Origin of the sequence: Segatella salivae F0493 (assembly GCF_000477535.1) — a bacterium.
GTDB lineage: Bacteria > Bacteroidota > Bacteroidia > Bacteroidales > Bacteroidaceae > Prevotella > Prevotella salivae.
In genome coordinates this window covers 57,672-110,158 of record NZ_AWGW01000027.1, presented here as the reverse complement: position 1 = coordinate 110,158, position 52,487 = coordinate 57,672, and the positions used below count along the sequence as shown (strand labels likewise).

The window sequence follows — 52,487 nt, the reverse complement described above, 5'->3', positions numbered from 1 at the left end:
AGCCAAGCGTAAATATGAATTGGCCATAACAGGCAAAACCACAGCCGAGGGCAAGCCCAAAACCATTTGGGTGGGCGTGAATAAGGATGGAACGCTGTACCTCGTGGAGGAGAAGAAGCCGAAGGCGAATGAGAAGCCGAAAGCCGGCGGCGGAACAACCGAACAGCCCAACTTTGGGATTAAACATAAAAACCAACCATAAAATTATCGAGCTTAGGGAAATGCGCAAAGCCGCATTCATAAATTAACTCTTATTGCGACGAAAACCTGCGCAGTGGCGTAGTTATACAATAGGTATCGTCATAAATACTCCTAAGTCTAAAGTGGTGGTGCAGCGCTGTTGCGATAACAGTGCTGCACCCTTTTTTATGCGGATTTGTTTTTTATACTTAAATCTCAATTCATCAAATACTAAAAGAGCCGTTTGAACGTTGTTATAACATACGAATCATAAATCTTTGAAACCAAGAACGCAATCCATAAAAATAACCATCGCATGAAAACAAGAATCATTTCAGCTGCCATTCTCGCCATAGGCTTGATGGCTTTGGGCCTTTTCATCAAAGGCGGTATCGACGATTATGCTAACAAAGACCGACAGGTGAGTGTGAAAGGATTGGCCGAACGCGAGGTCGCTGCAGACAAAGTGACGTGGCCCATCGTGTCGAAAGAACAGGGCAACAACCTGCTTGAACTCTACGACCGCATCGCCGTGAAGCAACAAAAGATTAAGCAATTCTTAATCAAAAGCGGCATTCAACCCAACGAAATCAGTATAAACCCACCAAAGGTGGTTGATGTAAAAGCCGAGCAGTATTCTTCAAACGAAAGAGAATATCGCTATTATGCAACGCTCATCATCACGGTTACTTCGCACAAAGTAGACCTGGTGAGAAGCATTATTGCCCGTCAAGGTGAGCTGCTTAAACAAGGCATCGCCATCGTTGCAGACGACAACGAAGACTTCATCGACTACGACTATGTTTCGTTCAAGGCCATGAAGCCTCGCATGATGCAAGAAGCTATCGCCAACGCGGAAACGACTGCCCAGCAGTTTGCCAAGAACAGCCACTCAAAACTCAATAAAATTGTGAGTGCAGACCAAGGCCAATTCAGCATTGAAGACCGCGATTCAAACACGCCTTACATCAAGAAGGTTAGAGTGGTGACCACCGTAACCTATTCGCTGAAGGACTGACAGAAGAAAAGTACTCTCGAACCGCAATCCATAACAACATTCATCACACCATAGACATGAACAGAAAGTTTTATCTTAAAACGATTATTGCAACACTGTTGTTCTGCCTTTCCACACTCACATCACAGGCTAGCGGGGGTGATTTCACCACCGGCAAAAACACTTTTTTGCTGAATGGCCAGCCCTTTGTGGTCAAAGCTGCCGAACTTCACTATCCTCGCATTCCACGTCCCTATTGGGATCAGCGCATCAAGATGTGCAAAGCACTCGGCATGAACACCATTTGCCTTTATGTTTTCTGGAACATCCATGAACAGCAAGAGGGTAAATATGACTTCACAGGCAACAATGACGTGGCTGCTTTCTGCCGATTGGCGCAGAAAAACGGCATGTATGTCATCGTGCGTCCAGGCCCTTACGTGTGTGCAGAATGGGAAATGGGAGGACTTCCCTGGTGGCTTTTGAAAAAGAAAGATATCCGGTTGCGCGAGGACGACCCCTATTTCATGGCGCGTGTAAAAGCTTTCGAGACTGAAGTGGGACGCCAATTGGCCCCGCTGACCATACAAAACGGTGGACCAATCATCATGGTGCAAGTGGAGAACGAATATGGTTCCTACGGCATCAACAAGAAATATGTGAGCCAAATTCGCGACATCGTGAAGGCTTCGGGCTTCGACAAAGTAACGCTGTTTCAATGCGATTGGGCCAGCAACTTCGAGAACAACGGACTCAACGACTTGCTTTGGACCATGAATTTCGGTACGGGTTCGAATATCGATGCACAGTTTAAGCGTCTCAAACAGCTTCGACCTGAGACGCCATTGATGTGTTCTGAGTTCTGGAGTGGCTGGTTTGACAAGTGGGGAGCACGTCATGAAACGCGACCGGCAAAGGCTATGGTGGAAGGCATTAATGAGATGTTGAGCAAGAATATCTCCTTTTCGCTCTACATGACTCATGGAGGAACCTCCTTCGGTCATTGGGCTGGAGCCAATAGTCCGGGCTTTGCGCCCGACGTAACGTCGTATGATTACGATGCACCTATCAATGAATATGGCCATGCTACGCCTAAGTTTTGGGAACTGCGCAAGACAATGCAGAAGTACAACGGAGGCAAACGGCTGCCCGATGTGCCTAAACCCGCAGCGCCAATCATCACGATTCCGAAGATGACACTTACTGAATTCAGTCCGCTCACCTTAGGGATGAGTATGCCAACAACGAGCCATGACATCAAGAGTTTTGAGGAAATGAATCTTGGTTGGGGTGCAATGTTCTACGAAACCAAACTTCCTCAAATTGAAAAGTCAAGCCGGTTGTCTCTCAACGAAGCACACGACTATGCGCAAATCTTTATTAATAACAAATTCATCGGCACGATAGACCGCACGAAGAACGAAAAAAGCATCAAACTTCCACCTGTGAAGCAAGGGGCAACCCTAACCATTCTTATCGAAGCGATGGGGCGCATTAACTTCGGACGGGCCGTGAAAGACTTTAAGGGAATTACCGAAAGTGTGACCATCGACACAGAGATTAATAGCCATGATGTGAGTTATCATCTCAAAAATTGGGTGATTGCACCGATTTTCGACAGCCATAAAACGGCACAACATGCCTTCGACAAGCTGGATGAAACCTATCGTTGCTTCAGTCCTATCAACTTTTCCTCGCCGTCTATCGGCTATTATCGCGGTTACTTCAACCTGAAAAAGGTGGGCGACACGTTCCTAAATCTTGAACAATGGGGCAAGGGTCAGGTCTATGTCAATGGGCATGCGCTCGGTCGTTTCTGGCGTATCGGGCCTCAACAGACGCTCTATCTCCCCGGCTGCTGGCTGAAGAAAGGACGCAATGAAATCATCGTCATGGACATTGTCGGCCCGAAAGCGCCCGTGATTTGGGGACAAGACCAACCTGAACTGAATAAACTGCAGTTGGAAAAGACCAATAAGCACAACAATCCGGGCGACCGCCCAGACCTCAATTCGGCTCAACCAGTAGCCCAAGGAGCCCTTCTTGCCACAGATCTTTGCCAAACTATAGAATTCAATCGCCCTGCCAAAGGCCGCTATATCGCCATAGAATGTAAGAACGTTCATGGCACAAATGATTACGTTGCCATAGCCGAACTCTATGCGCTCAATGCTGAAGGCGACCGCATCTCACGCGATTCGTGGTCTGTAAAATATGCGGATAGTGAGGAAGAAGACGGTAATCACACGGGAGATAAGGCTTTTGATCAACAGGAAACAACGTATTGGAAGACACAAGAAGGTAACTCTTTCCCCCATTTGCTCGTCATAGATCTCGGTGAAGTGCGCACACTCACGGGTCTACAAGTCCTCTCTCGCACTGAGAAAGGAAGTCCGGGAGCACTGAAAGACTATAAAATCTTTGTGTATTAAACCTCATCACCGCGCATCAAACGAAAGACCTAAGCTTTGGATTATTTTTGAAATCCTGTTTCTTTTCAAAGCTTAGGCCTTTCATTTCATTAATACCCGATTCATTCTTACACAGCCTTCCGCATGCCATTCCATAGGAATCAGCCATCCATCTGCGGCATATTCTGCCACCAACTGACGCATTTCGTTTGGCAATATGCATTTAATGACTTTCAATCCAAATGTTTTCTCTAAAAAACTACTATCTTTGCACAAAACGAATCGAATGAAACGGAACGAAATCTATCTACGCCTCTGCCTCTTGTTCATGGCGCTAACGAGTGTACTCCCCATGTTCTCACAAGGCTATCACACGAACTTCATGCTCTCACCAGCCCATTTCTGCGACACGATTCCTCTTGAATTTGAAGACAATCAACTATACATTCCCATCACAATGCAGGGCCATCGGCTACGCATTAACCTTGACACGGGCTCAAGTCAAGGCATGATTTTCCAAGGTTCGCGACTCAATTGGAACCGCGATTTGGGGAATATTGTCTCGCGAGATGCCAACGATCATCTTGACACAATGAAGGTTGTGACCCTCCCTTCCTTTCAGTTGGGGCGCCTCACCATTACTGATTATGTCGCTGCTATCATGCCGAAACCTATCGCCAAAAGCCATTATGATGCCATCATTGGCTTTGATCTCTTCCAAAAAGGCATCTGCGCGAAGATAGATACACAGAAAAAGACACTCATTTTAACCGACAATCGTCATGCCTTCGACAACGAACCGGGCTATGACCTGCGCTATAAACTCAAATGGTTTGTGCCTTACGTGCTCGTGAGTCCATTCATTCGTCATGTCGACGAGGTGCTTTTCGACACAGGTTCTCGCCCACTCTACACGATGAACAAACAGAGTTTCGACCGCCACGCCTATAAAAGTAAGAATGTAGAAAGCCAGGTTGAGGGTCGCACACGCGGTCAGTTAGCCATTGGAGTACATGGCATTGAACTGCAAGACGAGGTGGCTTTCCTACATCTTGACCGCTTAAAATGGGACCGATTCGCCCTAACCAACATCCACTCTGTTACCACTCAAGGCTCAAGTAGAATCGGAGCACAACTGCTCAACTATGGAACGATAACGATAAATCCCTTCCGTCGCACATTAACCTTTAGGCCTTTTGCCGACAACGACAGCGTAGAGGTGGGCAATAAGCCCTTCCGTATAGCCTTCGTTCCTAACAAAGGACGAGCTTGTGTGGGCCTCATCTTCGAGCAAAGTGACATCTACAAAGCAGGTATGCGACAAGGAGATATCGTGCTTTCCATTAATAGTAAGCCCATCAATAGCTTTGAAGAATTCCTCCACTACCCTTTCGTTGACGGACAAGTTTACACGTTCACTGTACGAACTAAAGAGGGACAACTGAAAGAAGTGGTAAGTAAAAGATAATGTTTTGCACGCTTTTCATTACCTTTGCCATTGAAATCATGTAACCAAACCTTACCACTGAACATTAAAAACCTTTGCATGAAACACCTGATTCTACTTACCTTATCTTGCCTTTTCAGCCTTTCGACGATTGCTCAACCTGCACTTGTCATGCAAAACAACGTCACTTATCTGAACATGATGAATGGACTTCCGAGCAATTTTGTTGATGATCTCTACACCGATAGTTATGGATTCATGTGGATAGCAACCCATAGTGGTGGCCTTGTTCGTTATGATGGATATGCTTATCGCTACTTCGGCACAGGCAAAAGTGACATGACAACACACAGCAATACGTGTCATAACATTACCGAAGATCGCTTTCATCGGCTCTGGGTTTGTTTCGATGAATACACCGAAGTGATTGACTTAAAGACCATGAAGACCATTGTTCCAAAGAGCACGAACGACAAACTGCGACACCTTCTGCGTCAACTCTCCGTGAAAGTCTATTGTGATTACAAGGGTGCAATATGGCTTGTTGGGCGGTCGATGATAACCCATCTTAGCTTTGATCAAATGGGAAATGTGCACCAAATTCGCCAAATTGCTTACCAAGGGAATACTCCCGACATCACGATAGCCGACATTAACCACGACGGAAGCCTATGGGCTGCCATTGATGGAGGGCTTTGTCGCCTCGTGGTTTCAGGCAATAAATTAGTGAAATGCAGTCTCGGCGCACCACTTTCTAAGCTTCATAACACCTTCATTACCTCCTTATTACGCCACCAAAACCATATTTGGATAGGCACATGGCAAGGTCTTTTACGTTATGATGTCTCTTCAAACACCCTGCAAACCTATCGACATTCCAATGCCATTCACACGCTTTCACACGATTATGTATCATCACTTGCCTTGTCTCCCAACAACCAATTGATTGTCGGAACCTTAGGCGGTGTGAACTTCTATCAGCCTAAAAGCGACGACTTCTCCATGTGGACTACCGACAGCAAGCATCATCCTTTGAGCAGCAATTTCGTGAATTGCATCGCCGTTGACCATGGTTCAATCTGGATTGGCACAGAAACGGGAGGCATCATCAAGTTAAATCCGCGCCCACTTCAACTCGAAAATTTCGCTCATTCAACCGAGCCGACGAGTCTATCTGCCAATGCTGTCAATGCGATGTATGCCGAACCTGACGGCACGTTGTGGGTAGGAACAGTAGAAGGAGGCTTGAATCGCAAGGCAAAAGAGGCGAAAACCTTCACCCATTTCACGACCGCCAACTCGTCATTAAGCCATAACGCTGTATCAACGCTTGCCGCAGATGACCATCAGAACCTATGGATTGGCACATGGGGCGGCGGACTTAACCTCATCAACCTACGCACCCATGCCACCATTCAGCGGTTAAAACTTCCCGAAGTCTATGCCCGCCTCACGCAGTTTATAGGCGCCTTGTGCATGGATCAACGTAATCAATTGATGTGGATTGGTACAAATGATGGTGTCTTTGCCTTCGATTTACGACGTCATCAACTATTCGAACCCTTCAAAAACTGCCGTAATATTCGTGGTGCTATAGGCGCAACAATCGATAAAGAAGGTTTCCTTTGGATGGGATGTGGAACTGGTGTTATCAAAATCGACTTGAAATCAAACCATAAGAACCCACGGATATTCCGTTGCCAGCACATGACTTACAAGTTAGATGCACCCAAAAGTGGAGTTATCGACAAGCTATGTGCCTTCTGCCAAGGGCGAGATGGCACACTATGGTTGGGCAGTAATGGGTATGGTCTCTATAAAAGAATCGTCGATAAACACGGAAATCAGCACTTCAAGGCCTACACTCAACGCGATGGTTTGGCACATAATGCCGTGAGAGGTATCGTTGAAGATGCTCAAGGAATGTTATGGATTACGACCGAAAATGGCTTGTCTCATTTCAATCCTCGCCGCGAAACATTCACCAATTACACGACAAACGATGGTCTGCTTTCCTCGCAATTCTATTGGAATTCAGCCATAAAGGCTACCAACGGAACCTTATATTTCGGCAGCGATAAAGGCTTAACAGCACTGCTTTACCATCAACCGACAAAGCTTTTCCGCGGTCGTTTGCGTTTCACTCGACTGCTTATCAACAATGAAGAAGTGGGCGCCGACTCACAATATCTTTGTGAAGACATCCACCAAGCCAAGGAAATACACATCAGCGAGGCTGATAAATCCATCACGTTTGAGTTTTCTTCTCTCAACTTTAGCAACGAAGAGCAGTGTGTTTACAGCTGCCGCATGAAAGGATTTGAACATGATTGGATTCAGTTGAAACCCGGAGAACATAGTATGCGCTATACAAACTTGCCACCGGGAGACTATGAATTTCAAGTGAGATGCGTCTCGGCAACCGATGACAACAATAACTTGACGGCCACAGTGCATGTAGTGGTGAGCCCACGCTTTTGGAAAACCTGGTGGTTTTGCCTGCTTTCACTCATCGCTTTGCTGCTCATGGGGCGCTATCTCTATCAACAGCGCGTAAAAGTGGTGCGGCGTCGTGAGGCAGAACGACTCATGAAACCGATTGAAGAGGCACTCAATGAGAGTGAAGCTCCGTCAGAATTGCAGCAAAGAATTGAGGGAATACTCCATGTGCAGAAGAAGATGACCCAGAGCAAACAGCGTTGTTACCTGACCGATCAAACGGAAATGCAGGCAAAACAACAGCCTTTCATGGACCGCGTAATGGCTATTGTAGAGACACATTATAACAATTCAGCCTTTGGAGTGATGGAACTGGCCGACCAATTGGGCATGAATCGCAATCTCGTTAGCCGAAATATTCATGCTGAAACAGGTTGTTCGACAAGTCAATTCCTACGCAACTATCGTTTAGATGTAGCGAAGAAAATCCTCATGGGCAATCCTCATGACCGCAACATCACAGAGATTGCCTACAAAGTAGGCTTCAATGACCCCAAATATTTCACGCGTTGTTACACCAAAAGGTTTGGAGAAGCGCCCAAAAAGAGCCTTTCCAATGACACAAATGCAAAGCAAGAAGAGTGACAACTCATGCGAAATAGAAGACAAAATCATAAAAAACAGCAAAATGATTTGAGGCAAAAGAGCTTGCCATTAGACCCTTTTCACACGATGATTTGACGCAAAACACGCGATGATTTGACGCAAATGACATTGGCTTTCTGTGCTGATGTTTTATATCTTTTAGCCCATAAGTATGCTGAATGAATAGAGATTCGCTGCCACAATCAGGTTAGGCTGTTTACGATGCAGCCTATTTCCAATCCCCTTTCAACACAACTTATCTTTCAGTTTGCAACACATGACGAATTGACATGGCTCATTCGGGATTGCATTTTATCATAAATTATACATTGAAAATAATAACGAAACGATAAAGTTCGTAATTTTGCATTGCATAAACAAAAGGTTGATTCAGATGAATAAACAAGTTTTTCAGACCAGTTCTCGCAAGCGTTGGAACAGGTTTAGATGGTCATTCCGCTTTATTCTGACCATTTTGATATTGTTGGTTGGCGTTTTCGTCACAATGTTTGCCCTCGAAGGGAGTCCAAATGTGCCTTTCAAGCACGACTATCGTAACGTTGTTTCGGCTGACAATGTCTTTCTGAAAGACAATAAAACAGCACGTACTTATAAGACCTTTCGCGACATCTTTGCGGAAAAAAAGATGCATAACAACTATGCAACGGCTACCATTAACAAACATCGTTTCATAGGAAAGGGCAACGCACTAACAGCAAAATATATTGCCGAGTGGAACAACCCACGCCTTGGAGTGCGTGCCGCGTGGTATGTGAATTGGGATAATCGCTCATACAGATCATTGAAAAAGAACCTTAAACACCTGAATATGATTATTCCAGAATGGTTCTTTATCAACATGAAAACCGACAGAGTAGAGTCGAGAATCAATGTAAAGGCGTTGCAACTCATGCGGAAATCGGGAGTGCCTATTATGCCCATGCTGACCAATAACGTTAAAGGTAGCTTCCGACCAGAGGCAATTGGGCGCATCATGCGCAACCCCATGAAACGCAAACAGCTGATAAACGATGTCATCACACTATGCAAACGGTATCACTTTTCGGGTGTAAACATCGACTTTGAGGAGTTAAATATCAACGACAATCAACTCTTAACAGACTTAGTTAAGGAACTTTCGACTGCCTGTCATGCGCATAATCTCTACCTCACAGAAGACATTGAACCCTTTAATGAGGACTATGATGTCGTGGCATTAGCAAAATATTGCGACTACTTATTCCTCATGGCATACGATGAACACAACTCAACGAGCACGCCAGGTCCTGTGAGTTCGCAGCAATGGATAGAGAAAGCAACAGACTGGGCGGCCCATTCTATCCCCAATAACAAGATAGTTTTAGCCATGGCGGCATATGGATATGACTGGTCAGGAAAGGATGATTGCGAGAGCATTTCATTCAATCAGTTGATGGCAACGGCTTTAGATGCGGGGGCAAAGGTACACTTTGACGACAACACCTATAACATTGATATGGCCTATCAGGATGAAAACACCGGCCTACTTCATCGTATTTATTCCACTGATGCAGCCACAATGTTTAACACCATGCGTTTCGGCGCAGAATATCATCTGGCCGGTTACTCCGTGTGGAGATTGGGAACAGAAGACAATCGCCTGTGGAATTTCTATGGCAAAGATATGTCGTGGGAAAGTGTTTCATCATTTAAGTTGCAGAAGATGATGCAACTTCCTGGTACGGAAGACGTCAATTATGTCGGTGACGGCGAGGTACTCAGCGTGGCATCTGAGCCTCATCCGGGAAAGATTAGTATTGCTTTGGACAAAGATGAGCAACTCATCGCCGAGGAACATTATGTGAAAATACCTTCTACTTACACGGTAGATAAGCTTGGGAAAGCAGGCAAAAAAGAACTTGTTATCACGTTTGATGACGGGCCAGATAGTAGGTGGACACCGACTGTTTTGCGTATCCTTAAGCAGTATCATGTGCCTGCTGCCTTCTTCATGGTAGGCTTACAGATAGAGAAAAACCTACCCGTTGTGAAACAAGTCTTTGATGATGGCCACACGATTGGTAATCATACCTTCACCCACCACAATGTAGCGGAGAACTCAGAACGCCGCACTTATGCCGAATTGAAACTCACTCGCATGCTCATTGAGAGCATAACGGGCCAGAGCACTGTGCTGTTTCGTGCACCATATAATGCGGATAGCGACCCTACTGAGCGTGAAGAAATTGAGCCAATGATATTGGCAAGTCGCAGAAACTATATCTTTGTGGGAGAATCTATCGACCCAAACGACTGGGAAGTTGGCGTTACTGCCGACCAAATCTATAAGAGAGTGATTGACGGAGTGCATCGCGGTGATGGGCATATCATTCTGTTGCACGATGCAGGAGGTTCGACTCGGCAACCTACACTCACAGCACTGCCACGCATATTGAATACACTTCAGCGTGAAGGTTACCATTTTATTTCGCTTGAAAAATATCTGGGTATGTCGCGTTCGCAGTTGATGCCCGTCATACCGAAAGACAAAGCATACTATGCAATGCAGGCTAACCTGTCGTTGGCAGAACTGATTTATCATGCAAGCGACTTTTTAACAGCGCTCTTCTTGGTATTCTTGGTTCTTGGATTTGCAAGACTACTCTTCATGTATATTCTCATGATACGTGAGAAACGACGTGAGAAACGGCGCTCTTATCCTCTGCTTGATAAGACAAACGCTGCGAAAGTGTCTATCATTGTGCCGGCATATAACGAAGAAGTAAACGTGGTGAGAACGCTGGAGAACTTGAAAATGCAAGACTATCCGAACTTCGACATTGTTTTTGTTGACGATGGTAGTAAGGACAACACATTGAAACGGGTGCAAGAAGCCTTTGTCGATGACCCCAACATCGTTATTCTCACCAAGCAGAATGCAGGCAAAGCCTCGGCTCTAAACTATGGTATTGCACACACAACAGCCGAATATGTGGTTTGTATTGATGCCGACACACAACTGCGAAAGAATGCCGTTACGCTCTTGATGAGGCACTATCTGACTGACACGGAGGGCAAAATAGGAGCTGTTGCTGGGAATGTAAAGGTGGGAAATCAGCGTAACATGCTCACACGCTGGCAGGCTATAGAATATACTACGAGTCAGAACTTTGACCGAATGGCTTATGCCAGCATCAATGCCATTACCGTTGTACCGGGTGCTATCGGTGCATTCAGAAAGAAAGCCATTGAAGATGCAGGTGGCTTTAATACTGATACCTTGGCTGAAGACTGTGACTTGACAATGGGAATCCTTGAAAAAGATTATGTCATTGAGAACGAAAATGCAGCTATTGCGATGACAGAAGCCCCCGAAAGTCTACGCCAATTCGTCAAGCAACGCACGAGATGGACTTTCGGAGTGATGCAAACCTTCTGGAAACATCGTGCTGCTTTGTTCAGTAAAAAGCATAAAGGCTTCGGCTTATGGGCTATGCCTAACATGCTCATCTTCCAGTATATTATTCCTACTTTCTCTCCTCTTGCCGACTTGATGATGTTGTTTGGCTTATTCATGGGTAATGGATGGCAGATCTTTATCTATTATTTACTGTTCTTACTTGTAGATGGTAGCGTATCGATTATGGCCTATATTGTAGAGAAAGAACCTTTATGGGTGTTGCTGTGGATTATCCCTCAGCGGTTCTTCTATCGCTGGGTGATGTATTATGTCATCTTCAAAAGCTATATAAAAGCCATTAAAGGTGAGCTGCAATCATGGGGAGTGCTGAAACGAACAGGCAATGTCACGATTGCAAATAAGTAATTCGACCTCATGAGGACAAAGAAACAGAAGATTTTTATTATCTTTGTGGTAAGCAAAAATGATTGATATGATAAAAGCGTTATTCTTTGATATTGACGGAACATTAGTTTCTTTTCGAACCCACGAGATACCAGAGTCAACGGTTAATGCCTTGGAAGAGGTGAAGAAACAAGGCTTAAAAGTGTATATTTCGACAGGGCGCCCACTCTCAATTATCACGAACCTGGGACAGATTCAACACTTAATTGACGGATATATCACTACAAATGGAGCGTATTGCTTTGTTGATAGGAATGGGAAACGAGAGATAATATGCTGCCACGACATCCCCCAAACGGATGTTTGTCAAATCCTTGACGCTGCAAAGAAATGGGATCGGCCTGTTGTAGTCGTTGGAACGAAAGACATCGCTATCTTTAATTACAAAGATATAGTTGATGATGTGTTTTGCAAAAAACTTGGAGTTACCAATATAGACTACCATAAACCCATCGAAGAAGTACTGAAACAACCGATTCTTCAGCTAACACCTTTCATCTCATCTGCACAAGAAGAGAAGCTCATGAGTGGCATAAAACAATGTACTTCAGGGCGCTGGTGTGATGATTTTACGGATATTACGAACATCAAAGCAGACAAAGGGCAAGGGCTTTTGGCATTGGCTGCACACGAAGGACTGCGACTTAGTGAGACAATGGCTTTCGGAGATGGAGGTAACGACTTAAGCATTATCCAGCAAGCAGGCATAGGAGTGGCCATGGGTAATGGTCGAGAGAACGTCAAAGAAGAGGCCGATTATGTAACAACTTCCGTGGATGATAATGGTATTCGCAATGCCCTCATTGCTCAAGGAATAATAAAAGACGACCAGAAAAAGGATTAAAAATTTGGAAACTTAAGGTTCTTTTCCTACTTTTGTTGCATAAACTTTAACCCAAAACGTATGAAAAAAGGTATCACACTCATTGCAATGACGGTATTAATCAGTTTGGCTGCCTGCAACAATCAACCTAAAGTGAAGACTATGGCGACTGCCGAAGCACCAGAAGTTGCCATTGATTCGGCTTGCATGAAAGCCAATGCAGGAGAATATATGACTTATGATGGAAAGAGATCTATCACACTTAATGCCGACGGAACTGTGGAATGTAAGAATACAAAGTATAATTATGATTCATGGAATGTCATGACAAAGGAGGGAGATCAAGCCTCTTGTAGACTTAGTAGAAAGGGAATTGACCAACCAATATCAATTAGTGTGCTCATGAATCTTACCGAACATTCTATCATTGTGGATAATGAAACGTTCAGAATGGCCGCTAAGAAAGAGATAAAAGAGAAGAAAAGATTCATATAGCAAACTGAAAACCACAGCACTTTGGCCAAACATCAACAGGCCAAGTGCTTTAAAAGGATAACGCATGAGATATGTAAATGAAACCGTTCGTCGTCAAGACAGACTGATGGATGAGGCACGTGCCATTGAATTATTAAGCACATCAGAGTATGGTGTGCTAAGTATGGTTGACAAAGATGGAACCGCTTATGGAGTTCCATTAAACTATGTATGGGACGGAAAGAACTCTATCTTCATTCATTGTGCCCCCGTTGGGCATAAACTTGAAGCCTTAGAAAAGAATCCAAACGTTAGTTTCTGCATTGTAGGTGATGTAAAACTGCTCCCCGGTAAGTTCACTACAGAATATGAAAGCGTAGTCTTGAAGGGCGTAGCACATATCCATCTCTCCCCAGAAGAACGCATGGCAGCGCTCTTAAAGTTAGTAGACAAGTTATCACCTGACTTCAAAGAGCTGGGCGCTAAATACTCAAAGATGTCCTTTCATCGCGTAAACATCATTCGTGTAGACTTCACTGAGTATAGCGGTAAGTGCAAACATGTACATACAGCCGACTAAAATACACGCAGAGATGAAGGACTTCAGCGCTTAACTGAAATAGAAGGCTACACGAGGCGAAACAAACAAGGGTGTCATTTCCTTGAAATGGAATAATAGAGTTGTTTGCTTAAAAGGTGTTTACAGAAGGTTTTACAGAACAAGCGGATTTGAAACACAAGATATGTTCAGGCGGAATAGGGTCTCTTTTTAAAGGATTTATAATTTGCTTATTAGCAAATAGTTATAAAATTCAATGCAGAAAACAAGCTGAAACAACATAAAAAGTCATTGCAATTTGCCATATTTTACCGAGCAAAATGACGCAAATCATTGAGTAAAATGACTTAAATTATTGCATGAAATGACGCAGTTTGTAGCTCACAAAGTTATAGTTTGCTACGCAATCATAGTTCAACGCTGAAGGCGTTGTACCTTTGATAGCCCTGGGTTGGTACCAGCCTACCCTGGGTTATGCATGTAGTAAGGAGGTCAACGCCGTAGGTGTTGTACGTTTTCTGCGTGGAATGCTGCGACAAAATACCGATAAATAAAAAGTACAACGCCTACAGCGTTGTTGTCACTAATGGCAAATAACCCAGAGTAGACTTTGCTTTCGCTTGTCAACCCTGAGCTATCAAAGGTACAACGCTTACAGCGTTGCAACCTCAGTAAACGCTAAATTATCGATTAATCTACGTCATTTTGTGGCACCTTTGCCTTCATCTTACATAGATAATTCAATCACTTTGGTGTCTCGAGCCTTTAGTTGCAGTTCGCTACCAAGCTTTACTTTTCGACCAGAAATAACGTCTTTTGCTTCCTGATGATTGCCTATGACTTCGGCATAGCGGTCAAGAGGCAAGGTGACAGGTTGGCTTGTACCATTCAAAATTGTGAGAATAGTTTGGTCATTCCATTGCCGAGCTATCACGTAAACACCCTTATAAGGAATGAATTGAATTTGTTTTCCCTTTGTGATAACCATGTTATTGCGACGCCATTTCAGTAGTTTACTAAGCCAATTGAACATAGCATTTTCAGCCTTTGTACGTCCTTCGGCAGTGAAAGCATTATGTTTGTCGCCCGCAAAACCACCGGGGAAGTCGCATCTTACATTGCCATCGGTCACCTCTTTTGTGCCATTCATCAACACTTCCGTACCATAATAGAGCTGTGGAATGCGGTTAATGGTGAGTAAAAGTGCCAAGGCTTGTTTCAGCGCAAGCGTGTCTTTGCCATTCTCTAAGAAGCGATCTGTGTCGTGATTTTCAATGAAAGCCATCACACTCGATGGGTTTTCATACAGATAGTCATAACAAAGGCTGTTATAAATGCGGTTTAATCCTTTCCACCAAGCATCGGTTTCTTCGTGTTTAGCCAAGTTAATCTTATCATAAAAGCTAAAGTCCATGACCGTTTTTAGATAGCTATTGACCTTTGAAAGCTTTGAATCCTTCTGCCAAGCTGCCGTGTAAGCAGGTTCTGTAACCCATGTTTCTCCAACAGTATTAAAGTTAGGATACTCCTCGTTTAGTATCTTCATCCATTGTGACATGGCTTTTCTGTCCGCATAAGGATACGTGTCCATGCGTATTCCATCAATGCCAACGGTCTCTATCCACCATTCACTATTCTGAATAAGATAAGTCATAACGTGAGGATTTCGCTGGTTCAAATCGGGTTTGGTCTTTACAAACCAACCGTCAACGGTCTCTCTTTTATCCACTTCCGAGGCATAGGGGTCGAGCACAGGCGTAAGCTTATAGCTTGTTTGTAGATAATAACTATCTCCCTTTTTCATCCATTCGGGCGTGTTAAACCAGTCTTTAGAGGGCATATCTTTCACCCAAGGATGGTCATAACCACAATGATTAAATATCATATCCATCACCACTTTAAGCCCCTTAGCATGTGCTTCGGCGACAAGACGAGCGTAATCTTCGTTCGTACCGAAACGCGGATCAACACGATAATAGTCTGTGGTATCATAGCCATGATAGTTGTTGTAATCATTAATATCAGGCGCATCGTTTTCCAAAATAGGCGTAAACCACAGGGCTGTGACGCCCAATTGGTTGAAATAGTCTAAGTGTTGGCGCACCCCTTCAAGGTCTCCACCATGGCGAAGGCTCGGTTTTGAGCGGTCGACAACATAAGGATTTAAGCCCTTCATAGGTTTAGTGATGTTACGACCTGAAGCAAAACGATCGGGCATGAGCACATAAAGTACGTCTGAGTTGTCAAATCCTATGCGCTTATCTCCACTCATCGTGCGTGCTTTCAAGGGGTAGTTGACTTTCTTTCCGTCAATATTCAGCACCATATTTCCTGGCTTTGCCCCACTGAGATTCAAATAAACAAAAAGATAATTGGGTGAATCAAGACGCACAAGTGAATCAATTTTCACGCCGGGATAATCCACACTGACATGCGAATCACGTATATTCTTTCCATAAACCATCAGTTGGAGCGAGCTGTTTTTCATGCCCACATACCAGTTTTCGGGTTCAATATGATCAATCTTTGTTGCTGCTTGCATTGTCATTGACGACAGAATTAAAGCCAAACTAATTATTATCTTCTTCATGTTTCATGGAATTTTAATCGTGGAGGATAAGGGCAGACTGGGCATTCACAGAGATTTTGCCTCCCTGCATGTGTCCCAATCCATGCTGATTTATTGTACCATCGCAGGCCACAACGGTGTAGTTACCTGCTGGAATGTCTATATCCTGAGGCTCACGACTGCCATTCAGAATGACAACAATATTATTCCAGTTGTCTCCTCCAGCATGATTTGTGAGCATAAAGCCTACAACACAGGGCTTCACAGGCAAGAAACTTAAATGCTTTCTGACCAGTTCCGCATCGCCAAGTCGGAATGCTGGATGCTCTTTTCGCAACTGAATAAGCCCTTGGTAATAGGCAAACACCTGCGGATATTCCTTGAGTTGTGCCCAATTCAGGGCGTTGATGTCTATCGGGGAGTTAAAGCTGTTGTGCACACCTTGCTTATTTCGCAATATCTCTTCACCGCTTAGAATAAATGGAACGCCTTGCGATGTGAACACAGCTGTTTGTGCAAGCAAGTCAAGACGAATGATTTCGTCTTCCTTTATGCCTGGAATGGAAGCACGAAGGCGGTCTGTCAAGCACATATCATCATGGCAACTTACATAGCTAATCATTTCAGTTGGCTGTGTAGCCCAAGGCGCTTTGCTATAATTAACGCGTGACAACGCCACACCAGGATGGGCAATTGCGCCCGCGATTCCAAACTTTATGCTTTCTTCTTCACCAGGAATGCCAGCAAGGAATGCACCTTTCTTGTCGTCACTGAAAGGTCCCCGAAGGGCATCTCTCAGTTCATCGCTAAAGGCAGCTGCACCATTTAGCTGTGCCACATGAGCCTTTACAGCCAACTTTTCCGATGGATAAGCGCAATGTCCTGCACTCCATCCTTCACCATATATATATATAGTAGGATCTATTTTGTTGACCTCCGCACGGATTTCCCTCATGGTTTCGATATCGTGCACACCCATTAAGTCGAAGCGAAAGCCATCAATATGATACTCATCTATCCAATATTTCACACTCTCAAGCATGAACTCGCGCATCAACGGACGTTCAGAGGCGGTCTCATTTCCACATCCCGAGCCATCGGAATAAGTACCATCAGGATTCTTTCTGTAGTAATAGTCAGGATAAGTAGACTGGAAATTGCTGTGTTTTATATCGAAAGTATGGTTATAAACCACGTCAAGTATCACGCGAATTCCAGCCTTATGAAGTGCTTGAACCATTTGTTTGAACTCACGAATACGCACTTCTGGGCGATAGGGGTCAGTCGAATAACTACCTTCTGGCACGTTATAATTCTTTGGATCATAGCCCCAATTGTAAGACGAATTCGTAAGCTTTGTTTCGTCAACTGAAGCAAAATCAAACACGGGCAGCAAGTGGACAGCCGTCACACCTAAGCGTTTCAGATAGTCAACAGAGGCAGACTCGCCCACACCTAAGAACTTATCGGGATAAGAAATGCCTGGCGCAGCATGGGTAAAATCACGCACATGCATCTCATAAATGACTTGATTTGCCGCCGAATTTAATGCGGGACGTTGATCGTTCTGCCAGCCATCAGGGTCTGTTGAGCGTAAATTGATGATGGCACCACGGTTTCCATTCACGCCAACGGCCTTTGCAAAGACACCTGGAGTCTCTCCGTTTCCAATGTCAAAAGTATAAAACTTCCCCGCGAGATTACCTTTTACACAAGCTGTCCAAAGGTCTTTTCCGGCACGTTTCATCTTTACTTCCTTCACAGCCTTACCCTTTAAGCCATCGTTATACAGCCTAACGACAGGGCGAGTTGAAGCATTCAACTTGAAAATGGTATGCTCAGGACGATATGACATCTCATTAAAAACCTCCTGAGCTTGGGCTGTTTGTATCATAGCAGCAGTCAATGCTAATGTGCAAAACAATTTAATCTTCATAGATTTAATTGGTTGTTTGATTGTGATTCTTTATTTTCTAATAAGCGACATGGCAAATCCTCCGCCACGAGCTTCGTCAATTTTCAGCACATCTCCCTTCTTAACGATGCGCTTTGTGATGCGATAGGCCTTCGGATTCTTTTCATAATCAGCCCCAGGGGCATCGGCATAGAGCGTACATTCATACTTTTTCCCTTTGTCAAGGAAATCAAGTTTCACCACACTTCGATGTCCGTTCTCATCACATTTACCTCCAACAAACCAGTTATCTGTGCCCTTTGCCTTGCGCGCTACAGTGATATAATCGCCAGGTTCAGCCTCAAGATAACGTGAATCGTCCCAATCTACGGCAACATCTTTAATGAATTGGAACGCATCGGCATACTTTTGATAGTTCTCTGGCAGGTCGGCTGCCATCTGAATTGGGCCCCACATGACCAAATAAAGCGCCAATTGACCTACCAATGTTGTGTGAACATAGCTTGTATTTTCACTCCAAGTGTGCAGTTGAGTCTCTAAGATTCCGGGGGTATAGTCCATTGGTCCCCCTTGAAGACGAGTGAAAGGAAGCACTACAGTGTGGTCAGGCTTGCTGCCACCAAAGGCTTCATACTCTGTGCCTCGAGCGCTTTCGTTGCCTATAAGGTTAGGATAAGTGCGGCAAAGTCCTGTGGGACGAGTCGCTTCATGAGCATTAACCATGATGTGACGCTTGGCAGCTTCTTTAACAATGTAAAGGTAATGGTTGTTCATTTCCTGTGAGAAATGGTGATCACCTCGTGGGATAATGTCTCCCACATAGCCACCCTTTACAGCATCATAACCATATTTTTGCATGAGATCGAAGGCTGCATTAAGATGTCGTTCGTAGTTACCTACGCTCGAAGATGTTTCATGATGCATCATGAGTTTAACCCCTTTGCTGTGTGCATAGTCATTCAAAGCCTTGATATCAAAGTCAGGATAAGGAGTAACAAAATCGAAAACATCGTCTTTCCAGCGGTTAGCCCAGTCCTCCCAACCTACATTCCATCCTTCAACGAGAACCTGTTGGAGTCCGTTAGCAGCTGCAAAGTCAATGTATTTTTTTACGTGTTCTGTGTTCGCGGCATGCCTTCCATTCGGTTTTGCCTTGCTCCAATCAATTTGATCAAGCTTTATTGATGGGAACTCATCCGTGTAATTCCAACTACTTTTGCCTACAATCATCTCCCACCATACGCCACAATACTTCACAGGATGAATCCAACTGGTGTCCTGAAGCTTACAAGGTTCATTGAGATTTAATATCAAATTAGATGCTAATATGTCGCGAGCATCGTCACTAACCATAACAGTTCGCCATGGCGTTGAGCACGGAGTCTGCATAAAACCCTTTAATCCTGTGGCGTCGGGAGTAAGCCATGATTCGAAAATAAAATTCTTATCATCGAGATTTAAGTGCATCGTTGCATAGTTGACGCAGGCAGCTTCATGGATATTGAGATAGAGTCCATCTTGCGTTTTCAGCTGCAAAGAAGTCTGAACGCCCGTTGGTGAGAACACCGATACAGACGAATTATCCCAATTTACAGCCTTTTTGAAGCGCTCACGGATTTCAGAAAGTTTCGTTTCCTGTGTCTCTTGCTCTTGCGTATCATAGTCACCTGGTAGCCACCAAGCCTTATGATCTCCAGTCATAGCAAACTGAGTATGCTCTTCTTTGATGATAAAATAGTTGAGAGAAGACTGCTGTGGGAACTCATAACGCAAGCCCATACCCTCATCATAGACGCGAAAGCGAATGATAATCGTACGATTTGACGATGCTTGATGCAGCGAAACAGCCAATTCATTGTAATGGTTTCTAATCTGTTTATATTGTCCCCACACCGGCTTCCACGTCTCATCAAACGTAGAGATCTTTGTATCGGCAATCTTAAAACCATCCATCAAGTCTGTCTCTTGTAATCCTTTGGAGGCGTGTTTGTCTTTCGCCAGCTCCAGACCGAGGTGTGAAGGCTTCACCACCTGCCTGTTCTTGAATGTCATTTCGTAAGTAGGTTGCCCGCTTGCTGATAGCGAAAACGTTACGGCAATCTTGCCATTAGGCGACTTAATCGTTTGTCCTACAGTCATAAGTGGTAGGAGTAATAATGCAAAAAGAATTTGTAGAGGTTTCATTATGAATTATTCAAATAGATTTTTCAATAGTGTTTTAAGTATCAAATAACAACCTTTGTCGTGTTAATTGCAAAACATTGAAGACAGACTTCAGTCATGTCTCCAATGTTTTTCTTTATTTTTGATGCACAATAGGCATCATTCTCTCCCTGCTTCACACACAAGTTCCGTCAAGTTTTCACGGAAATCAGTATTCTGCATGAGGTCTTCTATGTCCACATGCATACGATAACGCCAGTAATGTTTAGGGTTTGCAGGGATATTTATGCGTTCCGCATTCTGGTCGGCAAGGCGTAGTTTCTCGTCAATTGCCAACCAATCTTGAATTGAAAGGATGCAAAGCATGCTCGGACTCATTAGGTGTCGGCTAATGATATCACGTGCCAACCAACCGGGAAGTGGGTGTGGAGCCGCACCACCTCGATAGAGCATACTGTTATAATAGGCTTGAGTGCGCTCGTAATCTTCATCCCACCACTGACGCAGTGTAGGCATATCATGACTTGAAATAGTACAAACTGAGCGGTAAGGATTATTGTTTAAGTAACCAAATCTCACGTGAGGATCCTTCGGCATACTTTGCAATTCAAGACTCAATATCTTAAGATTGTTCATCACCCAAGGTACACAATCCGGCACCATTCCTAAGTCTTCAGCGCATACAAGCATTCGAGTTGCCTCAACAAGTCGTGGTAACTTCTTCATTGCTTCACGATACCAGAACTGGTTGTTACGCCGATAATAATAGTCGTTATAAATGCGATTGAAGACTTCTTTGTCGCTATCATAGAGGGCTTCATACGTGAAATCAAACTGCGCACTGATGCGAGGATGGAACTTGTTTGCATCTTTTCTGTCGCGAACAAAGAGCACATTACTAATCAAAGCATAAAGACCATCACGCAACCAAATATCACTTTCTGCCGTCTTCCCAGCAAAAACAGCTTCCACTTTGCGTTGTGTGTCAACCTCAGGTCTTAGCTCATAGATATCATCATGTGTGTGATTGAGGAAACGTTGCTTTACTTCCTCTGCGCGATCTCTGAATACTCGTTCAAGAATCCAATCGCTAATAAAAGGTTTAGTGAACTGATCTTCATGGAAAGTTAAGCCATAACTTTCTATTTCTTCACGCGACATACCCAATGAAGGGGCAAATTGTCCGAGCAAACCATGCACTGCTTCCACCGGAATCTCCCATATTCTGAAGAATCCCAACACATGATCTATGCGGTAAGCATCAAAGAATTTGTTCATGTTTTGAAAGCGACGTACCCACCATTGGCAGCCATCTTTCAACATCTCATCCCAGTTATAAGTGGGGAATCTCCAATTCTGTCCGTTCACAGAAAAGTCATCTGGTGGCGCACCTGCTTGTCCGTTGAGGTTGAAATACTTCGGTTCCATCCACACATCGCAGCCATTACGATTGACGCCGATAGGGATATCTCCCTTCAAAATGACCCCTTTCTCACGTGCATAAGCATGTACAGCTTCCATTTGTTCATTGAGAACAAACTGCACAAAATAAAAGAAAGCCACCTCTTTATATTCTTTCGATGTTGGTGTTGATAGGACTTTACGCTCCTTTTCGTCCCAAACATGATGGTCAGGCCATGTAGAAAAGTCGGCCGTTCCATATTTATCACGCAAATAACAATACTGCGCATAGGGCACAAGCCATTGCTCGCTATCGGCAAAGAACTGCTTAAAGGCTTTGCCTTGCATCATCTTTTCGCCCTCTTGCAGATAGACTTCATAAAGATATTTCAGCTTCGCCTCGTTCACACGCTCGTAATCTATCTGCTCCAAAGCATTGAGTTCTTGACGCAAAGCCTCAAAGTTGTTGCGCTTCTTTCCATCTTTTAATGTCGGCAACTGCGTCAAATCTACATACTGAGGATGTAGTGCAAAGATGCTAATACAACTGTAAGGATAAGAGTCTGTCCATGTATGTGTCGTCGTAGTATCATTGATTGGCAACACCTGTAGCACGCGTTGATGAGTCACAGCGACCCAATCTATCATCTTCTTCAAGTCGCCAAAGTCGCCCACTCCATAACTGGTCTTCGAACGAAGTGAAAATACTGGCACTAATGTTCCTGCCAACTTACGATTATATATATCAAAAAACGCTTGTGAAAGGTCATAAACCAACACCTCACCGCTTTTGATTTCAGGCAGATGAATCTCGCGGTTCATACCGCTTTCCCATAGGGCATTGTGCCTATCGGCAGCGTCTTGTGCCGCAAACTTGAATTCCAACACGTCGCTTTCCAACGTTTCTACATTCAAATCTACTATCCATTCGTTGTAGTTATGCTCATACATTGGAAGCGCATCAAACACATCCCACGCACCCATAGCCTTTGGTTTACCTACCACACACAATCTATCCGTAGAACGAAGTTGCGGTGCACGCACCACAAGTCGAACGGTTTTATCGTATGCCGAAGGCTTAATAACAGACAAAGGACGCTTGTTTACACACTCCGTAAAGGCTGAACTATAGAGATAAGAGTCTTCAGGAATGTCACTCCAATGGTCGTAAATAGTATACTCTTTGCCTTTCACGACCGTGAGTTCTAAGCGATGTTTCTCTGTGAGCCATTCGTGACGGCCGTCTGACCAGTCGCAATCAACACTATAATAATAGTCGATTGCCGTGTTCAAACTTGCCTCGGTGCGATTCAATTCAACCCACCAATGCTTGCCATCCCGGTTGTTCATCCTGTACTGCGAGGTCTTTTTACCTCCCTTTTTGCTGTTTTCCACGACATTCAGCAACACTTCTTCGCCGAATATAGTGTCATAGTTTATGTTAAAAGTTAGTTTCATACAGAGGTTAGTTATTTTCTGTAAAGATAGTAATTATATAGCAGCTTACTCAGAATTAATACATAAAAAAATTAAAAAAGAAATGCAATCGTTTGCACTTTCATTAGTAACTTTCTTGCACATAGCCTTTAACAGCGATAAAGTTACAATGGAAAACCATTTACAACACAACGTTATCAAGAGACAAAAAGAGAATGAATACAGGCTCATTCACTAACATATCCAACACAAAATAAGTTTATTTAAAAGGAAAATTCAACACTTACAGCGTTGAATTTCCTTGCAAACGCTTACTCAGGATAGGCTCGTTTCTCGTCAATCACAGGCTATAAATAATATGATATAAAAGGTAACCCAACATACATTATCATTAATAACGTCGCAATAGGGAATCAACGCTGAAGGCGTTGTACGTTTTATAGCCTAAGGTTGGCGTCAGCCTACCCTGGGTTATGCGAGTAGTAAGAAGGTCAACGCCGTAGGTGTTGTACGTTTTCTGCGTGGAATGGCGTGATAAAATACCAATAAATAAAAAGTACAACGCCTACAGCGTTGTTGCCACTCACGGCAAATGACCCAGGGTAGACTTCGCTTTTGATAGCCTAAGATTGCCAAACGATAGTGCAGGCTACCCTGGGTTGAGGTGTTGTGTGTGGGGAACAACGCCATAGGTGTTACGCTTTCTAAGCGTAATCCTCCATTAATTTCCTCGCTATAACCATGCCTTCACAGAAAAAGCTCAACACCTACGGCGTTGAATCTCCTTGCAAACGTTTACCCGGGGTAGGCTCGTTCCTCGCCAACCCCGGGCTATCAAAAGAACAACTCGTACCGAGTTGCGTGGTGAAACAATTGTGAGAATATTATCATTGATAATTAAAGGTGAAATGGTGTAAGGCAAACAGAGCCTCACCCCCAGCCCCTCTCCGAAGAGAGAGGGGAGTAGTTAGTCGTGGAAATGGAGCAAGTTGTTTGGAGGTTAATTGGTGGTATTGATATTGTTGATAATAAAAGGTAAAACGAATTGGGACATTTCATCGTGTAATTTGTCGTATTTTACCGCATGAAACAACAGAAATGGTGTTACAAAATGGGTGTTTCAACGCCGTAGGTGTTACGCTTTCGATAGCCCAGGGTTGCCAAACGATAGTGTAGGCTACCCTGGGTTGGCGTATGTTGTGCGTGGAACAACGCCGTAAGTGTTACGCTTTCTAAGCGTAATCTGCCATTAATCCCATCACTATAAGCATGCCTTCACAGAAAAAGCTCAACACCTACGGCGTTGAATCTCCTTGCAAACGTTTACCCGGGGTAGGCTCGTTCCTCGCCAACCCCGGGCTATCAAAAGAACAACTCGTACCGAGTTGCACCATGAGGGTATTTATCATGGTGGATATATCCATTGGAATACCGACATATCACCTACGATGTTGCGTGGTTGCAACATTTATAATGCCAAATTCATTCATCGGAATATTGGCACATTATGCTATTTATTTATTCGTATATTGGCATTAATTATATTATGAAATAAATGTGTCAACACCATCGGTGTTGCGTTTTTGATAGCCCAGGGTTGCCAAACGATAGTGCAGGCTACCCTGGGTTAACGTATGGTTCGCGTGGAACAACGCTGTAAGTGTTGCGCTTTTTTTGAGTAATCCGCCATAAATTCAAACGCAAAAAAATGTGAATCATGATATACAATGAATGTTTCAACACCATCGGTGTTGCGTTTTCGATAGCCCAGGGTTGCCAAACAATAGTGCAGGCTACCCCGGGTTGAGGTGTTGTGTGTGGGGAACAACGCCGTAGGTGTTACGCTTTCTAAGCGTAATCCTCCATTAATTTCCTCGCTATAACCATACCTTCATAGAAAAAGCTCAACACCTACGGCGTTGAATCTCCTTGCGAACGTTTACCCGGGGTAGGCTCGTTCCTCGCCAACCCCGGGCTATCAAAAGAACAACACCTACGGCGTTGCACCATAAGGGCATTGCAATTGCTAAATAAATTTATTGGAATACCGGCATGACACCTACGGCGTTGTGTCGTTGTGACATCCATAATGGTGAATTCATTCATCGGAATACTGGCATAACCCCTACGGCGACATGCGTCACCGCAAGTTACATTTGCAAACAAATGCTATGCTATGGTGACTCGGCTTTATCCAAGCTATCATTTACCCCATACCGATTGATAAAATGAATTGAGGCAAATGGGCAAGTAATTAGCCTTATTTTACGCGATGATATGACGCAATTCGCACGACAATTTAACGCAAATTACATCAGCAAAGGCTATCAACAAACGAACAATGCCGCTTTAATCATATAACCTATTGATTTACATCGGCTTTCCAACAAATGAAAAACAACGCGTATTTGAAACGAAAGCATCTTCTGTTTCAAATACGCGAGAACAACAAACTGAATGATAGCATTCGTTGAACAGCGGCAACCCACATTGCTCTTACTGCCAACCAACTACACAAACTACGGATAAACAAGAGGAAAAGACCTTGTTTTAATAAGCCTTTTCGCCTTTATCCATACGCTGTTTTATCACTTTTCTTTAATCTTTAGCACACTCAATGCACCGAGAATAAGGCTAACTGCAGCCACAAACATCATGTCGGTTTGATTTGATCCGACAAGAGACAAGAGCAGACCTCCAAAGAGTGAGGCGATGATTTGAGGCACACAAATCGTTCCATTGAATAGACCGAGGTAGGCACCCATGTGCCCATAGCCCTGAAGTGCATTCGTTACAAACGTAAACGGCATGGCTAACATCGCTGCCCAAGCACAACCAATGAGCAAGAATGACGCAAATTGCACATAAGGATGATGTATAAACGGCACAAGAGCAAAGCCTACTGCACCCAAGAGAAGGCTGACAATGTAAGCTACTTTGCGGTTTTTGAATTGAGGAAGAACCATGGCCCATATCACACTTCCTACGGCTTGAACAGCAAAAAGAATGCCCACCCAGTTGCCAGCTTCCTGATATGACGTGGACGTTGTAGCGTGAGCAGCCTTCATATCGACTCCCCAACACGTGTCAGCAATAGCACCTGTCGCATAAACCCACATGTACATGAACGCCGCCCAACAGAAAAATTGAACCAATCCGACTCTCCAGAAGGTAGAAGGAGCCTTCTTTAATAGTGTAAGCCAATCGCTTTTCTCTTTTGTTTCGCTTGTCTTCGCCACAAGTTCTCCGTTATAACGTGCATAGTCTTCAGGCGACCATTCTTTCACTTTGAGTGTTGTATAGAGCACACAAAGGATGAGTATGGCTGCGCCGGCATAGAAAGCCCAAATTACGGAGTCGGGAACAACCCCCTTGGGGGCATCATTTCGAATACCGATTTTTGTCAGAATGAAAGGGAAAATGAAGCCCATGATGCTACCAGCATTACAGAGAAAACTCTGAATGCTATAGGCAAGAGCCTTTTGTTTGCCGTTCACCATGTCGCCAACAAGCATCTTAAAAGGCTGCATTGCCATATTAATGCTTGTGTCAAGAAACATTAATGCTATCACGCCGAATATCATTGCAGCACCTACGGTGAAGCCAAACGACCCAGAATTAGGCAGCATGCACATCACAAAAACAGCCAAAGCAGCTCCTATAAATAAATAAGGTATACGACGACCGAAGCGACACCACGTGCGATCACTAAGTGTTCCTATGATGGGTTGAACGAGAATACCCATCAACGGAGGGAGAATCCAGAAGTAACTTAAATTATGCGGATCAGCACCGAGCGTGGCAAAGATTCGCGAAATGTTTGCACTTTGCAAGGCGTAGGCTATCTGTACACCAAAGAAACCAAAGCTGAGGTTCCATAACCCCCAAAACTTCATGTCGGGTTTTTGTGATAATCCTGTGTTCATTGTTATTTAGTTGTTTTGTTCTATCAGTCTTTATTGCTTATGGTTAGGCTGTTTTTGTTGTCAGAAATAGAAAGGCGCACACAACATACGAAGTTTATTGGTGATGCCGTAAGTCTTATTTTCTGCGCTAAATTTACGACTTTTCTCGCATAAAACAGATTTTTTCACTCTATATTTTATTCATATCGTCTTTCTTTTTCCTTTTATACCACCTTTTCAAGCCAGTTATTTTTGTTCATTAAGTCACCTGTTTAACTACTTTATAGCTGCTGTTTAGCACTTTCAAATGACTTGTTTACCCATTTGATTGCTGTGCTTTCGTTACTCAATGCCAGGAGATTTCCGCCACGAGACCTTGCTTTTGAGCGTCAGAAAGCCGTGCCTATCGAGTGGTTCCTCGCACAATGAGCCGCGTTCTTACTACGCGTTTCTCAATTTTATCCTTAGGAATCGAGCCTTCAACAAGGCCAACAAGGATGTTTGCGGCTTCTTCTCCGACAACCATTCCGCGCTGTTCAACCGTCGTAAGCATAGGGTCACACGCAATAGCTCGATGCCCATTAGTGAATCCACAGATACTAACATCATCGGGAACACGCAGTCCCATGCGCTTGGCGGTATAGAGAATGCCGATTGCAGTGTCGTCGTTGACGGCGAAAAAAGCATCAGGTCGGTCGGGCTCTGACAACAAAGCAGGAGTAATTATCTCTGCATCGGCGCGGTTATCACAATACTTTATAAACCTTTCTTCAGGCTGAATATTGTTATTTACCAATGCATCATGATAACCATTAAAGCGGTTTTTGGTAATCTCTAACTTCATTGAAGCACCATAAAAGGCTATTCGTCGGCACCCCGTTCCAATGAGATAATTCACTGCTGTATAGGCTCCCATGTAATCATCAACCACAACTCGGCTGCTATTTACACCTGTACAGATGCGGTCATAGAATACTAATGGCACGCCATGATCAATCAAACGTTGGAAGTGTTCATATTGATTGGTGTCCTTAGCTTGCGATACAATGACACCACATACCTTGTTTTCATAAAACGATTTGCATATTTCGACCTCACGACCATACTTTTCATTGCTCTGCGCTACCATGATTCTGTAGCCCCGAGCAGAGGCTTCTTCTTCGATACCACTAAGGATTGAGGAGAAATAGAAATGTGTAAATTGTGGAACAATCACGCCAATAATCTTCATGGGTTTAGTGCGATTGTTGCGCAAACTCTCTGCAATGACATTCGGAAAGAAATGATGTTCCTCTGCAAAAGCCTTGACAGCATCTCGAGTTTCCTTACTAATGCGTGGACTATCTTTAAGTGCACGCGATACTGTTGCCACGGAAACACCAAGCTCTCGGGCTATATCTTTCATTGTTATGGGCAAAGATTCTTTCATGGTTACTCATCAGTTACGCGACAAAGTTATGCAAATTTACAAAAAGTTTCTTTAATCTTAAACACTAAAATGACAAAAGATTGCGTAATCGTTTGCATTGATTTAAATAAAGTTTTCACGTTAAAAAAGCCGAAAATTAAATAAACAAATTTACTTTTGCAATATAAACCTTGGTGCGAAATGCCATGGCATGGAAACGACAACTAAACAAATAAGTAGTTAGAACGAGTTGCCTAAACGATAAAATCAATATATAATATACTAACGTTAACTTAAATTCAAAGTAAATGATGAAGCAGGTGAAATTCAAATTGCCGCTTAGAAGTTGGGCCATAGCAGGTGGTCTATTCCTCTCTGCAACAGCTTTTGCGCAATCAGGTTCCGTGAGAGGCCAAGTCAAAGACGCTTCTGGAGAGCCTATTATCGGTGCTACAATCATGGCAAATGGTAAGGCCTTGGGGGTAACCGACCTTGATGGAAACTATGTTGTGAATGTACCTCAGGGCACAGAGATTACGATTACCTATGTCGGTATGACCCCAAAGAAGGTAAAAGCCATGGATAATCTGTCGACAACACTTGAAGATGACAACAAAACTCTTAATGAAGTAGTCGTTATTGGCTATGGTGCTGTGAAAAAATCAGACCTTACTGGTTCTGTAACTCAAATTCAACCTGATAGTAAGAATAAAGGTCTTGTAGTCAATGCACAGGATATGATGCAAGGCAAGATAGCCGGTGTGAACGTCACAACTGGTGGTGGTACGCCGGGAAGTGGAGCCAGTATACGAATCCGTGGAGGCTCTTCTTTGAATGCATCTAATAATCCTTTGATTGTGATTGATGGCGTTCCAATGGACAATAACGGTGTACAGGGATTGTCAAACCCACTTTCTATGGTCAATCCTCAAGACATAGAGAGCTTCAATGTGCTGAAAGATGCGTCGGCAACTGCTATCTATGGTTCGCGAGGCTCTAATGGTGTCATCATCATTACTACCAAACGAGGACATGCCAACCAACCTATTAAGGTATCTTATGCAGGCAATGTGACAATGAGTATGAAGAGAAAGACACTCAATGTCATGAATGGCGATGAATACCGCGACTTCGTTAAGAAGATCTATGCAGGCAATCAGCGTGAAACTTTGGCGCTTTCTTTATTGGGAACCGCAAATACTGACTGGCAAAAAGAAATCTATCGTACAGCTTGGGGCCATGATCATAACGTCACAGTATCAGGTTCTCAAAGTTTAGGAAGCCCCAAAGAATATCTCCCTTGGCGTGTTTCTGCAGGATATACAAGCCAAGAAGGTATTGTGAAAACTTCTAAGTTTGAACGTTTTACAACAGCTTTGAACTTGAATCCACACTTACTTAACGATCATCTGACACTCAATTTGAATGCCAAAGGGATGATTGCGAAGAATCGTTATGCAGATGGTGACGCTACAAGTGCAGCCACAAGAATGGACCCAACACAGCCTGTTTATGACACAACTTCAGCTGACAAAGACAACTTCGGAGGTTATTTTGCATGGCGTGGTCCCGGTGCTTCACTCAATGATCCGAATTATCCTTTCAACAGAAACAGCCTTGCTCCCAACAACCCTGTTGCTGATTTGATGCTTAAAAACGACCGAGCTACGAGCCGAGACTTTATCGGTAATGCTGATGTTGACTATCAGGTACACGGCTTCGAAGACCTCCGCTTGCATGCAACTGCCGGTGCTGACATCGCAGAAGGTAAGCAAACTACAGACGTTGACCGTACATCTCCGTTGGCTTTCTACTTTGGTTCTACCGGTTTCAAGAAGTCGTTGAAGCGCAATCTGTTGCTCAATGCCTATGCACAGTACTATCATGACTTCAAAGATAAATATCAGAACCACTTTGATATCATGGCAGGTTATGAGTGGCAACACTTCTGGAGAAAGGAAACAAGCCGCTACCTATCTTATTATCCAAAAACAAACAGCATGCATCCTGGCGAGATTAACACCGACTCTGGACAGGATTATGATGGTGATGGCAAAAAAGAAGACTACAAATATATGACCGAGAACTACCTCGTTTCATTCTTTGGACGTGCTAATTGGAATTGGATGCAACGCTATTATCTTACAGCTACGGTCCGCGCTGATGGCGCTTCACGCTTCAAAAAGCATTGGGCTACCTTCCCATCTTTTGCTTTTGCATGGCGTATAAAGGATGAAAACAAGTTCAAAGAGATTAAGTGGCTCTCGGACTTAAAGCTGAGATTAGGCTGGGGAATGACTGGACAGCAGGAAGGAATTGGTGACTATACATACTTCGATATCTATCAAATTAATACGGGAACCAATAATTATTATCCCATCATTGGTGATGGAACAATGGTACGTCCCGATGCTGTTAACAAGAACTTAACTTGGGAAACTACGACCACTTACAATGTAGGACTTGACTGGGGTATATTAGATCAGCGCCTAACGGGTAGCATTGACTGGTACTTCCGCAAGACAACCGACCTATTAAATACGGTATATGTTCCCGCAGGTTCAAACTTCCGAAATCAAGTTTCATCAAATATTGGTAGCTTAACCAATACTGGTGTTGAAGCAACTTTAAACTGGACAATCCTCAATCAGCAGAATTCTAAAGACTGGTTCTGGAAAGTTGACTATAACTTTACTTACAACAAGAACAAGATTACGAAGCTAACTGGTGGTAGTGCAGACTACTATGTATCACCGAGTGGAATGGGAATATCAGCAGGTACAGGTCTAAACGTAGGCGCACATAAAGTTGGTTATCCAGCAAACTCATTCCTTGTATATCAACAAGTGTATGATCAGAACGGCAAACCTATTGAAGGTGCTGTAGTAGATCGTAATGCAGATGGGCAAATAACAGATGCAGATCGCTATATTTATAAGCAAGCTGCGCCCCCTGTTACCATGGGTTTATCATCTCGTTTGGAATATAAGAACTGGGACTTTGGCTTTAGTTTCCGTGCAAACATCGGCAACTATGTTTATAATGACAAATATGCTGGTCGTGCAAACATGAGTACTTCCGAGATTGTTGCACCTTCAAACTACCTCTCTAACCGTCCAGTTGCACTCTTAGCTGACAATTGGCAGACCTATGATGAACGTGCTTTCTTGAGTGATCGCTGGGTTCAGAATGCTTCATTCCTAAAGCTTGACAACGTAACATTAGGCTATAGCTTCAGTAAACTATTTAATACGAGCATCTCAGGACGCATATATGGCACCGCTTCTAACCTATTAACGATTACCAAATATGACGGCATTGACCCTGAAGTTACAAACTTTGTTGACAGCAAATGGGTCATGGGAATTGACAACAATATGTATCCACGTCCAATGTCATTCATCCTTGGTGTCAATCTAAACTTCTAACTTTAAGAATTGTATGAAAAAATATTTCAAAACTATACTTCCGGCAGCAACTCTTTTGCTGTCAATGGGATTAAGTTCATGTATAGGTGACCTCGACGTTACACCCATAGATCCAAACAAGAACACTAATCCTAAATCAGATCAGCTATTTACTAAGTGCTACGCTGACCTCGCATTAGCTGGTCAAAGCGGTCCCGATGGAGACTGTGATATCGATGGTTTAGACGGCGGTACGACTGGTTTCGTGCGCCAACTATTCAATACCAACGAGCTACCTACAGACGAAGCAATCTGTAACTGGGGTGATCCTGGCATTGCAGAGTTTAATTATATCAGCTTCGACTCTAACCATCCAATGGCTAAAGGCTTTTATTATCGCCTGTACTTTGGTGTTACTATCTGCAATCAATACCTTGCAACATTTGCTGATGTAGATGAAACAAAGACTGCAGAAGTGCGTTTCCTGCGTGCATTGAACTATTATCATCTGATGGATCTCTATGGAAACGTTCCATTTACAGAGCAAGTTTCTGCCAAAGCAGCACCTCAATATACACGCAAACAGATGTATGATTTCCTTGAAAAAGAGTTGCTTGAGATTGAGCCTAAGCTCTCTGCAGCCACTCCAAAGAAATCAACCGACGCTGGTTATGGCCGTGTTGACAAAGCTGCTGCATGGATGTTACTTTCTCGTTTGTATCTCAATGCTCAGGTTTATACAGGAACTCCGCAGTGGCAAAAGGCTGCTGAATACGCTAAAAAGGTAATGGATTCCAACTATAAGCTTTATACTGGCGCAACAAAGAATGGCTGGACAGCTTATCAACAGCTTTTCATGGGCGACAATGGAGAGAACGGTGCTTCTGTCGAAGCAATCTTTCCTGTACTTCAAGACGGTAAGAAGACCGCATCATTTGGTACGGCTTTGTTCCTCATGGCCAGCACATTCGATGCCGGAGTCACTGTAAATCCCAACGGAGTAGCTGGAAACAACACGTCAGAGAACTGGGCTGGTAACCGCGCTCGCAAGAGTTTAATTGATAAATTCTTCCCAAATAACAACGCACCTTACGTACATGCCAACCAAATGACTGCTGCTGCAGGTGATGACCGCGCACTCTTCGATGCCTTACAAGCCGATGGAAACAAGCGCAACATAGACCAAGCAAACGCTGATCAGATAGGCGTCTTCTCAAATGGCTTTGCAGTTGCCAAGTTCACTAACTTCCATTCAGACGGTTCTGCCGGTCATGATGCCAAGTATCCGGATACCGATTTCTTCCTGATGCGTGTTGCAGAGGCCTATCTCACCTATGCAGAAGCAACGGCACGCCTAAACGGTAATCAGACGACAACAGAGGGAACAGCTGCTGTTAACGCCCTCCGCAAACGTGCACATGCCCAAGAACGTACTACCGGTAGCTACACTTTAGACGACATTCTCGATGAATGGAGCCGTGAATTCTACTTTGAAGGACGTCGTCGTAGCGACCTTATTCGCTTCGGACGCTTTGGTGGTAACACCAATTATACATGGCCTTGGAAGGGTGGCGTGCATGAAGGTACGCAAGTTTCTGCTACAAAGAACATCTACGCTATACCGACAAGTGACGCCATTGTCAATCCAAACATCAAACAGAATCCTGGTTATTAATTCAGCATTTTAGGAAAGGAGACCCGCTCTCCCTTCCTATTCGAACAATTTATAAAATTGAATCACAATGAAAAATATATTGAAGTCTACTTTGTTACTCATGTGTGGAGCCTTCATTTTGGCCTCATGTGCAGACGACAACGACTCTAATCCTGTGCTGCAAAAGCCTACTTCGTTCGTCCTGAACACTCCCGCTTTGGCAACAAATGGTACATACGACCTTGCAAACTCTACGTCAGTAGAACTTACTTGCACGCAACCTAACTACGGGTTTCCTATCACAACGAAATACACTATCGAGGTAGCGACCAAGAAAGATATGTCAAACGCTACGAAGATGAGCACGAGTTTCAAAACTGCAAAGATTGATGTTGATGCGGCAGAAATGGCTGCTGCGCTGACCGAACAGGCTCTTAAGGACGGTAAAACAGAAGCCGATTTCCCCATAGACATCCCTGTTTACATCCGTGCTAAGGCTACTCCAATCACTGCAATGGGTTCTGAAATCGACAGTTTGAACCATAGTTATGCGATTGTGTCAAATGTTATCACGCTCAAACACGTTCATCTCGCTTTCTCATTACCTCCAGTAAATCTTCCCGAACATATCTATATTACGGGTAATTTCAATAACTGGTCTTGGGATAATCCATTGGATATGGTTATGGTTAATGGCTCTACCCACGTTTATTGGCATCTTGTTTACATTGATGATAGCGGTATCAAGTTCAACACCACAAAGAAATGGGATGGCAATGAGAAAGGCTTTGCCGGCATAACTGTAAATGCTTCCAGCGAATTGGGTAGCGAAATAAAGAGCCACGATGGTAATATTGCTTCGTCAAATCCTGGTTGGTATCTCATGATTGTAGATGCAAAGGTAGAAGGACGCGATATTAAGTATGACGTCACTTTCAACAAACCACAGGTTTATTTGATAGGAACTGCGACATCAGGTGACTGGACTGAGAATCAAGCTGACCAGCTATTTACAGTCCCAACAACAAAAGAAGGTCAGTTCGTTTCACCTGCTTTCGCTAAGAATACGACTGGAGATGGCGGCCTACGTGCCTATGTTAAGCTCCCCGGAACCGACTGGTGGAAGACCGAATTCATGGTATTTGACAAGAAGATCAAGTATCGTGGCACTGGTGGTGACCAAGAACGTATCAATGCTACGGCTGGACAGAAGCTCTATTTGAACTTCGGTAATGAAACGGGAGAAATCAAATAATCACCTAACAGATAAACAATAACACAATGAAAAAGTTTTCATTATATATCACAATCGCACTTGCAAGCCTCTTCTTTGGGTCTTGCAGTGACGATTATACAGACTGGGCAAACCCTCAATCGTATCCACAGGAAGACGCAATCAACCTGCCTGGCTTCAAGGCTACAGCCACAAATGCCATCGATTTGAATCAACCTGGGACACAGGTAAAGGCATTTGCACTCAACGAAGCAGCCCTTCCCGAAGGCTATAAGCTTGAGAATGCTCGCGTAGAGCTAACTGCCGATGGAGTAACTGATGCAAAAACAACGAGTGTTAAGGCCTCTGTTGCAGGCTTAGTTGACAGCACTTCTATCCAAAAAATAGTTGCCGATGCTTTCGGACTACGCCCTACTCCACGCACACTTAATGCGCATGTATTTGTCAATGCCGTTAAAAACGGACAGGCAGCTTATATTGATGCAGGCACAACCAAAGTTGTTGTAACTCCTAAAGCGCCAAAGATTGACACCGAATATTACTTGACTGGTAATATCAATAACTGGGAAAACGATAACGATTCCTATCCCGTTAAGAACAGCGGTGCCGATGTTTACACTGATCCTGTATTCAGTATTACACTCACAGAAGCACAAGTTGCAGCCTTAGATAAGGTGGAATTTAAGCTCACTCCAAAGTCAAAAATAGGCACAAACGACTGGTCTGAGTGTATCGCTGCGGCCAAAGAAGAGGGCAAACTCTCTGCAAACAACGCAGGTGGCAACTTGAGTTTCGACATTGTTCCTGGTGCAAAGGTCTATAAACTCACTTTCAACTTGCTTGATCAGACATGGAGTTGCACCCCACTTAGCTTCGATGACTATCTCTATATGGCTGGAAACGCAAATGGTTGGAAGCATATTGACTACCTCTATGGCAAGGAACATGACGGCAAATACACTGGTTTCATGTATCTGGATCAGCAAGGTTTCAAGTTCTGTACACAGCCTTCATGGAATGGTGACAACTATGGCGCAGGCCTTTCTACAACAGGTGGCGACATCACCATAAGCGAACCAGAAGGCTACTACAAAGTAGATGTCGACCTTGCCAATGCTACTATGCACCTCACTCCAATCACTCGAATTGGTGTTATCGGTAGCGCTACAGCCGGAGGTTGGAATAGTGACCAGCCAATGACTTACAATAAGACCGACCGTGCATGGGAGATTAACAACATAGTACTATCAAATGGTAGCATAAAATTCCGTGCAAACAACGGCTGGGACATTAATTGGGGCGGCACCGTTAATAAGTTAACTACAGACAACGGAGCTGACATCGCCGTCACAGCAGGTACATACAACATCAAGTTCTATGCCTGGGCTGATGGTAAAGGCAAGTGCGAAATCACACCTGTTGCCCCTGCTAAGCGTCGTAAATAAAAGAAAGAATTACCTGTTTTACAGGATTTTCATGAATTAAAGAACGAAGATGGCCCTTGGATGTGATATCCGAGGGCCTCTTTTTTATTCTCCCTTCATGCCTAATCACATGCGAATAAAAAACCTATTACCCTCCTCTTGTCGTAAATTTTCATTCATAGCGGATGATAACATAAATCGTTTGACCAAAACCCACACTGCATTTTCAATTCCATATAGACATAAATCGTTCCTCCTTTTATATTGAAAAGCCTTTCCATTCAAATAAGATCGATCCATGCAAACTATCTTCTTGTGACACAACCACTTACAAACAGGCTATCAAAACCATGCAAACAACCTCACAATTGCAGTCAAATTACCGCACGCTTTGCATCACTTTATCGCGTGTTTTGACGCAAATCATTTTATCATTACTCATGGGTTAAATAATAATGTAAATAGAAACGCAATACCATAGCACACAATTTGTTTACAAACAAAACTTGCAATAGTACATATCACCGTAGGTATTATGTCAATGTTACAATGGGTGCATTTGTCATTTCGAATGTCACAACGACGCAACTCGGTACGAGTTGTTCTTTTGATAGCCCGGGGTTGGCGAGGAACGAGCCTACCCCGGGTGAGTATTCGCAAGGAGATCCAACGCCATAGGTGTTGAGCTTTTTCTGTGAAGGCACGCTTACAATGAAATATTTCATGACGGATTAATTTTAAAAAGCGCAACACCTACGGCGTTGTTCCCCGCAAACCATACTCCAACCCAGGGTAGCCTGCACTATCGTTTGGCAACCCTGGGCTATCAAAAGCGCAACACCGATGGTGTTGAATCATTTATTCTATAATACAATTAATGCCAACATACGAATAAATAAGTAACAAAATGTGCCAATTTTTTTATGGATATATCCACCATGATGAATGCTCTCATCGCGCAACGCTGTAAGCGTTGTACCTTTGATAACCCAGGGTTGGCGAGCGATAGCGAAGTCTACCCTGGGTCTTTTGCCGTTAGAGGCAACAACGCTGTAGGCGTTGTACCTTTTATTCCTCGGTATTTTATCACGACATTCCACGCAGAAAACGTACAACACCTACGGCGTTGACCTCAACACTACACGCATAACCCAGGGTAGGCTAATGCCAACCCTGGGCTATCAAAGGTACAACGCTTACAGCGTTGATATCTCATTGCAACGTTATTAATGATAATGTATGTTGGGTTACCTTTTATATCATGTTATTTATAGTCTGTAATTGGCGAGGAATAGATCTCCCCTGGGTAATCATCCGCAAGGAGAATCAACACCTTATGCATTGAGATTGTTAGGAGAACACATCGTTTTCGTCTCCTCATGTGTTTCTATTTTAGGGCCGACTCCATAATCTTATTTGCGTTATCAATGCGCTCTTGTGTCGGAGGTTCAACGCCTTTGAGGGGATAATCAAGGTGAAGTTCGTCGTATTTATACGTACCTAAGGTGTGATAAGGCAAGATATCAATGCGCTCAATGTTATGAAGCGTGTTGAGAAAAGCGGCAAGTTCGTGCAGATATTCATCGTTGTCAGTGATTCCCGGAATAAGAACGTGACGTATCCAAACAGGCTTTTGAATCTCAGAAAGATAGCGGGCACAATCAAGGATGTTACGGTTTGTGAACTTTGTTAGCTTGCGGTGTTCCTCATCTCGAATGTGTTTGATGTCTAATAGCACCGTATCGGTGACCTTCATCAGGCGTTCAAACTTCGTGAACCATAAGCCATTGCGTGTAAATGGCTGGGCCGATGTGTCAAGACAAGTATTGATTTGTCGTGCGTGGGCTTTCTCAAAAAGCTCTATTAAGAAGTCTATTTGCAGCAAAGCCTCGCCTCCGCTGATCGTAATTCCACCCTTTTCGCCCCAATAAGTGCGATAACGTTCGGCCTGATCCAATAGTTCATCGGCCGTCATGGGCTTTACTTTGTTTTGTTTCCACGTATCAGGATTGTGACAAAACAGGCAGCGCATGGGGCAGCCTTGTAGGAAAATGATATATCGAATGCCTGGACCATCGACAGAACCAAAGGTCTCTATGGAGTGAACATAACCCACATGACCTTGTGAAGAGCGTGTTGACGAGCTTTGAAGTGCATTATCCTTGTTCATGATTTCAAAATGTTTATGTCCTAATTTGAAAGGACGCCCTCCGTCGCTCCCTTTGAACAGAAAGGACAGAGGGCGCATATAGTAACCCTATTGAAAAGTTTTGGTCTATAGTCTGCCGTGAGCCTGGCGTGCAATCACATCGAGTTGTTGCTCTCTTGTGAGGTCAATGAACTTCACAGCATAGCCACTTACGCGGATGGTAAAGTTCTGATATTCTTCCTTTTCGGGGTGTTCCATCGCGTCTTTCAACTTATCTACGCCGAAGACATTAACGTTTAGATGGTGTGCTCCCTGGTCAAAATATCCGTCCATCACGCCAACTAACGTGCGAGAACGCTCCTCATCATCGTGTCCTAAGGCATCGGGTGAGATGGTTTGTGTATTAGATATACCATCAAGAGCATACTCATAAGGAAGCTTAGCCACAGAGTTCAGCGAAGCTAACAAGCCATTTTGCTCTGCGCCATAAGACGGATTAGCTCCTGGTGCCAATGGAGTTTCGGCACGACGACCATCGGGCATGTTACCAGTATACTTGCCATATACGACATTAGAAGTAATGGTTAGGATGCTGGTTGTAGGCTCAGAGTTGCGATAAGTGTGGTATTTCTTAATCTTGTTCATAAAGGTTTTCAACAGCCATACAGCGATTTCGTCAGCTCGTTCGTCATCATTTCCATAACGAGGGAAGTCACCTTCTGTCTTATAGTCCTTGGCAAAACCCGACTCATCGCGTATAATATGCACCTTAGCATACTTGATTGCACTGATAGAATCAACCACATGACTAAAGCCTGCGATACCCGTTGCGAAGGTACGGCGTACATCTGTGTCGATAAGTGCCATCTCTGCAGCCTCATAGAAGTACTTATCGTGCATGTAATGGATAAGATTTAACGTCTTAACATAAATGCAAGCAAGCCAATCTAACATATCATCGAAGCGGGGAAGGAACTCATCATACGAGATGATGTCACTTGTAATGGGTCGGTAAGCAGGCCCAACTTGTTCGCGTGTTCGACCGTCTACGCCTCCATTTATGGCATAAAGCAGCGCCTTAGCAAGGTTGGCACGCGCACCGAAGAACTGCATTTCCTTACCTGTTTGCGTAGCACTTACACAGCAACATATCGAGTAATCGTCTCCCCAAATGGGTCGCATCACATCGTCATTCTCATATTGTATCGAACTGGTTTTAACCGAAATCTTCGCTGCATAAAGGCGGAAGGCCTTAGGAAGTCGGCTACTATACAACACCGTAAGGTTCGGTTCAGGTGATGGTCCCATGTTTTCGAGGGTGTGAAGGAAGCGGAAGTCATTCTTTGTTACCATCGAACGGCCGTCTATTCCCATACCAGCCATTTCGAGAGTAGCCCAAACTGGGTCTCCAGAGAACAGCTGATTATAAGACGGAATGCGTGCAAACTTGACCATTCTAAACTTCATCACGAGATGATCGATAAGTTCTTGTGCCTCCTCTTCAGTCAGTTTACCCTCTCGAATGTCTCGTTCTATGTATATATCAAGGAAGGTTGAGATGCGACCAACGGACATTGCCGCGCCGTTTTGAGTCTTAACAGCACCAAGATAACCGAAATAGAGCCATTGAACGGCTTGAATTGCGTCGTTAGCAGGCTGAGAAATGTCGAAGCCATATATGGAAGCCATCTCCTTTAAGCCTTGTAATGCACGGATTTGCATGGCTACTTCCTCGCGAAGACGAATCACTTCATCAATCATTTCACGATCACCCATGTTCTGAAGGTCGCGCTTTTTCTCTGCAATCAAATAGTCGATACCATACAAAGCAACACGACGATAGTCGCCAACAATGCGTCCTCGTCCGTATGTATCAGGCAAACCAGTAAGTATATGGTTATGACGCACGTGCTTCATCTCATCAGTATACGCGTCAAAGACACCGTCATTGTGGGTCTTTACGTATTGAGAGAAGATGTGATGTAGCTTTTCTGACGGCTGATATCCATAGGTAGTACAAGCTTGTTCGGCCATTTTTATCCCCCCATAAGGCATGAAAGCACGCTTCAATGGCTTATCCGTTTGCAAACCAACTACGCGTTCTAAGTCCTTCGTTTCAGGGTCAATGTAACCTGGTCCGTAAGCCGTGAGCCCAGAAACTACTTCAGTTTCCATGTCAAGAACTCCGCCTTTAGCCCGTTCTTCCTTTTGAAGTGCGCGTAGTTTCTGCCACAATGTCTCAGTAGCATGGGTCGGTCCTGCTAAGAAAGTCTCATCCCCTTCATAGCTGGTATAGTTATTCTGAATGAAATCTCGTATGTTAACTTCAGATAACCACTTGTTTCCTTTGAAACCTCTCCATTCTTTTCTCATCTTAAAATCCTTTTAGTTTATATCTTGAAAACTTTATATTACGGCGTCTGTCAATGCAGAAAGCAAGACAAAACGCCGTTCCTCCCTTCATCATTCGTTTATCCGCGAATCATGGTTATCATCATCTTAAAGCGCTCTTCAGCTTTAACCGAGTGATGAGCACCACTTGGAATGATGAATGTTTCACCCGCTTTGATGTTGAAAACCTGTCCTTCTACGTTCAGTTGCATTACTCCTTCTATGACTTGTATAAGCGCATCGAAGGGTGCAGTGTGTTCCGATAGTCCCTGACCAGCATCAAAACTAAACAAGGTTACAGTGCCGGCGTTACTATGAATGAACTCCTTACTGACCACACCACCATTAGTATAATCGATAACTTCTGCTGCTTTAAATACTTTTCCTTTTTCAATTGTAGCCATAATAAATTTACTTTAATAGATAAATACTTTGTTTTCATAACCTCGTTGAGGTCATTTCATCTTCTCATATATGTCTTCAGCAATTATAATGCCGATGATTTCACAGTAACAAATGTGACGATATTCCCACATTTTAATGTCAGTTCATGACTTCTGTTGTTTCAAATTACATCGTTATATGCTGCCCAACACGCCATCATGCCATGGATATCAGAATGGAGCCTGACGCTCAAAGTGCAATCTTTTGCCTGTTTTTGGATGGTCAAATGCCAGTTCTTCTGCATGAAGAAAAAGCCTTTGCGCCCCAGTTCCATAGAGTTCATCACCTCGAATGGGATTGTTGAGCCCCTCAGCATGTGCACAATGCATGCGAAGTTGATGCGTTCTGCCTGTTCGCGGATATAACTTCACACGACAATCATCCATAAATTGATAGTCAGTTACAGCCTCTTTGCCATGCACTTTATCGACAATTTGCCGTGGGCGGTCAGTCAAATCGGGACGCAACGGCAAACGAATCTGCCCATGCTTTGCCCCTTTGTGTGGCACAGATAACAAGGCAACATATTGCTTTTCCACGTGATGTTGCTTGAACTGTTGTTGCAAATTGATATACGATTCAACATTAAGTGCCACAACAAGTAGCCCACTTGTGGCCATGTCGAGACGGTGAACAATCAGTGGACCCGTTGCTTCGGGATGACGATGCAACACAAGCGAGCGCACACTTTCACGCTGATTTTTCCCTGGAACGCTTAACATCCCCGCGGGTTTACACACAACTGCGATGTCATTATCCTCGTAAATCCATTCCAAAGTCTGATGCGTCTCCTGCTCTAATGGGTTGGTTTCGACTTCAATTCCATGCAACATCCACCGCAATATCGGTTTACATTTGCCGTTACATGCCGGATAATATTGCAAATGATGACGTATTTCTTCCCGTGGACTGGCTCCCCACCAGAACATAGCCATACTGATTGGCTGCATCTGATGACGGAAAGCATATTGCAAAAGCTTTGGTTCACAACATTCACCACTACCTGCAGGTGGCACCATTGGATAGAAAATATCGAGTAAGTTCTTTTGATTTCCTTTGTCATCAAACATCAGAAAATGACTGAAAAGCCATCGTTGCAGTGCATCACTCCGTTGATGTCGTTCCGTCTTTAGGGCGTTGATATCGGCTTCTATGGCTTCAACCATAGCGCTCTTTTCTGTAATTTGTTGAGCAAACTGCTTTTTCTTTCGATGCAATTCGGCTTTTAGGAACTGCGAACGCCTTATCATTTCGGGTGTCAACACCTGTGGTCTGCCCTCTTTTTCGCGTTTAATCTCCACCTTAAAAGCCTCAATCTCCCTTTCTGCCTCATCCACTTCGTCGTGCCATTGCTGCCTTGCCACTTCCAATTCACGACTATTTTCAAGGGCATTAATACGCTCGTTGAGTGCTGAAATCATAGCTTCGTGCTGCTTGAAATAGCCATTTGGCTGCAAATAGTCAAACACTGCTGGCACAAATCCGGGCCAATCGCTTCGACCATTAATCTGTCCGCTGTAGCCCGAAAGATAGCCAATGTCGCGCCCTTTCTTTACAATCAGCACACCAAACATCTTTCCTTGGTCTATTTCGGCTTTGAATTCAGGTGCCGATGCAGCTATTTCGCGCTGCACTTCGCTTGCTGCTGCACGACAAAGCGCATCTGGTTTATAGTAGAACGGATTGTTCATGCGTTCCGGAAGCACACGCGTTGAGGCATCAAGTGGATGGAATATCATTTCAAACGGCTTCGATCTATTATCTCAATTGTCTTTCCATCTACGCGAATAACACCCTCTTTCTCAAATTCACTGAGTACTCTTAGGAGCGAAAACTTCTGTATTCCAAACGAGTCGGCTATCTCTTGACGACTTCGAGTAAGGCGAATGGTGTTGGAATTTTGCTCTCCTGCTCGCTCAAGTAGCAGGTAAGCAACCTTCTCTCTGACTGTAAACAGACTCAAAACCTTCATCTTATGCGTCAAGAACACATCGATATTCGACAACGAACGAATATAGTTCATGCAAATATCTGCGTCATCATCAATAAGCTTTTTCAGTGTTTGGGGAGTCATTCTCAGTAGTGTCACCTCGGAATCTGTCTCTACACTCACGGGCATACTATTGTTTTTAGCAAAGATAAAGGCTGGTGCAATGAGGTTACCCGGCCGAAGTCGTGTCACCTCCACTTGCTTTCCACTGAGTGAAACCATACGGCAGATGAGACTTCCGCTAAGTACTATGTCGGCAAACCTACAGGGCATACCAGCCAAAGTGTACACATCGCGCGGTGCAAAGTTTATGATTTGGTAGCCGATATTGCCCAATGCGAGGTCTATACTGAGTGTACTCATGCCCGCAAAGAGTGGACATTTCTGCAAGACTTGCATCATTTGGTCGTTTGTCATGCTTTGGATTGCGATTTGTTATAATAGTGCAAATTTAGTAATAAAAAGCCTATTAATGATTCACTACACAGAAAAAAGCTATAACTTTACCGAGAAATAAGTATTGGTTTATGATGAAAAGAACAATTATTGGTTGGTTATTCGTGTGTTTTGCTATAGCAGTGAGCGCACAAAACCTAAAGTTTAAGGATGGAAAATTCAAGATAATACAGTTTACCGACTTACATTATAAGTTAGGAAATCCTGCATCTCGTCAGGCAACCGATTGCCTTTATGAGATTGTAAAGGCTGAACATCCCGACTTAATCGTCCTTACTGGCGATGTAATCTATTCCAAACCGGGAGACATGTGCCTACAACAAATCCTCAATATCATGTCTGATTTAAAGGTTCCTTTCTGTTATCTGTTGGGCAATCATGACCCAGAACAGGGCACGCCTGTAAGCCAATTGTATGATCAAGCGCAACAAAACACCTACTGTGTGCAGCCAAAACGCAATGGAAACGCACTTGACTTCGCGTTGCCAATCAAGTCGTCTGACGGCGCAAAGACAGCCGCTGTGATTTATGGAATGGATACACATGAGTACTGTAAGATGCCTGGTGTGGGTGGATATCAATGGCTTACGTGGAATCAAATCGGTCGTTATCGCAACTGGGCAGCCTCATTCAAGCGTGAGAATGGAGGCAAACCAGTACCTGCTTTGATGTTTATGCACTATCCATTACCCGAATATAACGATGCCGTTGCCAACACTCAAGTGACTCTTATCGGTACAAGAATGGAACGGGCTTACGCACCTAATCTCAATAGTGGTATGTTTTCAGCCCTCAGATCAATGGGCGATGTGATGGGAGTCTTTTGTGGTCATGACCATGATAACGACTATTCACTGATGTATTACCATGTACTCTTGGCGCATGGCCGCTTTTCTGGTGGTAACACGGAGTACAATCATCTTCGTAATGGTGCACGCATCATCGTGCTTTATGAAGGTCAACGCAAGTTCGATACCTACATTCGTGAGCGTGGAGGGCAAGTTCTCTACCCTACAACCTACCCAAATAGCTATGAGAAAGACGACTGGAAGAAACGTGATGGCACGCGATAGATGACATCAAAAGCTGTGGTTTTCCGTGCGGTTTATAAAAGAATATAACATATATGTGGCTTGTTTATGACACGTTACGATTGATATTCCAATGAAACACGCCACAAATAATAAATCAATGTGATTTTTCCAATACTGTAAGTGTTGCGCTTTCTAAGCGTAATCCGCCATAAATCCAGGTGCAAAATAACGTAATTCATATTGCGAAATATATGTTTCAACACCATCGGTGTTGCGTTTTCGATAGCCCAGGGTTGCCAAACGATAGTGCAGGCTACCTTGGGTTAATGTATGTTGTGTGGGGAACAACGCCGTAGGTGTTGCGCTTTTTTTGATTAATCTGCCATAAAAGGGTTCATTGTAAGGGTGACTTCACAGAAAAAGCTCAACACCGATGGCGTTGAATCTCCTTGCGAATGTTTACCCGGGGTAGGCTCGTTCCTCGCCAACCCCGGGCTATCAAAAGAACAACTCGTACCGAGTTGCGAGATGAGAACATTCGTAGTGATAGATGTGTTCATTGGAATATTGGTATAATACCTACGGCGTTACATCGTTGCAATATTCGCAATGACAAATTCGTTCATTGGAATATTGATATAACACCTACAGCGTTGCACCATGAGGGCATTTATATTGCAAAATTCATTCATTAGAATACCGACATAACACCTACGGCGTTGCATCGTTACCACATTCGCTATGCCAAATACATTCATGGGAATATTGGCATAAATTCCACGGCGTTGCATCGTTACCACATTCGCAATGGCAAATATATTCATTGGAATACCAGCATAATACCTACGGCATTACATGGCCGCAACATTCACTATAACAAATACATTCATTGCCAAACCATAACAACACAAATGGCATTGACAACTAATGGAATGTATATCGTTTGAGGGCTAATTGGGAATAACAAACCTGTTGATATAAAACAGGAAAATAATATGACGCAAACGACTGGGTGATTTGACGCATTTCAGGCGATGAAATGACGGAGATTACACGATAAAATGAGGCATATCGCGGCGTGAACTAATCACTATCACGCCATGGAATTACACAAAATAGATGATGAAGGATTTGATTCTGTACTGCCGGCATAGTGGATTATCATTGCACTTCGCCAAAAATCCTTTCATTTTCGCCCTGCACTTACCTAAACATTTCAAGGCTTAAAACGCTCTAAGAAAGGCTTTTGATGAATAAAAGTAACGCGTGTCATTGTGCAACAGAATTCATAATAAAGCAACAAACATGAGGTTTTATGCGTAAATTTACCTACATTTGCACTACAATTAACAAAGAAGTGCAATCTAAATCGTAACTAAAAAATGACTCGTTCTATTATTACAGCCATTGTTTTTGCCTTGGCCCTCATCACAACGCTTTACAGTCTGTTCATTGAAGACAAAAAAATTGAAAACGAAAAAAAGCGGAAAAAGAAGATAATAAAAGATGCAATATTAGCTATAGTATGGGCTATTTTGCTGATATTGCGCATCATTTACATCATGCATGAGCGTTAAACATATCACAAGATTCGTTTCCTCACACAAGGTTTTGTATGGAGGAAACGAATCATGTGTATTGTTATTCTGCGAATTTCTTTAGTTCATACAAGGCAGGTGTAGCCTCTCCACTCTCACTATCGAATAGAGGTGCATTGTACCAATTGCTCATTTGCGTATTAAATGCATTAAATTCAGGCCACCACCAGAATAAACCTGTCACATGTTTATGGCTCTTTAGCATGGTGACGAGGTCTGAAGTGAAACGTTGTTGGCCTTGAAGTGAGTAAGGATATTGGTTAGAATAGTCGAACGTTGAACCTCCAACAGCCCACTTATAAGGATAACCCGTTTCAACAAGCATAATGTTTTTGTTCGCAAAAGCCTGCTCTAAGCGCGATATAGCAGCGTCGAGTTCGTTCATTGAACCATGGAAATAAGGATAATAACTCAAGCCAATGACGTCGTAATCTATCTTGGCTAACTGCATCTGTTGATAGAAATTCATCAATGCTTGATAATTAGCGTTGTCGTGTTGTTGGGAAGTTGACACGCGCTCGGTATGCAAAATGATTTTTGCTTTGGGGCAAACCTCTCTGCAAGCAGTGGTTGCTGCCCGCAAGAGTTGCGTGAAACGAGTCCAATTTTCCTGTGGAGATGTGGGGTAACACACCTTTGCTGATGCCTTGTTTACTCCCCAAAGCATTCCATAACTGATTTCATTTCCCGTCTGAATCAACTCTGGTGAAACGCCGTTTTCATTCATTTTCTTCAACACCTCCGCTGTATAGGTCTTGACCTTTGCAGCTAATTGTGCATCATTTAGACTTGCCCAAGCCTTTGGAGTCCATTGTTTTCCGGGGTCAGCCCACGTGTCAGAGTAATGAAAATCGAGTAGAATCTTGAAGCCAGCAGCCTTGATTTGTTTCGCCAAAGGCAAGATATAAGCGAGATCTTGGCATGCGTTTGCATCGCGATCATCACCTTGATAGTCGGCAGGATTTACGAAAAGACGAAGTCGCATGGTGTTCCAGCCAGCCTTCTTAAATAGTGCAAGCGGACTCGTTGGTGTGCCCTTGTCTTTATAAATGGCATGCGCTTGTTCATATTTCGATAGCAGTGAGATGTCACCCCCTACGTATTTCACCCCTTCTTCGATAGGCGTTGTGTTGGGTTTCGGTGTTGGTTTCTTCTCTGGTGCAATTTCATTACTGCCACAAGCAGTAGTAATGGTTAGCAATGTAAATGCTAAAAGGATAGTAGTTCGTATCAGTTTTTTCATTATTTTGTTTGTTTTTTTCGGATGCAAAGATACAAAAAAACTGATAAAAGCCTTAGAAATTCGGAAATCTTTCATCGTGATTAGCCTTCACTGCCATACATTCCATCTCAATAAGCCAGCCTGGTCGGCACACGGGAGCATGGAGAAGGACATAAGGAGTATGGGGGAATTGCTCGTGAAACATCGTAGAAACCACTGCATAATCAGCTGGGTCACGCAGATAAACGAGGGCAAAGGTGATATCATCAAAGTGCATTTCAGCCTCGTTGAGTATGGCATCAACATTCTCCCACATGCGTTTTACCTGACGTTTGATATCATGCGGGTAGACCACCTGCCCCTTATTGTCTATACTTGCAGTGCCCGACACGAAGACATGTCGGCGATCTCCGTAGTCGATTTGCGTCGCTCTTTCGAAGCTTACGCCATATTCGCTCGTGCGATTCATGTGATCAAGTGCGTAGAGAAAAGTCATTTGGTTGGGCAAAAGACCTTTAATGGCGTAGGCATCCATACATACTGACACCTTCGAATCAGCCACTCTACCTCCTATTCCAGTACTCGATATGTAGTGTGTATTGGCAGTTAGGTCTTGAGTTACAAACACTTCATTGCGTGCTTTCACGACACCTTCATAGTTGTTATCAATGTCGTTGACGAAAAACCAGGTGCGAACACAGTTGTCTTTCAACGTACATTCGTTCTCAATCAGACGCATCACATAGTCTTCAAGCAATCGAGTTGTTTGATATTTTGAGTTGGATGAAGATATGGTTTCACCTGCAAGCCAAAGATGTTCGTATGCCCCGTGCGACACACGAAACATCCCTTGAGCGCAGTTTTGTTTCTTTATCCCTTTTAAAACATATACCCATAGCGCCACTTTTGTACCATCTAATGGTGGCTGTTGAATCACAGAGAGCGCACAATCACATTCATCGGTGGCATAAACCTCGTCCTCTTGATTGGCAGCATCACTGAGAAAGTAACGTTTCATGACGGCCTCAGCGCCGGGCATCAACTTATCTCTCAGTTCATTATAACGCGAAATGACTTCTTGAAGCTGTGCTGTGAAGGCAGCATTTGGGTCGGATGCGTGGATGATAAAAGAGGCTTCATCATTTATTTTGGTGCGAAAGGCCTCGCTTGGGCCCTCAGAAATGAGCGTCGGCAGGCTTGAATTGCGTGGAGAAGTGAGGTTAGAACACTCCTCTTGAGTATTTTTCTGTATCATAAGCTATTATTAATTATTCTCTATTTGGTTTGTATTCTCATTATCACGCAAGTGCTTTCACCCTTAATTTTGCCTCATCTCTTCGTAAGAAAAAGGCGAAAAGGCCTCATTTAAGCATAGCTGTGCATGCCTCCCAACACATAGTTTACGCCGAAATATGTTATGACTATCGTCAAGAAAGCTATCGTTGTATAGATATGATAGTATTTAGGCGTGCGCAAAGCAGGTACACTTTGCAAGTGAAGAAGCACCGCATAAACCATAAAAGTGATAAGCGCCCACGTCTCTTTTGGGTCCCATGACCAGTAGTTTCCCCAGCTAATGTTGGCCCAAATGGCGCCAATGAAGATGCCAAGTCCCAGCGTTGTCATGGCAGGATAAAGGAAAATGCGACTCAAAATCATTAAAGCCGTAGACTGTTCCAGTCCTGTTTGGGGACAACCACGCATGCGTTGTAACGCCGAAAGAATCAAAGCAGTGAGTCCGCAGATAAAGGTTAGGGCCAAAAGTGCGTAACTCATCATGATGATACTCACGTGAATACTCAGTAATGGGCTATTCAACACGGGCATAATATGGCCGATTGCGGGGTCCATTTGACCGATATGGCTCACCAAAAGAAAGAAACCACTGAGTAAAAAGCCAAAGGTGATGATGAGAAGTCGCAGAGAACGCATTGCAAAAGCCATCACTATAGTGATTAACATGCTAAACCACGCAACGGAAAGCATAGACTCATAGCCATTGCTTAAAGGGATATTGTCGCTTATTATCCATCGTAAGGCCAGCGCAAATGTTAGCACTGAGAATGAGATGACGAGCAAAAGGATGAGCAATCCGTGAAGTATTGACGGACGAAGCCCAAGAAGTTGCGTCTTGAAGGAAGTCAATCGGCGAATCACTAAGCCCATAGTGAAGAAGCCAAGACATAGGTTTAAGATGAAAAGTAGAGTGGAAAAAGGAATGTTATTGTAGCATTTCTCTGCCTTAAACTGCATGTCAGTAGGGAGCGATTCGCCTGCATTGTGCTGCTGATAGCTTCGCAGTTGTTCAATGAGTTGAATGGCATTGGCCTCATCATTCGCAGCAACGGCTTGATAGAGTGCAGGGAAGTAGCTCTTGATTAACAGGATATCATTCTTTGGAAGCTGCTTAGGATACTGCTCAAATGGCGAGAACCATTGCGTCTTTCCATGTCGAAACGTGTGCGGAAATAGGGCAAGTGGTGTTCCCTTTTGCAGTGACATGATGACTTGAAGCTTATTATCCATGTCATAACAAGCCTTGTGTAGTGCGTCCTGTTGACCTTGTTGATAGTCATAAGCATATTGACCCAGGACGTATTCTCCATTTTGAAAGAATGCCTTTACATTCGTATATTCGGGTAATCCGAATGTTTCGCGCATCTCTTTACTCTTGATTTGCACGATAGGTTCACGATTCCATGCATCGCCAAAGAATATCCAACTCATCAAGATTTGAGTGGCATCAGCACCTTTATAGCTTCGTTTGCCATAGATTTTCTTCACAAAATCAAGGGCGAAAGTCTGCAAAGGACAGATTCTTTCGTTATAGTTGATATAGAGATCTCCGAACTTTTCGGCTACGGGTTGAGCCACTACAGGGGCTGAAATAGATTCTTCGGCAGCATGAATGGCTGTTGAAAATCCAAAGATTAGCAACAAAGTGGCTAATGATTTCTTAAGCACCGGACTGCGAAGCAACTGCCTAAATGTTCCTTTTGCATCGACAAGAAGCCATAAAAGCGAAAAGAACAGCAGACCATAGCCCGTATATGTGACAGGAAGTCCATAGGGATCACTATTCACACTGAGGTAACTTCCGCGGTTATCTGTGTCATAACTCGCTTGGTAGAAACGTGTACCATGGTAGTAAAATACCTTATTCATCGACACGGTTGCACGTGTAATTGTCTCGCCATCTGTTATGACAAAGTGAGTCATATAATCCGAAGCAGCTTGTGTTCCGTCGTGATATTGTATGTCGAAATGGTCCAAACGAACCGAAAAAGGCAGTCGATGTGTGCGCGATTCTGACATGGAAACCATCTCTGTATAGACGTTAGTTGGCTGGTCACCCCTTAGGTGTATCATCCCCTTAAAGCCCGTTGTATGCGTTAAAAAGGCTCCAACAAGGATGACTATCATCGACAAATGAAGTAACAAAAGATTCCATTTCTGAAGATGAGATTTGGCAATATAAACCACACCTACAGCCACAAGAAGAGCCCAAAGCAGGCTAAACCACCACGCACCATATATATATTGCGAGACAAAGGGCGTCGAATTAAGATGCTCAATAATGGTGGCCGCTGCCATCACTACAATCAAAACTACATAGAAAACGAATGTTATTCTCTTAATCATTATGTTGTTGTATAAAGTCGTTTGCTTGTTCAAGCTGTTTACTTAGATTGTCTAAAGCTGCTATAGCCTGTTTAATGGTCGGGTCATTATAGTGCTTTACAAATGGTTCGGGCACTGCATTGATGGCTTGAAGCGTTTTATCGAACGCCTCTCTCACGGCTTTTGAGATTGCCGGATTACGCACATTAAACCATGCATCGAAGGCATTGTTGTCATTACCAAACCATAAACTACGAATGCTTTGCAAGTTATCGCGAAGGTCTTCCAATGAAGTGTGACTATAAGGTGACTCAATATAGTCGGCATCTTGATGTTCGAACGGGTCGCCAAACTTAGTCCTTGCCATCTCATCCGATAGCCCCATCATGCCTTTATCGCCTGTAAGTATAACCTGAGCTGCCCGTTGTGGCGTGTAAACGGCAAGGAAATAGTCGCGATAATCGGCTCCTTTTGGCGCACGATAGGATAGGTTTGCAGCATCAAGAATGGCTGTAAACTCGGTGCCAGCACTGGCATTCCATCCGCAATAAAGCTGGTAACAACGCAGTCGAAGATTGGCAGATAAGGTCTTGGCATACTTGAGTTCACGAGCCGTTATGTCTGCAACAGGGCGTGGTTTTCCGTCTCTAAAGATAACATATTCAATGCCATGCCAGCCCACAATGCCTGAAGCCCAACGCTCACTATCGTCAAGTGGGTCACTGCTTTGCATGAGTTGTTGGAACCGAACGCGGTCTAACGGCCACGAGTTAATGTCAGCATCCACCGTGAAGTGGGCGTTAGCACCAAAAAAGAAGGCTTCGCTCTTCTCATAATCTCCACGAGCTTTGAGAAATAGTTGGCACACTTTCTCCAACTGCTCTTGCGTCATTGTCGACGTTTCAAGTGCAGATAGAGCCTCATAAAAGGTTGAAGTATTCGTTGCCAACACTTTATATTGCGCGCGAATGACACCATCTATATCGTTCGTTATTACCTGTTCGAGGGATAGTTTGTTGCTTTGCTGACCATCATCTCCACCCTTTTCGCTACACGAAGAGAGGATAATGGAAAGAAATAACAATGCAAATGTAAGAGGTTTGAAATGTAGTTGAATCATGAAGAAAAACAGATTAATGTATAATACCTATGAGATAAGAATCTAAAATGTGTCACTTTGCAACGCGAAATGGTGCATATTACAGGATAAAATGACGCATTTAGCACTGCAAAATGGCACATTTCA

General features: G+C 43.7%; 35 protein-coding genes and 2 pseudogenes. 16 read left to right on the top strand and 21 right to left on the bottom strand.

Translation table 11 applies throughout. The annotated features are described in order from the left end of the window. The 9 genes and pseudogenes from HMPREF9145_RS13795 to HMPREF9145_RS09790 form a co-directional block, all read left to right on the top strand. Positions 1-202 (top strand): annotated as a pseudogene (locus HMPREF9145_RS13795) (DUF6261 family protein); the annotation flags it as partial. Positions 203-496: 294 nt separating this feature from the next. Beyond that, positions 497-1,198, top strand: a complete 702-nt coding sequence (locus HMPREF9145_RS09830) for an SIMPL domain-containing protein (RefSeq protein WP_021826180.1) — start codon at positions 497-499, stop codon at positions 1,196-1,198. A 56-nt stretch (positions 1,199-1,254) separates the two neighbouring features. Continuing rightward, positions 1,255-3,609: a beta-galactosidase gene (locus HMPREF9145_RS09825; RefSeq protein WP_021826184.1), complete on the top strand. Its 2,355-nt coding sequence runs from the start codon at positions 1,255-1,257 to the stop codon at positions 3,607-3,609. Between the two features lie 265 nt (positions 3,610-3,874). Further along, a complete protein-coding gene (locus HMPREF9145_RS09815) occupies positions 3,875-5,056 on the top strand; it encodes an aspartyl protease (protein ID WP_021826140.1) in 1,182 nt (393 codons plus the stop codon). A 78-nt stretch (positions 5,057-5,134) separates the two neighbouring features. Next, positions 5,135-8,119, top strand: a complete 2,985-nt coding sequence (locus HMPREF9145_RS09810) for a two-component regulator propeller domain-containing protein (protein ID WP_021826211.1) — start codon at positions 5,135-5,137, stop codon at positions 8,117-8,119. A 394-nt stretch (positions 8,120-8,513) separates the two neighbouring features. Further along, positions 8,514-11,924: a glycosyltransferase gene (locus HMPREF9145_RS09805; RefSeq protein ID WP_036907314.1), complete on the top strand. Its 3,411-nt coding sequence runs from the start codon at positions 8,514-8,516 to the stop codon at positions 11,922-11,924. 67 nt (positions 11,925-11,991) lie between these two features. After that, the gene (locus tag HMPREF9145_RS09800) at positions 11,992-12,807 is read left to right on the top strand and encodes a Cof-type HAD-IIB family hydrolase (RefSeq protein ID WP_036907330.1); all 816 of its coding nucleotides are present in this window, start codon (positions 11,992-11,994) and stop codon (positions 12,805-12,807) included. Between the two features lie 60 nt (positions 12,808-12,867). Next, the gene (locus HMPREF9145_RS09795; RefSeq protein ID WP_021826139.1) at positions 12,868-13,281 is read left to right on the top strand and encodes a hypothetical protein; all 414 of its coding nucleotides are present in this window, start codon (positions 12,868-12,870) and stop codon (positions 13,279-13,281) included. A gap of 64 nt (positions 13,282-13,345) precedes the next feature. After that, positions 13,346-13,840: a pyridoxamine 5'-phosphate oxidase family protein gene (locus tag HMPREF9145_RS09790; protein ID WP_021826217.1), complete on the top strand. Its 495-nt coding sequence runs from the start codon at positions 13,346-13,348 to the stop codon at positions 13,838-13,840. 706 nt (positions 13,841-14,546) lie between these two features. On the opposite strand, the gene HMPREF9145_RS09785 is transcribed toward HMPREF9145_RS09790, so the two are convergent. The 10 genes and pseudogenes from HMPREF9145_RS09785 to HMPREF9145_RS09755 all read right to left on the bottom strand — a co-directional run bounded on the left by HMPREF9145_RS09785 (position 14,547) and on the right by HMPREF9145_RS09755 (position 28,638). Continuing rightward, positions 14,547-16,409 (bottom strand): alpha-amylase family glycosyl hydrolase, encoded by a 1,863-nt coding sequence (locus tag HMPREF9145_RS09785; RefSeq protein ID WP_021826213.1) that lies wholly within the window; start codon positions 16,407-16,409, stop codon positions 14,547-14,549. A 13-nt stretch (positions 16,410-16,422) separates the two neighbouring features. After that, positions 16,423-18,324 carry a type I pullulanase gene (pulA, locus tag HMPREF9145_RS09780; protein ID WP_021826185.1) on the bottom strand — a complete coding sequence of 634 codons (1,902 nt, stop codon included), beginning with the start codon at positions 18,322-18,324 and terminating at the stop codon, positions 16,423-16,425. A 30-nt stretch (positions 18,325-18,354) separates the two neighbouring features. Then, entirely contained in the window at positions 18,355-20,442 is a 2,088-nt protein-coding gene (locus HMPREF9145_RS09775; protein WP_394357111.1) for a glycoside hydrolase family 97 protein, read from the bottom strand. Between the two features lie 183 nt (positions 20,443-20,625). Further along, the gene (locus tag HMPREF9145_RS09770) at positions 20,626-23,325 is read right to left on the bottom strand and encodes a 4-alpha-glucanotransferase (protein WP_021826204.1); all 2,700 of its coding nucleotides are present in this window, start codon (positions 23,323-23,325) and stop codon (positions 20,626-20,628) included. A gap of 450 nt (positions 23,326-23,775) precedes the next feature. Continuing rightward, the gene (locus HMPREF9145_RS13545) at positions 23,776-23,994 is read right to left on the bottom strand and encodes a hypothetical protein (RefSeq protein ID WP_155945305.1); all 219 of its coding nucleotides are present in this window, start codon (positions 23,992-23,994) and stop codon (positions 23,776-23,778) included. A gap of 77 nt (positions 23,995-24,071) precedes the next feature. Further along, positions 24,072-24,179 (bottom strand): annotated as a pseudogene (locus HMPREF9145_RS14015) (tetrahydrofolate synthase); the annotation flags it as partial. 420 nt (positions 24,180-24,599) lie between these two features. Beyond that, on the bottom strand, positions 24,600-24,728 hold the full coding sequence (locus HMPREF9145_RS14190; protein ID WP_262502511.1) for a hypothetical protein: 129 nt from the start codon (positions 24,726-24,728) through the stop codon (positions 24,600-24,602). A gap of 487 nt (positions 24,729-25,215) precedes the next feature. Then, on the bottom strand, positions 25,216-25,410 hold the full coding sequence (locus tag HMPREF9145_RS13140; RefSeq protein ID WP_155945304.1) for a hypothetical protein: 195 nt from the start codon (positions 25,408-25,410) through the stop codon (positions 25,216-25,218). A 482-nt stretch (positions 25,411-25,892) separates the two neighbouring features. Beyond that, positions 25,893-27,230: an MFS transporter gene (locus HMPREF9145_RS09760; RefSeq protein WP_021826197.1), complete on the bottom strand. Its 1,338-nt coding sequence runs from the start codon at positions 27,228-27,230 to the stop codon at positions 25,893-25,895. 382 nt (positions 27,231-27,612) lie between these two features. Continuing rightward, positions 27,613-28,638 carry a LacI family DNA-binding transcriptional regulator gene (locus HMPREF9145_RS09755; protein WP_021826161.1) on the bottom strand — a complete coding sequence of 342 codons (1,026 nt, stop codon included), beginning with the start codon at positions 28,636-28,638 and terminating at the stop codon, positions 27,613-27,615. Positions 28,639-28,928: 290 nt separating this feature from the next. Between HMPREF9145_RS09755 and HMPREF9145_RS09750 the strand changes: the two genes are divergently transcribed. From HMPREF9145_RS09750 to HMPREF9145_RS13130, 6 genes are all read left to right on the top strand, one after another. After that, complete coding sequence (locus HMPREF9145_RS09750; RefSeq protein WP_196809769.1) at positions 28,929-32,045, top strand: SusC/RagA family TonB-linked outer membrane protein; 3,117 nt, start codon at positions 28,929-28,931, stop codon at positions 32,043-32,045. 13 nt (positions 32,046-32,058) lie between these two features. Beyond that, positions 32,059-33,699, top strand: a complete 1,641-nt coding sequence (locus HMPREF9145_RS09745) for a RagB/SusD family nutrient uptake outer membrane protein (protein WP_021826194.1) — start codon at positions 32,059-32,061, stop codon at positions 33,697-33,699. 67 nt (positions 33,700-33,766) lie between these two features. Then, a complete protein-coding gene (locus HMPREF9145_RS09740; RefSeq protein WP_021826179.1) occupies positions 33,767-34,933 on the top strand; it encodes a SusF/SusE family outer membrane protein in 1,167 nt (388 codons plus the stop codon). A gap of 26 nt (positions 34,934-34,959) precedes the next feature. Beyond that, on the top strand, positions 34,960-36,357 hold the full coding sequence (locus HMPREF9145_RS09735) for an Outer membrane protein SusF domain-containing protein (protein ID WP_021826200.1): 1,398 nt from the start codon (positions 34,960-34,962) through the stop codon (positions 36,355-36,357). A gap of 468 nt (positions 36,358-36,825) precedes the next feature. After that, complete coding sequence (locus HMPREF9145_RS13135; RefSeq protein ID WP_155945303.1) at positions 36,826-37,014, top strand: hypothetical protein; 189 nt, start codon at positions 36,826-36,828, stop codon at positions 37,012-37,014. 245 nt (positions 37,015-37,259) lie between these two features. Then, positions 37,260-37,466 (top strand): lipopolysaccharide modification acyltransferase, encoded by a 207-nt coding sequence (locus HMPREF9145_RS13130; RefSeq protein ID WP_231369788.1) that lies wholly within the window; start codon positions 37,260-37,262, stop codon positions 37,464-37,466. 257 nt (positions 37,467-37,723) lie between these two features. Here HMPREF9145_RS13130 and pflA read toward each other — a convergent pair whose 3' ends face one another. The 5 genes from pflA to HMPREF9145_RS09710 form a co-directional block, all read right to left on the bottom strand. Then, the gene (pflA, locus tag HMPREF9145_RS09730; RefSeq protein WP_036907328.1) at positions 37,724-38,506 is read right to left on the bottom strand and encodes a pyruvate formate-lyase-activating protein; all 783 of its coding nucleotides are present in this window, start codon (positions 38,504-38,506) and stop codon (positions 37,724-37,726) included. A gap of 105 nt (positions 38,507-38,611) precedes the next feature. After that, entirely contained in the window at positions 38,612-40,858 is a 2,247-nt protein-coding gene (pflB, locus tag HMPREF9145_RS09725) for a formate C-acetyltransferase (RefSeq protein ID WP_021826144.1), read from the bottom strand. A gap of 98 nt (positions 40,859-40,956) precedes the next feature. Next, on the bottom strand, positions 40,957-41,280 hold the full coding sequence (locus HMPREF9145_RS09720; RefSeq protein ID WP_007135381.1) for a cupin domain-containing protein: 324 nt from the start codon (positions 41,278-41,280) through the stop codon (positions 40,957-40,959). Positions 41,281-41,490: 210 nt separating this feature from the next. After that, entirely contained in the window at positions 41,491-43,059 is a 1,569-nt protein-coding gene (locus HMPREF9145_RS09715) for an RluA family pseudouridine synthase (protein WP_021826167.1), read from the bottom strand. Further along, a complete protein-coding gene (locus HMPREF9145_RS09710) occupies positions 43,056-43,727 on the bottom strand; it encodes a Crp/Fnr family transcriptional regulator (protein WP_021826136.1) in 672 nt (223 codons plus the stop codon). The genes HMPREF9145_RS09715 and HMPREF9145_RS09710 overlap by 4 nt, the downstream gene beginning before the upstream one ends. Before the next feature lie 110 nt (positions 43,728-43,837). Here HMPREF9145_RS09710 and HMPREF9145_RS09705 point away from each other — a divergent pair, with 110 nt between their 5' ends. Further along, the gene (locus tag HMPREF9145_RS09705) at positions 43,838-44,839 is read left to right on the top strand and encodes a metallophosphoesterase family protein (protein ID WP_021826143.1); all 1,002 of its coding nucleotides are present in this window, start codon (positions 43,838-43,840) and stop codon (positions 44,837-44,839) included. Positions 44,840-45,174: 335 nt separating this feature from the next. Here the strand turns inward: HMPREF9145_RS09705 and HMPREF9145_RS14010 are convergent, their stop codons facing one another. From HMPREF9145_RS14010 to HMPREF9145_RS09675, 6 genes are all read right to left on the bottom strand, one after another. Next, positions 45,175-45,360, bottom strand: coding sequence for a hypothetical protein (locus HMPREF9145_RS14010; RefSeq protein WP_155945302.1), 186 nt, complete (start codon positions 45,358-45,360; stop codon positions 45,175-45,177). A gap of 27 nt (positions 45,361-45,387) precedes the next feature. Further along, on the bottom strand, positions 45,388-45,624 hold the full coding sequence (locus HMPREF9145_RS14005; protein WP_155945301.1) for a tetrahydrofolate synthase: 237 nt from the start codon (positions 45,622-45,624) through the stop codon (positions 45,388-45,390). 817 nt (positions 45,625-46,441) lie between these two features. Then, positions 46,442-47,641 (bottom strand): glycosyl hydrolase 53 family protein, encoded by a 1,200-nt coding sequence (locus HMPREF9145_RS09690; RefSeq protein WP_021826150.1) that lies wholly within the window; start codon positions 47,639-47,641, stop codon positions 46,442-46,444. A gap of 52 nt (positions 47,642-47,693) precedes the next feature. After that, positions 47,694-48,875 carry a Rid family hydrolase gene (locus HMPREF9145_RS09685; RefSeq protein WP_021826168.1) on the bottom strand — a complete coding sequence of 394 codons (1,182 nt, stop codon included), beginning with the start codon at positions 48,873-48,875 and terminating at the stop codon, positions 47,694-47,696. Positions 48,876-48,985: 110 nt separating this feature from the next. Next, positions 48,986-51,262 (bottom strand): cytochrome c biogenesis protein CcsA, encoded by a 2,277-nt coding sequence (locus tag HMPREF9145_RS14270; RefSeq protein ID WP_036907303.1) that lies wholly within the window; start codon positions 51,260-51,262, stop codon positions 48,986-48,988. After that, positions 51,255-52,361 (bottom strand): imelysin family protein, encoded by a 1,107-nt coding sequence (locus HMPREF9145_RS09675; RefSeq protein WP_021826145.1) that lies wholly within the window; start codon positions 52,359-52,361, stop codon positions 51,255-51,257. Before HMPREF9145_RS09675 ends, HMPREF9145_RS14270 begins: the two co-directional genes overlap by 8 nt. Between the last annotated feature and the right edge of the window lie 126 nt (positions 52,362-52,487).

Bases quoted from the DNA above. Each gene is read 5' to 3' on its own strand.
- HMPREF9145_RS14270 (WP_036907303.1), bottom strand. From the start codon at position 51,262: ATGATTAAGAGAATAACATTCGTTTTCTATGTAGTTTTGATTGTAGTG.
- HMPREF9145_RS09755 (WP_021826161.1), bottom strand. From the start codon at position 28,638: ATGAAAGAATCTTTGCCCATAACAATGAAAGATATAGCCCGAGAGCTT.
- HMPREF9145_RS09795 (WP_021826139.1), top strand. From the start codon at position 12,868: ATGAAAAAAGGTATCACACTCATTGCAATGACGGTATTAATCAGTTTG.
- HMPREF9145_RS09790 (WP_021826217.1), top strand. From the start codon at position 13,346: ATGAGATATGTAAATGAAACCGTTCGTCGTCAAGACAGACTGATGGAT.
- HMPREF9145_RS09735 (WP_021826200.1), top strand. From the start codon at position 34,960: ATGAAAAAGTTTTCATTATATATCACAATCGCACTTGCAAGCCTCTTC.
- HMPREF9145_RS09815 (WP_021826140.1), top strand. From the start codon at position 3,875: ATGAAACGGAACGAAATCTATCTACGCCTCTGCCTCTTGTTCATGGCG.
- HMPREF9145_RS09760 (WP_021826197.1), bottom strand. From the start codon at position 27,230: ATGAACACAGGATTATCACAAAAACCCGACATGAAGTTTTGGGGGTTA.
- HMPREF9145_RS09690 (WP_021826150.1), bottom strand. From the start codon at position 47,641: ATGAAAAAACTGATACGAACTACTATCCTTTTAGCATTTACATTGCTA.
- HMPREF9145_RS09740 (WP_021826179.1), top strand. From the start codon at position 33,767: ATGAAAAATATATTGAAGTCTACTTTGTTACTCATGTGTGGAGCCTTC.
- HMPREF9145_RS13130 (WP_231369788.1), top strand. From the start codon at position 37,260: ATGGATATATCCACCATGATGAATGCTCTCATCGCGCAACGCTGTAAG.
- HMPREF9145_RS14005 (WP_155945301.1), bottom strand. From the start codon at position 45,624: ATGAATATATTTGCCATTGCGAATGTGGTAACGATGCAACGCCGTGGA.
- HMPREF9145_RS09750 (WP_196809769.1), top strand. From the start codon at position 28,929: ATGAAGCAGGTGAAATTCAAATTGCCGCTTAGAAGTTGGGCCATAGCA.
- HMPREF9145_RS09830 (WP_021826180.1), top strand. From the start codon at position 497: ATGAAAACAAGAATCATTTCAGCTGCCATTCTCGCCATAGGCTTGATG.
- HMPREF9145_RS09770 (WP_021826204.1), bottom strand. From the start codon at position 23,325: ATGAAACTAACTTTTAACATAAACTATGACACTATATTCGGCGAAGAA.
- HMPREF9145_RS09705 (WP_021826143.1), top strand. From the start codon at position 43,838: ATGATGAAAAGAACAATTATTGGTTGGTTATTCGTGTGTTTTGCTATA.
- HMPREF9145_RS09805 (WP_036907314.1), top strand. From the start codon at position 8,514: ATGAATAAACAAGTTTTTCAGACCAGTTCTCGCAAGCGTTGGAACAGG.
- HMPREF9145_RS09745 (WP_021826194.1), top strand. From the start codon at position 32,059: ATGAAAAAATATTTCAAAACTATACTTCCGGCAGCAACTCTTTTGCTG.
- pulA (WP_021826185.1), bottom strand. From the start codon at position 18,324: ATGAAGATTAAATTGTTTTGCACATTAGCATTGACTGCTGCTATGATA.
- HMPREF9145_RS09800 (WP_036907330.1), top strand. From the start codon at position 11,992: ATGATAAAAGCGTTATTCTTTGATATTGACGGAACATTAGTTTCTTTT.
- HMPREF9145_RS09720 (WP_007135381.1), bottom strand. From the start codon at position 41,280: ATGGCTACAATTGAAAAAGGAAAAGTATTTAAAGCAGCAGAAGTTATC.
- HMPREF9145_RS09715 (WP_021826167.1), bottom strand. From the start codon at position 43,059: ATGATATTCCATCCACTTGATGCCTCAACGCGTGTGCTTCCGGAACGC.
- HMPREF9145_RS09775 (WP_394357111.1), bottom strand. From the start codon at position 20,442: ATGACTGTAGGACAAACGATTAAGTCGCCTAATGGCAAGATTGCCGTA.
- HMPREF9145_RS13545 (WP_155945305.1), bottom strand. From the start codon at position 23,994: ATGGCGTTGTTCCCCACACACAACACCTCAACCCAGGGTAGCCTGCAC.
- HMPREF9145_RS14010 (WP_155945302.1), bottom strand. From the start codon at position 45,360: ATGAACACATCTATCACTACGAATGTTCTCATCTCGCAACTCGGTACG.
- HMPREF9145_RS14190 (WP_262502511.1), bottom strand. From the start codon at position 24,728: ATGGATATATCCACCATGATAAATACCCTCATGGTGCAACTCGGTACG.
- HMPREF9145_RS09810 (WP_021826211.1), top strand. From the start codon at position 5,135: ATGAAACACCTGATTCTACTTACCTTATCTTGCCTTTTCAGCCTTTCG.
- HMPREF9145_RS09825 (WP_021826184.1), top strand. From the start codon at position 1,255: ATGAACAGAAAGTTTTATCTTAAAACGATTATTGCAACACTGTTGTTC.
- HMPREF9145_RS09785 (WP_021826213.1), bottom strand. From the start codon at position 16,409: ATGAAGAAGATAATAATTAGTTTGGCTTTAATTCTGTCGTCAATGACA.
- pflA (WP_036907328.1), bottom strand. From the start codon at position 38,506: ATGAACAAGGATAATGCACTTCAAAGCTCGTCAACACGCTCTTCACAA.
- pflB (WP_021826144.1), bottom strand. From the start codon at position 40,858: ATGAGAAAAGAATGGAGAGGTTTCAAAGGAAACAAGTGGTTATCTGAA.
- HMPREF9145_RS09710 (WP_021826136.1), bottom strand. From the start codon at position 43,727: ATGACAAACGACCAAATGATGCAAGTCTTGCAGAAATGTCCACTCTTT.
- HMPREF9145_RS09675 (WP_021826145.1), bottom strand. From the start codon at position 52,361: ATGATTCAACTACATTTCAAACCTCTTACATTTGCATTGTTATTTCTT.
- HMPREF9145_RS13140 (WP_155945304.1), bottom strand. From the start codon at position 25,410: ATGAATGAATTCACCATTATGGATGTCACAACGACACAACGCCGTAGG.
- HMPREF9145_RS09685 (WP_021826168.1), bottom strand. From the start codon at position 48,875: ATGATACAGAAAAATACTCAAGAGGAGTGTTCTAACCTCACTTCTCCA.